52 protein-coding genes (2 of these 52 only partly in view) are annotated in these 56,056 nt (G+C 68.3%); 25 read left to right on the top strand and 27 right to left on the bottom strand.

Annotation, left to right across the window (positions count from 1 at the left end; all coding sequences use genetic code 11):
• Window positions 1-598, top strand: partial view of a redox-regulated ATPase YchF gene (gene ychF / locus DK26_RS09530; protein WP_066471076.1) — the 3' portion only. 500 nt of this gene lie to the left of the window's left edge; 598 of the gene's 1,098 nt are visible here — the last part of the coding sequence; its start codon lies off the left edge, out of view; the stop codon is at window positions 596-598.
• 66 nt (window positions 599-664) lie between these two features.
• Window positions 665-1,687, top strand: coding sequence for a MaoC family dehydratase (locus tag DK26_RS09525; protein WP_066471075.1), 1,023 nt, complete (start codon window positions 665-667; stop codon window positions 1,685-1,687).
• Here DK26_RS09525 and DK26_RS09520 read toward each other — a convergent pair whose 3' ends face one another.
• The 9 genes from DK26_RS09520 to DK26_RS09480 all read right to left on the bottom strand — a co-directional run bounded on the left by DK26_RS09520 (window position 1,688) and on the right by DK26_RS09480 (window position 11,392).
• Window positions 1,688-2,995 carry a sensor domain-containing diguanylate cyclase gene (locus DK26_RS09520; protein ID WP_066471073.1) on the bottom strand — a complete coding sequence of 436 codons (1,308 nt, stop codon included), beginning with the start codon at window positions 2,993-2,995 and terminating at the stop codon, window positions 1,688-1,690.
• A gap of 53 nt (window positions 2,996-3,048) precedes the next feature.
• Window positions 3,049-3,693, bottom strand: coding sequence for a class II aldolase/adducin family protein (locus tag DK26_RS09515; RefSeq protein WP_066471071.1), 645 nt, complete (start codon window positions 3,691-3,693; stop codon window positions 3,049-3,051).
• Window positions 3,690-4,799: an S-methyl-5-thioribose-1-phosphate isomerase gene (gene mtnA, locus DK26_RS09510; RefSeq protein ID WP_066471070.1), complete on the bottom strand. Its 1,110-nt coding sequence runs from the start codon at window positions 4,797-4,799 to the stop codon at window positions 3,690-3,692. Before mtnA ends, DK26_RS09515 begins: the two co-directional genes overlap by 4 nt.
• 7 nt (window positions 4,800-4,806) lie before the next feature.
• Window positions 4,807-5,352: an adenine phosphoribosyltransferase gene (locus DK26_RS09505; RefSeq protein ID WP_066472545.1), complete on the bottom strand. Its 546-nt coding sequence runs from the start codon at window positions 5,350-5,352 to the stop codon at window positions 4,807-4,809.
• A gap of 121 nt (window positions 5,353-5,473) precedes the next feature.
• Window positions 5,474-6,355, bottom strand: coding sequence for an S-methyl-5'-thioadenosine phosphorylase (locus tag DK26_RS09500; protein WP_066471068.1), 882 nt, complete (start codon window positions 6,353-6,355; stop codon window positions 5,474-5,476).
• Between the two features lie 201 nt (window positions 6,356-6,556).
• A complete protein-coding gene (locus DK26_RS09495) occupies window positions 6,557-7,423 on the bottom strand; it encodes a cytochrome c1 (protein WP_066471065.1) in 867 nt (288 codons plus the stop codon).
• Window positions 7,424-7,436: 13 nt separating this feature from the next.
• Window positions 7,437-8,720 carry a cytochrome b/b6 gene (locus DK26_RS09490; RefSeq protein ID WP_066471063.1) on the bottom strand — a complete coding sequence of 428 codons (1,284 nt, stop codon included), beginning with the start codon at window positions 8,718-8,720 and terminating at the stop codon, window positions 7,437-7,439.
• A gap of 60 nt (window positions 8,721-8,780) precedes the next feature.
• The gene (gene petA / locus DK26_RS09485) at window positions 8,781-9,332 is read right to left on the bottom strand and encodes a ubiquinol-cytochrome c reductase iron-sulfur subunit (protein ID WP_282568027.1); all 552 of its coding nucleotides are present in this window, start codon (window positions 9,330-9,332) and stop codon (window positions 8,781-8,783) included.
• A 194-nt stretch (window positions 9,333-9,526) separates the two neighbouring features.
• The gene (locus DK26_RS09480; protein WP_066471061.1) at window positions 9,527-11,392 is read right to left on the bottom strand and encodes an ABC transporter ATP-binding protein; all 1,866 of its coding nucleotides are present in this window, start codon (window positions 11,390-11,392) and stop codon (window positions 9,527-9,529) included.
• Between the two features lie 277 nt (window positions 11,393-11,669).
• On the opposite strand from DK26_RS09480, the gene DK26_RS09475 reads away from it, so the two are divergent.
• The 3 genes from DK26_RS09475 to hemF are packed head-to-tail and all read left to right on the top strand — an operon-like array spanning window position 11,670 to window position 13,588.
• Window positions 11,670-12,128 (top strand): RidA family protein, encoded by a 459-nt coding sequence (locus DK26_RS09475; protein WP_083533112.1) that lies wholly within the window; start codon window positions 11,670-11,672, stop codon window positions 12,126-12,128.
• 45 nt (window positions 12,129-12,173) lie between these two features.
• Entirely contained in the window at window positions 12,174-12,644 is a 471-nt protein-coding gene (locus DK26_RS09470; protein ID WP_066471059.1) for a TrmH family RNA methyltransferase, read from the top strand.
• A gap of 20 nt (window positions 12,645-12,664) precedes the next feature.
• Complete coding sequence (hemF, locus tag DK26_RS09465; protein WP_066471057.1) at window positions 12,665-13,588, top strand: oxygen-dependent coproporphyrinogen oxidase; 924 nt, start codon at window positions 12,665-12,667, stop codon at window positions 13,586-13,588.
• Between the two features lie 72 nt (window positions 13,589-13,660).
• Here hemF and DK26_RS09460 read toward each other — a convergent pair whose 3' ends face one another.
• From DK26_RS09460 to DK26_RS09445, 4 genes are all read right to left on the bottom strand, one after another.
• Window positions 13,661-14,908: a CCA tRNA nucleotidyltransferase gene (locus DK26_RS09460; RefSeq protein ID WP_066471055.1), complete on the bottom strand. Its 1,248-nt coding sequence runs from the start codon at window positions 14,906-14,908 to the stop codon at window positions 13,661-13,663.
• On the bottom strand, window positions 14,895-15,161 hold the full coding sequence (locus DK26_RS09455; protein ID WP_066471053.1) for a DUF6111 family protein: 267 nt from the start codon (window positions 15,159-15,161) through the stop codon (window positions 14,895-14,897). Before DK26_RS09455 ends, DK26_RS09460 begins: the two co-directional genes overlap by 14 nt.
• A 72-nt stretch (window positions 15,162-15,233) precedes the next feature.
• On the bottom strand, window positions 15,234-15,911 hold the full coding sequence (locus DK26_RS09450; RefSeq protein ID WP_083533111.1) for a CoA pyrophosphatase: 678 nt from the start codon (window positions 15,909-15,911) through the stop codon (window positions 15,234-15,236).
• Window positions 15,911-16,492, bottom strand: coding sequence for a DUF1285 domain-containing protein (locus tag DK26_RS09445; protein WP_066471051.1), 582 nt, complete (start codon window positions 16,490-16,492; stop codon window positions 15,911-15,913). Before DK26_RS09445 ends, DK26_RS09450 begins: the two co-directional genes overlap by 1 nt.
• A gap of 184 nt (window positions 16,493-16,676) precedes the next feature.
• Between DK26_RS09445 and DK26_RS09440 the strand changes: the two genes are divergently transcribed.
• From DK26_RS09440 to DK26_RS09425, 4 genes are read left to right on the top strand one after another with little or no spacing between them, the layout of a single operon-like run.
• Window positions 16,677-17,705: a MoxR family ATPase gene (locus DK26_RS09440; RefSeq protein ID WP_066471049.1), complete on the top strand. Its 1,029-nt coding sequence runs from the start codon at window positions 16,677-16,679 to the stop codon at window positions 17,703-17,705.
• 10 nt (window positions 17,706-17,715) lie between these two features.
• Complete coding sequence (locus tag DK26_RS09435) at window positions 17,716-18,630, top strand: DUF58 domain-containing protein (RefSeq protein WP_066471047.1); 915 nt, start codon at window positions 17,716-17,718, stop codon at window positions 18,628-18,630.
• A gap of 16 nt (window positions 18,631-18,646) precedes the next feature.
• On the top strand, window positions 18,647-21,466 hold the full coding sequence (locus DK26_RS09430; RefSeq protein ID WP_157089629.1) for a DUF4159 domain-containing protein: 2,820 nt from the start codon (window positions 18,647-18,649) through the stop codon (window positions 21,464-21,466).
• Window positions 21,467-21,501: 35 nt separating this feature from the next.
• Window positions 21,502-23,589, top strand: a complete 2,088-nt coding sequence (locus tag DK26_RS09425; RefSeq protein WP_066471042.1) for a hypothetical protein — start codon at window positions 21,502-21,504, stop codon at window positions 23,587-23,589.
• Window positions 23,590-23,700: 111 nt separating this feature from the next.
• On the opposite strand, the gene DK26_RS09420 is transcribed toward DK26_RS09425, so the two are convergent.
• From DK26_RS09420 to DK26_RS09400, 5 genes are all read right to left on the bottom strand, one after another.
• Entirely contained in the window at window positions 23,701-24,201 is a 501-nt protein-coding gene (locus DK26_RS09420) for an N-acetyltransferase (RefSeq protein ID WP_066471040.1), read from the bottom strand.
• Window positions 24,202-24,269: 68 nt separating this feature from the next.
• Window positions 24,270-25,109 carry a class I SAM-dependent methyltransferase gene (locus DK26_RS09415; RefSeq protein WP_066471039.1) on the bottom strand — a complete coding sequence of 280 codons (840 nt, stop codon included), beginning with the start codon at window positions 25,107-25,109 and terminating at the stop codon, window positions 24,270-24,272.
• Complete coding sequence (locus tag DK26_RS09410) at window positions 25,106-26,158, bottom strand: glycosyltransferase family 4 protein (RefSeq protein ID WP_066471037.1); 1,053 nt, start codon at window positions 26,156-26,158, stop codon at window positions 25,106-25,108. The genes DK26_RS09415 and DK26_RS09410 overlap by 4 nt, the downstream gene beginning before the upstream one ends.
• Window positions 26,155-26,556 carry a 6-carboxytetrahydropterin synthase gene (locus tag DK26_RS09405; protein WP_066471031.1) on the bottom strand — a complete coding sequence of 134 codons (402 nt, stop codon included), beginning with the start codon at window positions 26,554-26,556 and terminating at the stop codon, window positions 26,155-26,157. The genes DK26_RS09410 and DK26_RS09405 overlap by 4 nt, the downstream gene beginning before the upstream one ends.
• Window positions 26,557-26,618: 62 nt before the next feature.
• Complete coding sequence (locus DK26_RS09400) at window positions 26,619-27,518, bottom strand: zinc-binding alcohol dehydrogenase (protein WP_248309945.1); 900 nt, start codon at window positions 27,516-27,518, stop codon at window positions 26,619-26,621.
• Between the two features lie 160 nt (window positions 27,519-27,678).
• On the opposite strand from DK26_RS09400, the gene mdoH reads away from it, so the two are divergent.
• From mdoH to DK26_RS09365, 7 genes are all read left to right on the top strand, one after another.
• Entirely contained in the window at window positions 27,679-29,505 is a 1,827-nt protein-coding gene (mdoH, locus tag DK26_RS09395) for a glucans biosynthesis glucosyltransferase MdoH (RefSeq protein ID WP_083533110.1), read from the top strand.
• Window positions 29,502-30,260 (top strand): FkbM family methyltransferase, encoded by a 759-nt coding sequence (locus DK26_RS09390; protein WP_066471026.1) that lies wholly within the window; start codon window positions 29,502-29,504, stop codon window positions 30,258-30,260. The genes mdoH and DK26_RS09390 overlap by 4 nt, the downstream gene beginning before the upstream one ends.
• Before the next feature lie 165 nt (window positions 30,261-30,425).
• A complete protein-coding gene (locus tag DK26_RS09385) occupies window positions 30,426-31,409 on the top strand; it encodes a hypothetical protein (RefSeq protein WP_066472537.1) in 984 nt (327 codons plus the stop codon).
• 172 nt (window positions 31,410-31,581) lie between these two features.
• Complete coding sequence (locus DK26_RS09380; protein WP_066471024.1) at window positions 31,582-32,337, top strand: sulfite exporter TauE/SafE family protein; 756 nt, start codon at window positions 31,582-31,584, stop codon at window positions 32,335-32,337.
• 148 nt (window positions 32,338-32,485) lie between these two features.
• Window positions 32,486-33,265: a 2-oxo-tetronate isomerase gene (gene otnI / locus DK26_RS09375; protein ID WP_066471017.1), complete on the top strand. Its 780-nt coding sequence runs from the start codon at window positions 32,486-32,488 to the stop codon at window positions 33,263-33,265.
• Complete coding sequence (locus DK26_RS09370; RefSeq protein ID WP_066471014.1) at window positions 33,262-34,266, top strand: glucokinase; 1,005 nt, start codon at window positions 33,262-33,264, stop codon at window positions 34,264-34,266. Before otnI ends, DK26_RS09370 begins: the two co-directional genes overlap by 4 nt.
• A 61-nt stretch (window positions 34,267-34,327) precedes the next feature.
• Window positions 34,328-35,371, top strand: a complete 1,044-nt coding sequence (locus DK26_RS09365) for an acyltransferase (RefSeq protein ID WP_248309921.1) — start codon at window positions 34,328-34,330, stop codon at window positions 35,369-35,371.
• Window positions 35,372-35,595: 224 nt separating this feature from the next.
• Here DK26_RS09365 and DK26_RS09360 read toward each other — a convergent pair whose 3' ends face one another.
• Complete coding sequence (locus tag DK26_RS09360) at window positions 35,596-35,952, bottom strand: hypothetical protein (RefSeq protein ID WP_066471010.1); 357 nt, start codon at window positions 35,950-35,952, stop codon at window positions 35,596-35,598.
• 129 nt (window positions 35,953-36,081) lie between these two features.
• On the opposite strand from DK26_RS09360, the gene DK26_RS09355 reads away from it, so the two are divergent.
• The gene (locus tag DK26_RS09355; RefSeq protein WP_066471003.1) at window positions 36,082-37,893 is read left to right on the top strand and encodes an ATP-binding cassette domain-containing protein; all 1,812 of its coding nucleotides are present in this window, start codon (window positions 36,082-36,084) and stop codon (window positions 37,891-37,893) included.
• A 63-nt stretch (window positions 37,894-37,956) separates the two neighbouring features.
• On the opposite strand, the gene DK26_RS09350 is transcribed toward DK26_RS09355, so the two are convergent.
• Entirely contained in the window at window positions 37,957-39,051 is a 1,095-nt protein-coding gene (locus tag DK26_RS09350; RefSeq protein ID WP_066471002.1) for a linear amide C-N hydrolase, read from the bottom strand.
• Window positions 39,052-39,288: 237 nt separating this feature from the next.
• On the opposite strand from DK26_RS09350, the gene DK26_RS09345 reads away from it, so the two are divergent.
• A complete protein-coding gene (locus DK26_RS09345) occupies window positions 39,289-40,035 on the top strand; it encodes a glucose 1-dehydrogenase (protein WP_066471000.1) in 747 nt (248 codons plus the stop codon).
• 153 nt (window positions 40,036-40,188) lie between these two features.
• Here the strand turns inward: DK26_RS09345 and DK26_RS09340 are convergent, their stop codons facing one another.
• Window positions 40,189-41,085: a metallophosphoesterase gene (locus DK26_RS09340; protein WP_066470998.1), complete on the bottom strand. Its 897-nt coding sequence runs from the start codon at window positions 41,083-41,085 to the stop codon at window positions 40,189-40,191.
• A 443-nt stretch (window positions 41,086-41,528) separates the two neighbouring features.
• Here DK26_RS09340 and DK26_RS09335 point away from each other — a divergent pair, with 443 nt between their 5' ends.
• Window positions 41,529-41,942: an NUDIX domain-containing protein gene (locus DK26_RS09335; RefSeq protein WP_248309944.1), complete on the top strand. Its 414-nt coding sequence runs from the start codon at window positions 41,529-41,531 to the stop codon at window positions 41,940-41,942.
• Between the two features lie 3 nt (window positions 41,943-41,945).
• Here DK26_RS09335 and DK26_RS09330 read toward each other — a convergent pair whose 3' ends face one another.
• Window positions 41,946-42,509 carry a cytochrome b/b6 domain-containing protein gene (locus DK26_RS09330; RefSeq protein WP_066470995.1) on the bottom strand — a complete coding sequence of 188 codons (564 nt, stop codon included), beginning with the start codon at window positions 42,507-42,509 and terminating at the stop codon, window positions 41,946-41,948.
• Between the two features lie 291 nt (window positions 42,510-42,800).
• On the opposite strand from DK26_RS09330, the gene ribA reads away from it, so the two are divergent.
• Window positions 42,801-43,928 carry a GTP cyclohydrolase II RibA gene (ribA, locus tag DK26_RS09325; protein WP_066470992.1) on the top strand — a complete coding sequence of 376 codons (1,128 nt, stop codon included), beginning with the start codon at window positions 42,801-42,803 and terminating at the stop codon, window positions 43,926-43,928.
• A gap of 67 nt (window positions 43,929-43,995) precedes the next feature.
• On the top strand, window positions 43,996-46,392 hold the full coding sequence (locus tag DK26_RS09320) for a hypothetical protein (protein ID WP_248309920.1): 2,397 nt from the start codon (window positions 43,996-43,998) through the stop codon (window positions 46,390-46,392).
• A 3-nt stretch (window positions 46,393-46,395) separates the two neighbouring features.
• Here DK26_RS09320 and DK26_RS09315 read toward each other — a convergent pair whose 3' ends face one another.
• The gene (locus tag DK26_RS09315; RefSeq protein ID WP_066470989.1) at window positions 46,396-47,256 is read right to left on the bottom strand and encodes a TIGR01459 family HAD-type hydrolase; all 861 of its coding nucleotides are present in this window, start codon (window positions 47,254-47,256) and stop codon (window positions 46,396-46,398) included.
• Window positions 47,253-48,185, bottom strand: coding sequence for a sugar kinase (locus tag DK26_RS09310; protein WP_066472529.1), 933 nt, complete (start codon window positions 48,183-48,185; stop codon window positions 47,253-47,255). The genes DK26_RS09315 and DK26_RS09310 overlap by 4 nt, the downstream gene beginning before the upstream one ends.
• Before the next feature lie 261 nt (window positions 48,186-48,446).
• On the opposite strand from DK26_RS09310, the gene DK26_RS09305 reads away from it, so the two are divergent.
• On the top strand, window positions 48,447-49,166 hold the full coding sequence (locus DK26_RS09305) for a nucleoside deaminase (protein WP_083533107.1): 720 nt from the start codon (window positions 48,447-48,449) through the stop codon (window positions 49,164-49,166).
• 12 nt (window positions 49,167-49,178) lie between these two features.
• On the opposite strand, the gene DK26_RS09300 is transcribed toward DK26_RS09305, so the two are convergent.
• On the bottom strand, window positions 49,179-50,429 hold the full coding sequence (locus DK26_RS09300; protein ID WP_157089599.1) for a hypothetical protein: 1,251 nt from the start codon (window positions 50,427-50,429) through the stop codon (window positions 49,179-49,181).
• A gap of 85 nt (window positions 50,430-50,514) precedes the next feature.
• Window positions 50,515-51,090 carry a DUF1134 domain-containing protein gene (locus DK26_RS09295; RefSeq protein WP_066470985.1) on the bottom strand — a complete coding sequence of 192 codons (576 nt, stop codon included), beginning with the start codon at window positions 51,088-51,090 and terminating at the stop codon, window positions 50,515-50,517.
• A gap of 193 nt (window positions 51,091-51,283) precedes the next feature.
• Here DK26_RS09295 and DK26_RS09290 point away from each other — a divergent pair, with 193 nt between their 5' ends.
• On the top strand, window positions 51,284-51,808 hold the full coding sequence (locus DK26_RS09290; protein WP_066470982.1) for a YHS domain-containing (seleno)protein: 525 nt from the start codon (window positions 51,284-51,286) through the stop codon (window positions 51,806-51,808).
• A 3-nt stretch (window positions 51,809-51,811) separates the two neighbouring features.
• On the opposite strand, the gene DK26_RS09285 is transcribed toward DK26_RS09290, so the two are convergent.
• A complete protein-coding gene (locus tag DK26_RS09285; protein WP_066470979.1) occupies window positions 51,812-52,657 on the bottom strand; it encodes a 3'(2'),5'-bisphosphate nucleotidase CysQ in 846 nt (281 codons plus the stop codon).
• 239 nt (window positions 52,658-52,896) lie between these two features.
• On the opposite strand from DK26_RS09285, the gene DK26_RS09280 reads away from it, so the two are divergent.
• Both DK26_RS09280 and DK26_RS09275 read left to right on the top strand, forming a co-directional pair.
• The gene (locus tag DK26_RS09280) at window positions 52,897-53,535 is read left to right on the top strand and encodes a histidine phosphotransferase ChpT (protein ID WP_066472526.1); all 639 of its coding nucleotides are present in this window, start codon (window positions 52,897-52,899) and stop codon (window positions 53,533-53,535) included.
• Window positions 53,536-53,664: 129 nt separating this feature from the next.
• Window positions 53,665-56,056 carry the 5' portion of a chemotaxis protein CheA gene (locus tag DK26_RS09275; RefSeq protein ID WP_066470977.1) on the top strand. It continues 203 nt past the right edge of the window, so the window shows 2,392 of its 2,595 coding nt (coding positions 1-2,392); its start codon is at window positions 53,665-53,667; the stop codon falls past the right edge of the window.

The following is a 56,056-nucleotide window of genomic DNA, read 5'->3' as shown; positions in this document are numbered from 1 at the left end:
CCGCTGCCTCACGTTGCTGCGTGACGGCAAGCCGGCCCGCCTGGTTCAGGTCGCCGCCGAGGAACGCAAGGCCTTCGCAATGCTCGGCCTGCTCTCCTCCAAGCCCGTGCTTTATGTCTGCAATGTCGAGGAAGCGAGCGCCGACAAGGGCAATGCCTTCTCCGAGCTGGTCAAGGCGCGCGCAGCCGAGGAAGGTGCGGTCGCCGTCGTCGTCTCCGCCAAGATCGAGAGCGAGATCGCGGTGCTGCCGCAGGCCGACCAGAAGGACTATCTCGATGCCGTCGGCCTCGAGGAGCCCGGCCTCAACCGAGTGATCCGCGCCGGCTACGCCCTGCTCAACCTCGTCACCTATTTCACCGTCGGCCCGAAGGAAGCCCGCGCCTGGACGATCGAGAACGGCACCAAGGGCCCCGCCGCCGCCGGCGTGATCCATACCGATTTCGAGAAGGGCTATATCCGCGCCGAGACCATCGCCTATGACGACTACATCGCCAACAAGGGCGAGGCGGGCGCGCGCGAGGCCGGCAAGTTCCGGCTAGAAGGCAAGGAATATGTCGTCGCCGATGGCGACGTGCTGCATTTCCGCTTCGCCAACTAACGCGCTTTGCGTTCGCCCGCCAACGGGCGAACGCTCGCAACTCGCGCCGGACAGGGGGCATCGGCAATGCGGTATTTCGAGGATTTCGTCGCGGGCGCGGTCGTCGAGGGCGGCGCGCTCGCCATCTCGCAGGATGATATCCTCGCCTATGCCCGCCGCTTCGACGCGCAGGACTTCCACACTGATCCGGAGGCGGCCAAGGCGAGCTTCGTCGGCGGCCTGATCGCGTCGGGCTGGCATAGCTGCGCGCTTCTGATGCGGCTGATCGCCGAAAGCTTCATTCTCGATTCGACCTCGATGGGCGCGCCCGGAATCGAAGAGGTGAAATGGCTGCGGCCCCTCAAACCGGGCGACGTCATCAGCCTGCGCTGGACCGTCGTCGAAACCAAGGAATCGCGCTCGCGCCCGGAAATGGGCCTGGTCAAGTTCCGCTTCGAGCTTCTCAACCAGCGCGGCGAGCCCGTGCTCGAGCAGATCAACTGGATCATGTTCGGCCGCCGCGGCTCCGGCTTCGAGGCTCCTGCCGGCAACTGGCTGGCGCATTCACCGAGCTATGTCGCGCCGGCCCGGACCAGCGAGGTCGAGCCGGCCGCCGGCCCGGCAAGCCAGGCCCGCTTCTTCGACGATCTCGTGTTCGGCGAGAGCCATGAGCTCGGCAGCCTCGTCTTCACCGCCGAGGAGATCGTCGCCTTCGCTCGCTCCTTCGACGCGCAGCCCTTCCATATGGATGAGGACGCGGCCCGGAAGAGCTCTTTCGGCGGACTCTGCGCCTCGGGCTGGCACACTGCGGCTGGCTGGATGGCCGCGATGGTCGTTCACCGCCGTGGCCAGGAGGCTGCCTTCAAGGCCACCTTCGGAGATGCCAGCGCGCCGCGCCTCGGCCCCTCCCCCGGCTTCAAGAACCTGCGCTGGCTGAAGCCGGTCTATGCCGGCGACCGCATCACCTATCACTCGGTGCTGGCCGACAAGCGCGCCAGCGCCTCGCGGCCGCAATGGGGCCTGTTCTTCCACCACAACACGGGCGTGAACCAGAACGGCGAGACCGTGTTCAGCTTCGAGGGCTGCGCGTTCGTCGAACGGCGCGCCTGATCAGCCGGCGATGCGCCGTGGCAGCGCCGGCCCGCTCGCGGTCTCGATACGGTCGCGGCCATTGCGCTTGGCCGCATAGAGCGCGTCATCGGCCCGCGCATGCAGGCTAGTGGCGTCCAGCGGCCCTTCGCCGGCGCAGACACCAATAGAGACTGTGACGCCCGTCAGATCAGGGTGGAGCGTCGGCCAGGGCACTGAGGCGAGCGAGCGACGAATGGCCGCCGCCATGCCGTATGCCGCCTCGAGGCGCACACCGGCGAGCAGCACGCCGAACTCCTCGCCGCCGATCCGAGCGACCAGGGCCGAGACCGGCGCGACCTGATCCGCAATGACCTTGCCGATCGTCCGCAGGCAGGCATCGCCGACCAGATGGCCGAAGCGGTCATTGATCGACTTGAAGTGGTCGGCATCGATCATCATCAGCGAGAGCGGCTGCGTCAGCGCGACCGCGTCGGCGAGGCGTGCGACGAAGCGACGGCGGTTGGCGAGGCCGGTCAGGCCGTCCGTCTCGGCCAGTTCCGCCAACGCCGCATTGGCCCGGCGCAACGCCTCCTGGGCCTCCAGCAGCTCCATCTGCTGGCGCTTGGCGACGGTGATGTCGGCATGGGTGAAGAAGCTGAGGCCGCCGGCGCTGTGCCGCGCGATCAGCCTGAGCCAACGCTGTCCTGGAAGCTCGATCTCGAACGGCACGCCATCATAGCGCAGCCCGTTGCTGATCGCAGCGCGCCAGGCCGCCACGGGCGAGGTTCCGGCCCAGCACCGAGCGATGATCTCGTCGAGCTTGCGCCCGACGACAAGCGTGCCCCGCGGCAAGTCATAGAGCCGCCGGAAGGCATTGTTGGCAGCGATGATGCGGTCGTTCGCATCGAGAATGGTCGCACCATCTGGAATGAAGGGCAGCGCGTCAATCAGCGGCAGCACCAACTCGGGCGCCGCCTCAGCATGACTCTCGACGTCCAGCCGCTGCCAGAGGCGGACGCGCCCGCCATCCGGCGCCTGCAGCGAAGCGGCGCGCAGGCGTCGCCCGTTATGGATGAACTCGAAAGGTTGAGTCTGGTTCTCGTGGCGTGCGACGCCTTCGGCGACATGCCGGTCGATATCCGGCAGCTCTTCCGGTGGCAGCCTACGTCGATAGAAGCGCACGAGATTGTCGGCATAGGGCTCGCCGACATAGATCTCGCCTTCGTCCTCCGGGAAGAGCTGCAGGAAGGTGCTGTTCCAGCCCAAGGCCCGCATACTGGCATCGTATTCGCAGGCCCCGATACCGAGCGCGTCGAGCGAATCGAGCAGATAGCGCGAGAGCTTCATAACCCCTTGATTAAAGAAGAGGCCTTAACAAGCAGTAAGACGTGCCGTTAAGATCAACCTACCTTTCCGTAACCTGCGAACTTCGCCGAGACCCGCTCCATTTCGGCCGCATCGAGGATGACCGGCTCGAGCCCGGAGGCCAGCAGGTCGAGATACTGCCCGGCCAGGTTCTCGACCTCGGCGACGATGGTGTGGGCGCCGGCGAGGCTGCCGCCGAGCGCGATCACGCCGTGATTGGCGAGCAGCACGGCCTTGCGGCCCTCCAGCCCCTTCACCGCATTCGCCGCCAGTTCCGGCGTGCCGAAGGTGGCGTATTCGGCGCAGCGTACATCAGCCCCGCCACAGAGCGCTATCATGTAGTGGAAGGCGGGAATGCCGCGCCGTGCGCTGGCGAGCGCAGTCGCGCGCGGCGAGTGCGTGTGCACGATCGCCTGCGCATCCGGGCGCGCCTTGTAGATCTCGGTATGGAAGGGCCATTCCGAGGACGGCTTGCCCGTGCCCGAGAGCACAGTGCCGTCCAGCGCCAAGTGAAGCAGGTCCTGCGGTTTCGTCTTAGCATATGGCAGGCCAGACGGCGTGATCAGCAGACCGCCCTCGAAGCGGGCCGAGACGTTGCCGGATTTCGACGGGCAGAAGCCGGCACGGTCGATCGCCTGCGCCACCTCGACGATCTGCTGGCGAAGTTCGGTCTCGGTCATTTCACGCGCTCCTGCGCCAGTTCAGGGAAAAGCCGGCTCAGCCCTTCGAAGCTCGCCGGCGCGACGCCGCGCTCGGTGACGAGGCCGGTGACGAGCCGGGCCGGCGTGACGTCGAAGGCCGGGTTCGCCGCCGGGCTGCCCGGCGCCGTGACCTGGAAGAGCCCCGGACGGCCATCCTCGCCGAGCCCGCGCAGATGCGTGACCTCGCCGGACGAGCGTTCCTCGATCGGGATCTCGGCGAGGCCGTCGCTGAGCGACCAGTCGATGGTCGGCGAAGGCAGGGCGACATAGAAGGGAACGCCGTTGTCCCGCGCCGCCAAAGCCTTGAGATAGGTGCCGATCTTGTTGGCGACATCGCCAGTCGCGGTCGTCCGGTCGGTCCCGACGATCACCATGTCGACCTCGCCATGCTGCATCAGATGGCCGCCGGCATTGTCGGAGATAACCGTGTGCGGCACGCCATGGGCGCCGAGTTCATAGGCGCTCAGCGCCGCGCCCTGATTGCGCGGGCGCGTCTCGTCGACCCAGACATGCACGGGAATGCCCGCATCATGCGCCAGGTAGATCGGCGCCAGCGCCGTGCCCCAGTCGACCGTGGCGAGCCAGCCGGCATTGCAATGGGTGAGGATGTTGATCCGCTCGCCGGCCGGCTTGGCCGCCGCGATCGTGCGGATCAGCCCGAGGCCGTGCTCACCAATGGCGCGGCAGAGCGCGACATCCTCGTCGCAGATCGCCGCGGCCTCGGCATAGGCGGCGGCAACGCGCTCCGCCTCGGGCAGCTCAATCAGCCGCGCCCGCATTCGCGCCAGCGCCCAATGCAGATTGACCGCAGTCGGGCGCGTCGCGCCGAGCAAGGCGAGCGCGCGCTCAAGCGCTGCGTTAGAGGTATCGGCCCGTAGGGCCAGCGCCACGCCATAGGCGGCGGTCGCGCCGATCAGTGGCGCGCCGCGCACGGTCATGTGGCGGATGGCGTCGGCGGCTTCCTCGACCTGCGTCAGCCGGACCGTCTCGAAGCTGAAGGGCAGCCTGGTCTGGTCGATGACCACGGCGCTCCAGCCATCCTCGTCCAGCCAGATCGTGCGATAGGCCTTGCCGTCGATCTTCATGCCCGCCTCAATGCCCTTCGAAGGAGACCAGCGTGCGCACGGGCACGCCGAGCCGACGAACCTTGTCGGCTCCGCCGAGATCCGGCAGGTCGACGATGAAGCAGGCGGCGACGACCTCCGCTCCCAGCGAGGAGAGCAGCTTCACCGCCGCCTCCGCCGTGCCGCCGGTCGCGACGAGATCGTCGACCAGCAGCACCCGCTCGCCGGGCGAGACCGCGTCCTTGTGAACCTCGATCTCGTCGCTGCCATATTCCAGCGAGTAGGGCATGCTCACAGTCTGATGGGGCAGCTTGCCCTTCTTGCGCACCGGCACGAAGCCGGCCGAGAGCTGGTGCGCGACCGCCCCGCCGAGAATGAAGCCGCGTGCCTCGATCCCGGCGATCTTGGCGATCTTCAACCCTGCGAAAGGCTGGACGAGTTCATCGACGGCACGGCGGAAGGCCCGCGCATCGCCGAGCAGCGTGGTGATGTCGCGGAACAGGATGCCCGGCGCGGGATGATCGGGAATCGTCCGGATCGCGTTCTTCAGGTCGGAGAAAGAGGGCCGGTCCATCAGGTCTTCCATCGGCTGCGGTGCTCCCTCTTAGAGCAGGAGGCGAAGCACTGGGAACCCGCTTTCGCGATGTCCCCCCTCGACTTGCCGGCATCGCCGGCGCCGCGGCCAGGCTTGAGGCTCAGCCGGCCGGCTTCAGCACGCGCCCCGCCACCGCATCGAGCTTGGCGAGCAGGGCCGGGTCGCGGAACTCCGGCGCCGTGACCAGCGCGAAGTCGAGGGCGTTGTGGGAGCCGGCCGGGCACGGCACGCGCTCGGCCGGGAAATCGGCGGCCAGCCGCGCCACCAGCCGACGTGCCTTGTCGGCATTGGCGTGCAGCACCGCGATCACAGAGGCGACGTCGACCGCGCCATGTTCCTCATGCCAGCAGTCATAGTCGGTCACCATCGCGACGGTCGCATAGGTGATCTCGGCCTCGCGGGCGAGCTTGGCCTCCGGCATCGCCGTCATGCCGATCAGGTCGTAGCCGAGGCCCTTGTAGGTCAGCGATTCCGCCAAGGTCGAGAATTGCGGGCCTTCCATGGTGACGAGCGTACCGCCATTGACGAAGGGTAGATCCTCCGCCGTCGCCGCCTCGGCTATCCGCTCTCGCAGGGCCGGGCCGACCGGATGTGCCAGCGAGACATGGGCGACGCAGCCCTTGCCGAAGAACGAACTCCGCCGCCCCGCCGTGCGGTCGACGAACTGGTCGACCAGCACGAACAGGCCGGGATAGAGCTCGGCCTTGTAGGAGCCGCAGGCCGAGAGCGAGACGAGATCGGTAACGCCAGCCCGCTTCAGCACGTCGATATTTGCACGGTAGTTGATCTCGGAAGGCGGGATCGCATGGCCGCGGCCATGGCGCGGCAGGAAGACGATCTTCGTCGTCCCCATCCGCCCTATGCGCAGCACGTCGGAAGGCTCGCCCCACGGGCTCTCAATGCGCTCCTCGCGCAGATCGGTCAGCCCCGGCAGATCATAGATGCCCGAGCCGCCAATGATGCCCAGAACTGCTTCAGTCATGTCAGCTCTCCGATGATTGCCGGATAAGGATCGAGTTTCGTGACAGCCGCAATACGGCAGTGCGCTCAACTGCACGCGCCGTCCCGGACTGCGGAGTGCCGTCATTCCGAGGTGCCGCGAAGCGCCGAGCCCGGAACGACGGAAGAGCCCCAGAAACAAAAAGGGCCCCGTCACCGGGGCCCTTTCCAACTCAGATCACGCTCAGTGCGACGAGGCGTGCTCGGGCAGACGCGACCAGACCTTCTTCTTGGTGTAGTAGAGAAGGCCCGCGAAGATGATCAGGAACAGCATCACCTGCATGCCGATGCGCTTGCGCGCCTCGAGATGCGGCTCGGCCATCCACATCATGAAAGCCGAGACGTCCTTGGCGTACTGCGCCACGGTCTCCGGAACCTGCGGCTTGCCGTCGGGGCCCTTCGGATACTCGACCTGGCCGTCATTGAGCGGCTGCGGCATCGCGATCAGGTTGCCGGGCATATAGGTGTTGAAATACTGGCCGGGCAGCAGCGGCGAGTGACCGGCCGGCGGCTCGGTATAGCCCCGCAGCAGCGCCGTGATGTAGTCCGGCCCCTGCTCCTGGTACTGCGTGAAGATGTCGAAGATGAACCAGGGGAAGCCGCGCTCATAGGTGCGCGCCTTGGCGAGCACCGAGAGATCCGGCGGATAGGCGCCGCCGCTCGCGGCGCGCGCGGCCTGCTCGTTCGGGAACGGCGCCGGGAAAGCGTCCGCCGGACGGCCCGGACGGTCGAACATCTCGCCGGACTCGTTGGGGCCATCCTTGACCGTGTAGGTCGCGGCCAGGGCCGCCACCTGCGAGGCGGTGAAGCCCGGCCCGCCCGGCTGCGACAGGTTGCGCAGCTTGATCAGGTTCATCGAATGGCAGCTGGCGCAGACTTCCTTGACGACTTTGAAGCCGCGCTGGAGCTGGGCCTGATCGAACTTGCCGAAAGGACCGGAGAAGGACCAGGTCTCGGCCGGCGGCTTGACGCGGTCACCGGCACCGAAAGCCGGGCCGGCCAGGGCCATGACGGCCAAGCCAGCGGCGAGCGAGAGACGGACAGGGATCATGCGCATGGTCTCATCAACCCTTGGCGTTCGGTGCGGAGGCGGTGGCGGCGCCGAGACGCGCGCCCGAACCGCCCTGGAGATTGCCCAGCACCGAGTCCGCAATGGAAGCAGGCAGAGGCCGCGGCCGCTCGAAGATGCCGATCAGAGCCAGCGCGACGAAGTAGCCGAAATAGAGAACGGTGAAGATCTGCGAGGCGATGACGTAGCCGCCTTCCGCCGGCATGGCGCCGAGATAGCCGAGCGCGATACAGACCACCAGGAACGCCCAGAAGAACTGGCGGGCGATCGGACGATAGGTCATCGACTTGATCTTGGAGGTGTCGATCCAGGGCAGGAAGGCGAGGATCGCGATGGCAGCGCCCATGGCGATGACGCCGCCGAGCTTGTCCGGGATGGCGCGCAGGATCGCGTAGAACGGCAGGAAGTACCATTCCGGGACGATGTGGGCAGGCGTCGCCGCCGGGTTCGCCGGAATGTAGTTGTCGGCGTGGCCCATGAAGTTCGGCTGATAGAACACGAAATAGGCGAACACGAACATGAAGCAGACCATGCCGAACAGGTCTTTGATCGTCGCATAGGGGGTGAAGGGCACCGTGTCCTTGGCGACGTTCTTCACCTCGACGCCGGTCGGGTTGTTCTGGCCGACGACGTGGAGCGCCCAGATGTGCAGGATCACCACGCCGAAGATCATGAACGGCAGCAGGTAGTGCAGCGAGAAGAAGCGGTTCAGCGTCGGGTTGTCGACCGAGTAGCCACCCCACAGGAAGGTGACGATCGTCTCGCCGATCACCGGCAGCGCCGAGAACAGGTTGGTGATGACGGTCGCGCCCCAGAAGGACATCTGACCCCAGGGCAGGACGTAGCCCATGAAGGCGGTGGCCATCATCAGCAGGAAGATGACGACGCCGAGGATCCAGAGCACCTCGCGCGGGGCCTTGTACGAGCCGTAGTAGAGACCGCGGAAGATGTGGATGTAGACGGCGACGAAGAACATCGAGGCGCCGTTGGAGTGCAGATAGCGCAGCAGCCAGCCATAGTTCACGTCGCGCATGATGTGCTCGACGGAGTTGAAGGCCATCGTGGCATGCGGCGTGTAGTGCATCACCAGGACCACGCCGGTGATGATCTGGGCCACCAGCATGAACATCAGGATGCCGCCGAAGGTCCACAGATAGTTGAGGTTGCGCGGCACCGGATAGGACACCGCTGAATCGTGCATCAGCCGCACGATCGGCAGGCGCGCGTCGAGCCAACGCTCGATACCCGTCTTCGGTTGATAGGTGCTGTGCCCGCTCATGCTGCTCGCCTCAAGCTCTCTCAAATCCGCTGAATGCCGTCTTCGCCCGTTTAATCAGGCTCAGCCGATCTTGATCTTGGTGTCCGCCGTGAATGCGTAGGGCGGGATAGGAAGATTCAGCGGCGCAGGTCCCTTGCGGATGCGGCCCGACGAATCGTAGTGCGAGCCGTGGCACGGGCAGAACCAGCCGTCGTAATCGCCCTTCGGGTCTCCCGGCGCATTGCCGAGCGGCACGCAGCCGAGATGGGTGCAGTTGCCGTACACCACGAGGAACTGCGCGTGGCCTTCCTTGACGCGATCCTGGTCGGACTGCGGATCGGGCAGCGTCGCGACGTTCACCGCCCGCGCCTCGTCGATCTCCTTCTTCGTGCGGTGACGCACGAACACCAGCTTGCCGCGCCAGAACAGCTTGATCGCCTGACCTTCCGCGATCGGAGCCAGATCGAGCTCGATCGGGGCGCCGGCGGCGACGGTCTGCGCGTCGGGGGCGAGCTGGCTGATCAGCGGCACCAGGACCGCGCCGGCTCCAACAATGCCTGCAGCACCGGTCGCCAGCATCAGGAAGTCACGGCGGGTGGTCTCGGTGCCTGTCGTCTCGGTCGCGTGCGCCACGATCCAGTTCCCTACTCGGCCGCCGGCCCTGCCGGCTCAAACAAAAATGTCAGGCGCCCGCAACGCGAACGCCAGCCTCCGCCGCCGTGAGGCAGCTTGTCGGCTCGGGGCTCTTTGGCATGCAGTTTTGATGAAGTCTACTGTCGCTCGCGCCGCAGCCTGTCGCGGCGCAGCAACCCGGCCTTGCGGCAGGCTCAGACCGGAATCTGGTCGCTGTCGGCCAGCGCCAGGAAGCCGCCCGACTGACGCGCCCAGAGCCGGGCGTAGAGCCCGCCGCGCGCGACGAGCTCGGCATGGCTACCGCTGTCGACGATCTTGCCCTTGTCGAGCACGATCAGCCGGTCGAGCGCCGCGATCGTCGAAAGTCGATGGGCGATGGCGATCACCGTCTTGCCTTCCATCAGCGTGGTGAGCTGCGCCTGGATCTCGGCCTCGACCTCCGAGTCGAGGGCGGACGTCGCCTCGTCGAGGATCAGGATCGGCGCGTCCTTGAGCAGCACGCGGGCGATCGCGATGCGCTGACGCTGGCCGCCCGAGAGCTTGACGCCGCGTTCGCCGACCCGCGATTCGAAGCCCTTGCGTCCGTCCTGGTCGGTCAGGCCGATCACGAAGTCATGGGCGGCGGCGCGCCGCGCCGCCTCGGCGATTTCGGCTTCCGTGGCGCCGATCCGGCCATAGGCGATATTGTCGCCGATCGAGCGGTGCAGCAGCGAATTGTCCTGCGTCACCATGCCGATCTGCGCCCGCAGCGATTCCTGCGTGACCCCGGCGATGTCCTGCCCGTCGATCAGGATGCGCCCGCTTTCGAGCGGGTAGAGCCGCAGCAGGAGGTTGACCAGCGTCGACTTGCCGGCGCCGGACGGGCCGACCAGCCCGACCTTCTCACCAGGCCGGATCGCGAGGTCGAGATCCTCGAACAGCCCGGTCTTGCGGCCATAGTTGAAGCGGACATGCTCGAAGTGCACGGCGCCTTGGGTGACCGCCAGCGGCTTTGCATCCGGTGCGTCGCTGAGGTCGTGCGGCTTGGCAATCGTCTCCATGCTCTCCTGCACCGAGCCGATATTCTCGAAGATGCCGCGCACGAGGTGGATCAGCCAGGTCGACATCTGGACGAGACGCAGTACGAGACCGATTGACGCAGCCACCGCGCCGGGGGTCATTTCGCCCTGGCTCCACAGCATCAGGCAGAGCCAGGCCGTCACCACGACGAGCAGGCTGTTCATCGTCTGCAGGATGACGCTGACCCCGGTGATCAGCCGCGACAGGTTGAGGAAGGAATCGTTCCAGCGCGTCAGCGAATCGCGCACCGCCGAGCGCTCGGCGTCGGCACGGGCGAAGAGCTTGACCGTCAGGATGTTGGTGTAGGCGTCGACGATGCGCCCGGTCGTGGTCGAGCGACCGAGCGAGTTCGCCTCCGAGCGCTTCTTGGCGCGCGGGACGAAATAGATCAGCAGCGCGACATAGGCCGCGAGCCAGACGATCACCGGCAGGGCGAGCCAGAGGCTGGTCGAACCGAAGAAGCCGATAGCCACCGAGGCGAAGATCAGCGCGTACCAGAGGTCGTCGATCACCTCGATCGTCGCGCCGCGAATGGCCTGGCCGGCCTGGATCACCCGGGCGGAGAGCCGACCGGCGAAGTCGTTCTGGAAATAGGAAAGCGCGTGGCCGAGCGTGTAGACATGGTTGCGCCAGCGGATCTGGTTGGTGATCTGCGGCACCACGACCTGGTCGACGATCGCGTGGTTGGCGAAATAGATGAGTGGCCGCACCACCACCACGAGGAAAGCCGCGCCGGCGAGCAGCCAGCCATGCTCTCGGAAAACCGTCTCGGGCGACTGGGTGGTGAGCAGGTCGACGAACCAGCCGACCATCAGATACATCGCCGCCTCGATGCCGGAAAAGCCGAGGCCGGTCAGCATGATCAGCGCCATCCAACCCTTCACGCCCTTGATGTGATGCCACATGAAAGGGAAGACGCCGCGTGGCGGCGTCTTGGTCTCGTCGAAGGGCTCGAAGACGTCGACGCGGCTTTCGAGGAACCGGAACAGCGGGGCGAACATGGACGTGGGATCGCCCTCCTAGGCAGGCAATGGCTACGTGACCGATATGGTGCGTGCGCCTTGCGGCAACCAGAGCCTGCAAGCGCAGCTCCGTCATGCCATGACAGCAGACTGCAGCATGGCGCAAGCGCGTCGCCCTGCAGTGGCCGCAGGATCTACGACGAAAGACTCCCAACTTAAGTTGCAATCGCGCCGGTTTCCCGCTTGCCGGGCATCATCACACCACAGAGCATGAGGCCGCGCCGCGCATGAAGACGGCGATCCGGAGGTCTGCTCGATGATCAGGTTTCACGCCGCGCTCGCCTTGGCGGGCACACTGCTTCTGGCCACACAGGCCATTGCCCAGACCGCGGGCAAGACGGTGATCGCGACACCGAACGCGCCCGAGGCGATCGGCCCCTATTCGCAGGCGATCAAGGTCGGGAACATGGTGTTTCTCGCCGGGCAGGTCGCGATCGATCCGAAGACCAAGCAGTTCATGAAGGACGCCAACATCGAGGACCAGACCAGGCAGACGCTGGAAAACCTCAAGGCCGTGCTCGAAGCCGACGGCCTGACCATGGACCATATCGTCTCGACCAACGTTTTCTTGAAGGACCTCAACGATTTCGGCAAGATGAACGGGGTCTATGGCAGCTATTTCAAGACCGCCCCGCCAGCGCGCGCCACGGTCGAGGTCGCGCGCCTTCCCCTTGATGCGAAGGTCGAGATCGTCGCCATCGCCGTCCGCCCCTGAGCGTCATGCCTTGACGCCGGCAGGCGCAGCGCGGATGACGCGCCCATGCTGCGCCTCGCCCTCTACCAGCCAGACATCCCGCAGAACGCCGGCACGATGATCCGCATGGCAGCCTGCCTCGGTGTCGCCGTGGACATTGTCGAGCCGGCCTCCTTCGATGTGTCCGACCGCAATTTCCGTCGCTCGGGCATGGACTATCTCGAGCGCGCCGCGATTCAGCGACATGATTCCTTCGCCGCCTTCGAGAACTGGCGCCGCGAGGTCGGCCATCGCCTGATCCTAGCGGAAACGGACGGCGCCGTCGCCCATACGGAATTCGCGTTCCAGCCCGGCGACATCGTGCTGGTCGGGCGCGAATCGGCCGGCGTCCCGCCTGAGGTCGCGGCGGCGGCCGAAGCCAGCGTACATGTGCCGATGCGCCCGGGCTTGCGTTCGCTCAATGTCGCGATCGCCGCAGCGCTGGTAGTTGGCGAGGCCTTGCGGCAGCTTGGCGGCTATCCCGCCCCGGCCGCCTGACGCGTTCGAACGAGACAGACATGCAAAAGCAAGAGACTGCGAGCCCGAGCTTCGACCCCGCCACCGTGGAGGCGCTGAAGCCACGCGCGGCCGCCTGGTTCGAAAGCCTGCGCGACCGCATCTGCGCCGCCTTCGAGACGCTGGAGGATGAGGCTGTCGGCCCCTACCCACCGGAAACCGCGACGCCGGGCCGCTTCGTCCGCACGCCTTGGCAGCGCCGCAACCATGACGGCGCGCCCGGCGGTGGCGGCGTGATGTCGCTGATGAGCGGGCGCGTCTTCGAGAAGGTCGGCGTCCACGTCTCGACCGTGCACGGCACCTTTGCGCCGGAATTCGCCGGCCAGATCCCGGGCTCGGCCGAGGATCCGCGCTTCCACGCCACCGGCATTTCGCTGATCGCCCATCCCTGGAACCCGCACGCGCCGACCGTGCACATGAACACCCGCTTCGTCGTGACGACCAAGCCCTGGTTCGGCGGCGGCGCCGACCTGACGCCGGTTCTGGTGCGCCGGCGCGAGCAGGACGACCCGGACGCGCAGGCCTTCCACGCCGCGATGCGGGCGCCTTGCGAGGCGCATGCCGGCGTCGCCGACTATGCCCGCTTCAAGGCGTGGTGCGACGAGTATTTCTTCCTGAAGCATCGGGGCGAGCCGCGCGGCATCGGCGGCATCTTCTACGATTATGTCTGGAGCGGCGAGCCGGAGGCCGATCTCGCCTTCACCCGCGCCGTGGGCGAGGCCTTCCTCGACATCTACCCGAGGATCATGCGCGCCAATCTCGGCACGCCGTGGACCGAGGCCGACCGGCACGAGCAGCAGGTCCGCCGCGGCCGCTATGTCGAGTTCAACCTGCTCTACGACCGCGGCACGATCTTCGGTCTCCGCACCGGCGGCAATGTCGATTCGATCCTGTCCTCGTTGCCGCCGACGGTACGGTGGCCGTGATCACGGCCCGTCGCTGAGGCCGGTTATTACCCCGAAGCCCCGCAGCAGCGGCGCTCCGGGCGACCGGTAAGCTTATGCGGGCGACAGCACAGCGGCCGCTTTTGCGACCAGCGCCATCTGCTCGTCGCGCCCGGCCGGACAGCCGGCCGCGATCCAGTCGCGCCGCGCCTGCTCCAGCACCTGCCCGAGCAGCGGCCCCGCCGCCACGCCGAGCGCCAGCAGATCCTTGCCGCTCGGCAGGAACCGCGGCGTCTGGCCGAGGCCGGCGATGAGCGCCTGCCCTTCCTCCGCCCGCGCCGCGCCCGCGGTGGCGTTCAGCAAGACGAGCGCCGCGGCGACCGCATCGGTCCCGACACGGTGCGCCGTCTCGCGCAGTTCGGCGAGGGCAGGCAGGCTCTCGCGCCCAGCGATCGCCTCGAGGGCCAGCGCAATCGCCTCGATCCGCCCGGACTCGGCGTTCGACAGCCGCAGCTTTTCGCGCAGCCGCGTCGCGTCCTCGCGGGTCAGGACCGCCAGGGCCGCCAGCCTGAAATCCGGATGGACGCGATCCCCACCCTTTTCGCCGTCTGCCGCAACAGCCTCGAAGCGCGAGAGCTGCGGCACGCCGCCGATGACCGGTACCAGCAGCCCTGCCCCCGCCATCGCCCGCAGAGTCGCCGCGGCGCGCGGCGCGGCGAGCAGCTTCAGCAGTTCGGCCCGCACTCGTTCGCGCGACAGGCCGCCGAGCCCGGCTCGCCCCTCGGTGCAAGCGTCGAAAGCCGCCTTGTCCGGCTCGCCGGCACCATAGCGGGCATGGAAACGGAAGAAGCGCAGGATACGCAGGTAGTCTTCGGCGATGCGCTCGCGTGCCTGCCCGATGAAGCGGACCCGGCGCGCCGCCAGATCGGCCAGCCCCCCGGCATAGTCGTGCAGCCTGCCGGCGGCATCGAGCCCCAGCGCATTGATCGTGAAGTCCCGCCGCAGCGCATCCTCCCGGAAATCGCGGCCGAAGGCGACGACGGCGTGGCGGCCATCGGTCTCGACATCGCGGCGCAGCGTTGTGACCTCGAAAGGCATGCCGGAGACGACGACGGTGATCGTGCCATGCTCGATCCCGGTCGGCACCGGTTTGAAGCCGGCAGCCTTCGCCCGCCGCACCGTTTCCTCCGGCAGCGCTGTCGTCGCGATATCGATATCGGCTACATCTTCGCCGAGCAGCGCGTTGCGGACGGCGCCGCCGACGATGCGCGCCTCCTCGCCGTCCCGGTTCAGCGCCGCCATCAGCGCCGCGATCTCCTCCCGCGCCAGCAGCGGCGCGAGCCGGTGCTCAGGGCTTGTCATTGAATTCGCCCGGCACCAGCCGCCCGCCCTCGACATGCGGCGGCACGAAAGCGCCGGTGTGACGCGGCGCGACGATGCCGGCATAGATGAAGGCGGAGATGCCGAGGACGAGCCCGACCACCGAGAGCCAGAACAAATGGCCGCTCCAGTGCTCGACGTCGAACGGATTGCGCCGCCGGATCACGAGATAGCCCGCGAACAGGCAGAAGGGCAGGACGAAGAGCAGGAACTCCTCGATCAGCGTGCGCAGCATCAGGCGTGACCTATCCCCACGAGCATCATGCCGAAGGCGGACGTCAGATATTCGAACGGCATCATACTCTTCTCACAGCTCTCCGGCGGCGAGGCGCTCGTAAAGATTGCGGATCATCCCGGCCGTCGCACCCCAGATATAGTGACCGTCATGCGGCATCGCATAGTAGGTACGACGTCGCCCCTTCCATTCGCGGCCATGGCGCTGGTGATTGGCCGGGTCCATCAGGAAGGAGAGCGGGGTCTCGAAGGCCTCGTCGACCTCATGCGGATTGATCGTCAGCGCAAGCGGCGGCTCGACCAGCCCGACCACCGGCACGACACGATAGCCGGTCCCGGTCAGATAGGCGTCGAGATAACCGACGGTCCGGACCCTGTCGCGCGCCAGCCCGATCTCCTCCTCCGCCTCGCGCAGCGCTGCGATCAGCGGCGAGCCGTCGACCGCATCCACCCGCCCGCCGGGGAAGGCGACCTGCCCGGAATGATTGCGCAGCGCGGTTGCCCGCTGGGTGAGCAGCACGGTCGGCTCGCCCGGATGCAGCACGATCGGGATCAGCACCGCCGCCTCGATCGCGGCTGCCTCGTCCGGAACCTCGACGGGTTCCTCCTGCAAATCATGGTCGCCGCGCGGCCGGGCGATCAGGTCGCCGAAAGCCGGTGGGACGGCGCGCAGCCTTCCTGCCAGCACATCGGCGATATCGGAGAAATCCCAATCCTGGCCCTGTCGCAGCAGCCGCCCTGTAACCGGCATCACAGTCCCTCGATCTCGCTTGCCGGCGCGACGACGTAGAACGCTCCCGCGACCACGACGCCGAACTGCGCGACACCATCGACCTCGCGGACCTCCCCGAGCGCCAGCAGGTCGTAGGTCAGCGCCCGCGTCACCCGCGCCCAGAGATCGCGCCGGACATGGACATAGGGCTTCACCCCGTCGCCGTGGGAGCGCTCGAACCGAATCGGATGCGCGCCATCGACATTCACGACCTCGTCGACCTGCGTGCGGAAGGCGATGCTACGGGCATCCCCCTCCCCTGAGACCGCCATCTCCACCGCCTGGAACGGCGCATCCTCGACCTTGATCCCGACCTTTTCGACCGGGGTCACGAGAAAGTAATCAGCCCCCTCGCGCCACAGCACCGAGGAGAAGAGCTTGACCAGAGCTGGACGGCCGATCGGCGTGCCCAGATAAAACCAGGTGCCGTCGCTGGCGATACGCATGTCGAGATCGCCGCAAAAAGGCGGATTCCAGCGCTCTACCGGCGGCAGGCCGCGCGTTTTACCGTTACCCAGCGCGCCGAGCAGCCGGTCCATGGCGCTTCCCGTCTCACTCATCTGTGACCTGTTTCCTGCCTGCGGCATGCCGGTTGCATCGCTTTCTCGCCTTGAACTCTACATAATCGTGAAGCGCAGTGTTGTGCACCGGCACGCACAGGCCCCTTGAGCCGGTCCCTCCCCGGGGCCACAGTTCCGGAACAAAGGTCATGGCCGCGCCGCGGCGAGGCTGAAGGAGATCGTCATGGTGGCGCAAGCCCGCGCACAGTCCCAGGAGGCCGGAGCCCCGATCAATCTCGACGACGGCGTCGTCGAGGCCGCCGAGGCGGCCCTTGCCGCCATCGGCGCCGCCCGCGATGAGATCGGCCAGGTGATTTTCGGCCAGCAGAAGGTCGTCGACCTCTCGCTGGTCACGCTGCTCGCCGGCGGCCACGGCCTGCTCGTCGGCGTGCCCGGCCTCGCCAAGACCAAGCTTGTCGAAGCGATGGGCACGGTGCTCGGCCTCTCGGCACGGCGCGTGCAATTCACCCCCGACCTGATGCCTTCCGACATTCTCGGCTCCGAGGTTCTCGACGAGAGCGCAGACGGCAAGCGCCATTTCCGCTTCATCCGCGGCCCGGTCTTCGCCCAGCTCCTGATGGCCGACGAGATCAACCGCGCCTCGCCGCGCACCCAATCGGCGCTGCTACAGGCGATGCAGGAGCACCATGTCACCGTCGCCGGCGAGAGCCATGACCTGCCGGCGCCGTTCCATGTCCTCGCCACCCAGAACCCGATCGAGCAGGAGGGCACCTATCCGCTGCCCGAAGCCCAGCTCGACCGTTTCCTGCTGCAGATCGACGTCGACTATCCCGATCGCGAGGCGGAGCGCCGTATCCTGCTCGAGACCACCGGCGTCGCCGAGCACAAGCCCGTCCAGGCGATGACGGCAGAGACGCTGATGTCGACGCAGCGGCTGGTACGCCGCCTGCCCGTCGGCGAGGCCGTGGTCGACGCCATTCTCGATCTCGTCCGCTCGGCCCGCCCCGGCGATGGCGACAAGGCGGTCACCGACAAGCTGGCCTGGGGTCCGGGCCCGCGCGCCAGCCAGGCGCTGACGCTCGCCGCCCGCGCCCGCGCGCTGGTCGAAGGCCGCCTCGCTCCCTCGATCGACGATGTCGCGGCTCTCGCGGCGCCGGTGTTGAAGCACCGCATCGCCCTGACCTTCGCCGCGCGCGCCGATGGCGAGACAGTCGAAAGCGTCGTCGCCAGGCTGGTCGAGCGCCTCGGATGAGGGAAAGCTGATGCTGCGCACGCGCGTCCTCGGGCCGGCTGAACGCCAGCCGGCCCAGCCGGTCCTGAAGGCCTCGCTCGATCTCGCCGCCCGCCTGCCACGGCTGGTGCTCGAGGCGCGCCGGGTCTCGGCCAGCGTGCACGGCATCCATGGTCGCCGCCGCTCCGGGCCCGGCGAGACCTTCTGGCAGTACCGGCCGCTGGTCGCCGGTGAATCCGCCTCGCGCATCGATTGGCGCCGCTCCGCCCGCGATGGCCATCTCTTCGTGCGCGAGCGCGAATGGGAGGCCTCGCACGCGATCTGGCTGTGGATCGACCGCTCGCCATCGATGGGCTTTTCCTCCTCGCTCGCACAGGCGAGCAAGATCGATCGCGCCCTCGTCTGCGGCTTCGCGCTCGCCGAAGCGCTGGTCGAGGGCGGCGAACGCGTCGGCCATATGGGCCTGACCCGGGCGCTGGCCTCGCGCCGCGTCGTCGAGACGCTGGCGCAGGCGATCCTCACCGACAGGCAAGGCGGCGAGGCCGACCTGCCGCCGGACCAGCCGCTCCCGCGGCTTGCCGACGCCATCCTGATCACCGACGCGCTCACCCCGGCGGACGGGCTGGCGAGGCGGATCGCCACCATGGCGAGCAGCGGTGCCAAGGGCCACATCCTCCTGATTGTCGACCCGATCGAGGAGACCTTCCCCTTCTCCGGCCAGGCCGAGCTGTTCGATCTCGAGGACGGGCTGTCGTTGCGCGTCGGCGATGCCGGCGCCTGGGGCGAGGAATATCGCCAGCGCCTGCAGGCGCATCGCGACGCCATCCGCGAGGCCTGCCGCCATGCCGGCTGGACCTTGACCCTGCATCGCACCGACCGACCGGCCAGCGAGGCAGTGCTGCGCGTCGCCAGCCTGATCGCCGCCGCGCGCGGCCCGGGCGGCTGAGGGAGGGCGAGCCATGCTGTCATCCCTACCGATCGCCTTCTCAGCCCCGCTGGCCCTGATCGCGCTCGCCTTGCTGCCGGCGCTCTGGCTGATACTGCGGGTCACGCCGCCGCGTCCGCGCCGGATCGATTTCCCGCCGCTGAAGATCATGCGCGACCTCGTCGCCAAGCGCGAAATGCCGGCTCACACGCCCTGGTGGCTGCTGGCGCTACGCATGGCGGTGGCGGCGCTCGCGATCCTCGCCGTCGCCGGCCCGGTCTGGAACCCGGTGCGCGACGCTGCGGCCCTGCGCGGCCCGATGCTGCTGGTGATCGACAATGGCTTCGGCGCCGCGACCGACTGGACGGAGCGGCTGGCGATCGCTGAGAACCGCGTCGCCGCCGCAGCCCGCGACGGCCGCGCCGTTGCGCTCGTCGGCCTCGCCGAAGCTCCGGCCGAGATCGCGCTGTCCGAGCCGCGCGCCGCGGTCGAGCGCCTGCGCGCCTTTTCGCTGCAGCCCCATGCGCCCGATCGCGGCGCGCATCTCCAGCGCCTCGAAGCCTTCTGGCGCGCCCAGCCGCAGGCCGAAACCGTCTGGATCGCCGACGGGCTTGGGCTCGGCGGCGACGATGATTTCCTCGCAAGAATGCGGCAGGAAGCCTCGGCGGGACGCCTGTCGATCCATACCAGCCCGGCCGACCAGCTCGCGCTGACCGCACCTGAGAACCTCGCCGGCGCACTCACCGTCAAGGTGCTGCGTCCGAGCGTGAATGCCGCCGCCAGTGGCCAGGTCCGGGCGCTCGACCTCAAGGGCCTGCCGCTCGGCGACGCCCCCTTCGTCTTCGGCGCCACGGAACTGCAGACCAGCGCCCGGCTCACCCTGCCGATCGAGGTCCGCAACGCCGTCTCCCGGCTCGAGATCGTCGGCGAGCGCAGCGCCGGAGCGGTCGCGCTGCTCGATGACCGTGCCAAGCGGCGCCGCGTCGGCATCGTCTCCGGCGCCACCGCCGATACCGCCCAGCCCCTGCTCTCCCCGACCTACTACGTCTCGCGGGCGCTCTCCCCCTTCGCCGAGATCCGCGAGCCGCGTGCCGGCTCGACCGACCCGATCGGCGAGTTGCTGGCCCAGAATCTCTCCGTGCTGGTGCTGGCCGATATCGGCGCGCTCGACCGCGATACCGCCGACAAGGTCAACGCCTTCATCGAGCGCGGCGGCGTGCTGCTGCGCTTCGCCGGCGCGCGCCTGGCCGCGGCCTCCGACGAGCTGACGCCGGTGCGCCTGCGCCGCGGCGGACGCACGCTCGGCGGCGGCCTGTCCTGGGAGACGCCGCGCAAGCTCGCCCCGTTCAACCGCGAGAGCCCCTTCTTCGGCGCCCAGATCAGCGACGAGATCCGCGTCAGCCGCCAGATCCTGGCCGAGCCCGAGGCCGACCTCGCCCGCAAAACCTGGGCGGCGCTGGAGGACGGCACGCCGGTCGTCACCGGCGAACGCCGCGGCGACGGCATGCTCGCGATGATGCACGTCACCGCCGACACGACCTGGTCGAACCTGCCGCTCTCCGGCCTCTTCGTCGAGATGCTGCGCAAGATCGTCTCGCTGTCCGGGGCCAATGCCGCCGAGCCGCAGGCGGGCGATGCCCGGGTCGAGACCTTGTCGCCGACCCGCGTCCTCGATGGGCTCGGCGCCTTCCGCAGTCCGCCGGTGACGGCCCAGCCGGTACCGCGCAGCTTCACCGGCCGTGCGATCCTGGCGCATCCGCCCGGCATTTACGGGCCCAGCGACGGAACCATGGCCGTGAACACGCTCGCTCCGGCCGACACGCTCGCCGCCCTCGATCTCGCTTCGCTCGGTGCGCCGCTGCTGCCGGTCGACCAGCCGGTGGCGAAGGATATCCGGCCGCTGCTTCTCGTGCTGGCGCTCGTCCTCCTCGTCGCCGACACGCTGGCGACGCTCTGGCTCGGCGGGCGGCTCAACATCGCCCGCCGGCGCGCCGCGCCTGTCGCGCTCCTGCTCGCCTTCGGCTTCGGCCTGCTTGCGCTGCCCCAGCCTCTGCTGGCGCAGCAGCCCGCCCCCGTGCCCGCCGCGCCGGCCGACCAGCGCCCGCCGATCCCGCGCGAGCTCTTCGCCGCCGGAGCGGTCACGCGCCTCGCCTATGTCGTCACCGGCGACAAGGCGGTTGACGACATGTCGAAGGCCGGGTTGGCCGGGCTCAACATCGTGCTCGGCGCCCGCACCGCGCTCGAGCCGGGCGAAGCCGTCGGCGTCGACGTCGCCCGCGACGAGCTCGCCTTCTTCCCGATCCTGTACTGGCCGGTCGTCGCCGGGCGGCCAATCCCCTCGGCCGAGACCCTGCGCAAGCTCGAAGCCTATATGAAGGGCGGCGGCCTCGTGATCTTCGACACCCGCGATGCGATGAGCTCCCGGCCCGGCGGCGGCGCAACGCCCGAGGGCGACCAGCTCCGGCGCATGCTGCAGACGCTCGACATTCCGGAGCTGGAGCCGATCCCGCGCGACCACGTCCTGACCAAGACCTTCTACATCCTCGACGGCTTCGTCGGCCGCTATGACACCGGCACGACCTGGGTCGAGATCCTGCCGCCGGCGGGCGAGGATGGCCGGCGCCCGGCCCGCGCCGGCGACAGCGTCTCGCCGATCGTCATCACCTCCAACGATCTCGCTTCGGCCTGGGCAGTCGGCCGGCGCGGCGAGGCGCTGGTGCCGATGTCGGGCAGCGATCCACGCCAGCGCGAAATGGCTCTGCGCGCCGGCGTCAACCTCGTGATGTACGCCCTTACCGGCAACTACAAGGCCGACCAGGTTCACGTCCCGGCCCTGCTCGAAAGGCTCGGGCAGTGATGCGGCGGACCGGCATGGGATTGGAATTCTAGCCGATGTGGAGCCTGACCTTCGCCCCGCTGGTGCCGCTGCCGCTGCTGATCGGGCTCGCGGTGCTGGCCGCGCTCGCCGCCGGCGCGGCGCTGGTGCTCGCCGGCCGCAGCGCCATCCTGCGCGCCCTGGCGTTGACCGTACTGACCATCGCCCTCGCCGACCCGTCGCTGGTCTTCGAGGAGCGCGAGCCGGTCAAGGACGTCGTCGCCGTCGTCGTCGACCGCTCCGGCTCGAACCGCCTCTCCGATCGCAGTGCGCAGACGCAGGCCGCCCAGGCCGAGGTCGAGAACCAGTTGCGCGGCGTCAGCGGAGTCGAGACGCGTACCGTCGAGGTCACCGATGCGCAGGGCGCCGGCGACGGCACAAGGCTGTTCGAGGCGCTGGCCTCCAGCCTCGCCGACGTTCCCTCCGAGCGCGTCGCGGGAGCGATCGTGATCACCGACGGCCTCGCCCATGATGCACCGGCCAATGCCGAAGCACTCGGCCTGCGCGCCCCGCTGCACGTTCTGACCACCGGCCGCGAGCGCGAGATCGACCGGCGCATCGTGCTCGTCGATTCTCCGCGCTTCGGCATCGTCGGCAAGGATCAGAACATCCGCCTGCGCGTCGTCGAGAAGGGCGGCCCGGGCCGCGCCGCGCTCACCGTGCGCCGCGACGGCGAGGTCATCGCGCGCCGCGAGGTCATCGCCGGGCAGACGGTGCAGGTGCCGGTCAGGATCGACCGCGGCGGGCCGAACGTCGTCGAGATCGAGGCCGCGCCACTCGACAACGAGCTGACGCTCGCCAACAACCGCGCCGTCATCACCATCGAGGGCGTCAGGGACAAGCTGCGCGTGCTGCTGGTCTCGGGCGAGCCGCATCCGGGCGAGCGCACCTGGCGCAATCTGCTCAAGGCCGACGCCAATGTCGACCTGGTCCACTTCACCATCCTGCGCCCACCGGAGAAGCAGGACGGCACGCCGATCAACGAGCTCTCGCTGATAGCCTTCCCGACGCGTGAGCTGTTCCAGGTCAAGATCAGGGATTTCGACCTGATCATCTTCGACCGCTACGCCAACCAGTCGATCCTGCCGCTGCTCTACTTCGACAACATCGTCCGCTATGTCCGCGAGGGCGGCGCCCTGCTGGTCGCCGCCGGCCCGGAATATTCCGGCTCGCAATCGCTCGCGCGTACGCCGCTCGGCCAGATCCTGCCGGCGCAGCCCGATGGCAGCGTCATCGACGAGGCCTACCGCGCCCGCGTCAGCGAGCCCGGCCGCCGCCACCCGGTCACCCGCGACCTGCCGGGCGCCGAGGTCGAGCCGCCGCGCTGGGGCGAATGGCTGCGCATGGTCGGCGCCCGCGCCCGTACCGGCTCGGCCGTGATGACCGGTCCGGGCGAGCGCCCGCTTTTGATGCTGGCACGCGAGCAGAAGGGCCGCGTCGCCCTCTTCCTCTCCGACCATGCCTGGCTCTGGGCCCGCGGCTTCCGCGATGGCGGTCCGCATCTCGATTTGCTGCGCCGGCTCGGCCACTGGCTGATGAAGGAGCCGGACCTGGAGGAGGAGGCGCTGCGCGCCGTCGCCCGCGGTCGCAATCTCGAGATCGAACGCCAGACCTTGGGCGATGCGCCGGCCCCGGCGACGATCACCGCTCCCGACGGCTCGACCCGCACCGTGCCCTTCGAGCCCGGCCGCCCCGGCCTGTTCACCGCCCGCACGGCGACGACGGAGTTCGGCTTGCACAAGGTCACCAGCGAGAACCTCACCGCCTTCGCCAGCGTCGGCCCGGAGAACCCACGCGAGCTGATGGAGGTGGTCAGCGACCCCACCCAGCTGCAGGCGTTGGCGGAAGCGACCGGCGGCTCCTCGCGCCGTATCGGCCAGGAGAACGGCTCGGGCGTCAGCGTGCCGCGCATCGTGCCCGTGCGCTCGGGCCGGCAATTCGCCGGTGCCGACTGGATCGGCCTGCGCATCAGCGATTCCGGCATCGTCCGCGGCGTGCAGATCTCCCCGCTGTTCATCGGGCTGATCGGTCTCGCTTTGCTGTTCGGCGCGCTGGTCGCCGGCTGGATCGGCGAGAGCGGCCGCAGGTTCAAGCGCGAGGGGTGACGACCGCCGTCATGCTCGGGCTTGCCCCGAGCATCTCAGGCCGGAGGAGTTTCCAGCCCCCGCCTTCTCGTCAGGATACTCTCGGGTCGAGCCCGAGAATAACGCCCTTGCCTATCTGAGCGTCGCCACCGCGCCGCTGCGCTTGGCCAACACGCCGTCGACGAGCTCCAGCGCCAGGAAGCGGCCGGGATCGGCCGGCCCGGGCAGGACGAGCTGGCCGGGCTTCACCGGCTTGAAGCCGAATCGCGCGTAATAGGGCGCGTCGCCAACCAGCAGGATCAGCTCATGGCCCTGGCCGCGCGCCGCCTCGATCGCCGCGTTCATCAGCGCAGCGCCGATGCCGCGCCCCTCGAAGGCCGGATCGACTGTCAGCGGTCCCAGCATTAACCCCGGCCCGCCGCCCGCCAGGATCGGCGTCACTCGGACCGAGCCGACCAGGAAGGTGCCGACATGGCTGGCGAAGGACAGCGCCGGGTCCGGTGGCCTGCCCTCTCGGAGGCGAAATGCGGTGCGAGCATAGCGCCCCGGCCCGAAGGCGCGCTCATGCAGGCGCTCGATCGCCGCGGCGTCGCCCGGCAGTTCCTGGCGGATGGTCAGAGGCAGGGAGGTCATGGTCGGCAGCGGGATGGCGGAATTTGCATGAAATGGCAATCGTGTCGTGGCCGCGAACCCCAGCAGCGTCAGACCGGCCGGGCCCAGAGGTCCTGATGGCCGATCCGGCCGGAACCCGCCTTGGCACGCGCCGCGAGCCAGCTCGCGATCGTCTCCGCATCGACATGGCCGGTCTCCGCCACTGCCGCTGCGATGCCGGCCGTGAGCTCGCGCGTCAGCGCGGCGCTGCCGGCGTCCAGCACCCAGGGGCTCTCGCCCACGGTAACGGCGCTGCCCGATTTGCGGAAGGCCTGCGCCAGCGTCTCGGTCGCTTCCGGGCCGGCGGCAGGGCCAAAACCCTTGTCGCTGTGCTGGTGGTGGTTGAAAGCGGCCAGCATCTTCGCATCGGCGGGGTGGGCCGGCTCCCAGCTCTCACGCCCGTCATAGGTCAGCGCGGTGTAGAGCGGCAGGCGCTGACTCGCCAGCGAGGCGACGAAACGCTCGAGCCAGCGTACCGAGGTCAGGTCGAACAGCGCGGCGGCGGTGACGAGGTCCGGCTGCCAGCCGAGCACCCATTCCAGATCGGTGTTGAGATCGGCCTTGCGGAAATCGACGGTCAGCGACTTGTCGCCCTTGCGCAGCACCAGCTCCTCGCCCAGCGCCTCCGCCTCGTCGGCCCAGGCGGTGAGGCGCTCGCGGGCCACGGCCAGCAGGGCCGGGTCGAAATCGACCAGCGTCCAGTACTGGCGCGCCGGCAGCGCAGAATAGGTGCCGCGCAGATTCGAGCCCGCGCCGCAGCCGAGGTCGACGATGGTCAGCGACTGCCGACTGGCAAAGGCGGCACCGACCGCAGCCAGCACCTGCGGGTTGCGGGCGGCATGGTCGGCCGGCTCGCGCAAGGCGAGCCAGTCCGGGGAGAATCCACTCATGGTGACACCTTCGCACAGGTTTGCGCGACGATTGTCGCGGTGTCTCGCCAGCGCGGCAATGCACCTGCTGCATGCCAGGCTGCATCGGAGCGGCTTCTGCGCTCCCCGGCATCGTCGAGCAGGCGGACGAGCCCAGCCCCCAGCGCGGCAATGTCGCCGGGCGGAACCTTGAGCGCGGCGGCATCCGGCGCCGTCTCGGCGGCAGCTCCGCCGGTGGTGCATAGGATCGGCAAACCGCGCGCCAGGGCTTCGGTCAACACCATGCCGTAGCCCTCGAACAGCGAGGGCATGACGAAGAGATCGGCGGCGGCATAGGCCGCTTCCAGCGACGGCTGATCGACCGCCCCGGCGAGATGGATACGGTCGCCAAGACCCGCCTCCGCGATCTGGGCCGCAAGCGCCGCCGCGGTCGTGGGCGCGCGATCCGCCACGCCTATGATGGTCAGGCGCCAGCTGCGATCCTCGAGCCCGGCAAGCGCCGCGACCAGCACGTCATAGCCCTTGCGCGGCACCAGCGAGCCCACGGCCAGCAGTTGCAGCGGCGCCCCCGCCTGTGAGCCGACGGCGCGCGGCGCCGGGTCGACGCCGGGCTCAGCCACAGTGATCCGGGCTTCCGGCACGTCGAAATCAGCGACCAGCAGCCTCTTGGTGCTCTGGCTGGTTACGATCACTGCGCTGGCATAGCGCAGCGCCGCCGTCTCCCTGGCCAGCAGGGCAGCGGCGCGCTCCGGGGGCAGGCCCGCCTCGAGGCCGAGCGGATGATGCACCAGCGCGACGACGCGTCCGGCGAGCCCGGCGGCGATGCCTTCCGGAAAGGCGCCATAGGCCAGCCCGTCGATCAGCAGCACGCTCTCATAGGGCTGCGACAGGATCGCCCTGCCGGTCTCGGCGAGATCGGCCTCGCTCGGCGCCGGGAAGCTGCCGGGGAGTCCGAGATGGCGTGCCGACACCCCCATCGCTTCCCACTCCGCCAACAGCCGTCGATCATAACCGTAGCCGCCGGTAGGCAGCGTAAGATCGCCGGGGATGGCGAAGACGATCTCGCTCACGCGAGCGCGCCCTCATAGCTGGCGCGGGCAAGGTCGGTCTCGTGCAGGGTGACGCGGATCTTTGCGAGATCGGCCGCGTCCGCGCCGAGCTTGCCGGAGCGGGCCGCCGCCGCCATCGCATCGAAGATGTACTTGCAGAGGAATTCGGTGGTGGTCAGCACGTCCCGGAACTGCGGCAGCGTGTCGAGATTCTTATAGTTCAGCGGCTTCAGCGTCTCATTCAGCACGGATAGCGCCGCGCCGATATCGACGACCACGTTGTGCCGCGTCAGGTTCTCGCGGAAGAAGGCGACATCGACGACGAAGGTCGCGCCATGCATGGCCTGCGCCGGGCCGAAGAAGGGATCGGGCAGCGAATGGCCGATCATGATGCGGTCGCGGACTTCGACGGAAAACATGGGCAGTCTCCTTCAGCGCAGTCTGCTTAAGCCCGTCGCGCGCTTCTGCCTACCCTTCAAGGTCAATAGCGCAGCACCGCCGTGATGCCGCTGCCGGCGAACAGCGCCGGCAGATGCGCCGGCGCATCCCTGAATGCGATCTCCTCCGAGATCAGCGCATCGAGCCGCTCATCCGCCAGCAATGCGAGCGCCGCCTGCGTCCGGCGGGCATAATCGAAGCGCGGCCGGCGCGAGGGCGAAACCTGCCCGACCTGCGACGAAACCAATTGCAGCCGCCTCGAATGGAAGGCCCCGCCCAGCGGGGCCGCGACCGCGCCCTCGCCATACCAGCTGAGTTCGACGATCCGGGCTTCGAAGCCGGCAGCGCCGATCGCAGTCGCGAGCCCCGCCGCACTGGCACTGGCGTGGAAGACGAGGTCGGCATCCCCCGGAGCGTCTGGTGGCAGAGCGAAGCCGAAGCCGAGCGCCTCTGCCAATGCAGCGCGGGCAGGATCGACATCGACCAATGTCACCTCTGCGCCCGGCAGCCGCGCGGCGATGAAGGCGGTCAGCAGGCCGAGCACGCCGCCACCGACCACGACGATGCGATCGGCCGGGCCGGAGCCGGCATCCCAATGCGCGTTGAGCGCGGTTTCCATGTTGGCGGCGAGCACGGCGCGCCGCGCCGGCACGGCCTTCGGCACGATCGCGACACGGCTCGCCGGCACCACGAAGCGATCCTGATGAGGATGCAGGCAGAACACCGTCTCGCCGATCAGCGCCGAAGGCCCCTCCTCGACAATCCCGACGGCGCAGTAGCCGTATTTGACCGGGAACGGGAACGCCCCCTCCTGGAACGGCGCCCGCATGCGTTCATGCTCCGCGGGCGGCACCCTCCCCTCGAAGACCAGCCGTTCCGTGCCGCGGCTGATGCCGCTCCACAGCGTCCGGACGAGGCAGTCCTCGGCACCGCGCTGCGTCAATTCGACATCGTTCAGGGCGCATTCACGCGGACCGACATACCAGAGCGCGGTCGCAGCCGCTTTGCCGCTTGCCTTGGCGGGCTTTGCCGGTTCTATCACGCTGACCCTCCGCGACGTTCCCTGCAGCTTCAGCTCAGCCCATCGCATGACAGAGACCGCCATGAACCAGCGCCCCGGTCCGAACACGTTCCAGGCGGCGGCGCAAGAGCGCAATGATGCCGGGGACAAGAGAGGCTTCACGCCGGCTGGCATGCAGCGCACCGCGGTGCTGCGCCTGCGCCGCCTGCTAGTCGCAGGTCTCAACCTCGCGACGCTCGCCGCCCTGCTCTACGGCCTCGCCCATGTGCTGGTGGCCGGCGGCTGGAGCCTCGCCGACATCGTGATCTTCATCGCCTTCCTGGTCGGCGCGCCCTGGACGGTGCTCGGCTTCTGGAATGCAGCGATCGGCCTCTGGCTGCTGCATGGCGTCGAGGACGGGCTCGAGCGGGTCGCGCCCTTCGCAGCGGCCGGCGACGAACCGACGCCGCTCGCCATCCGCACGGCGATCCTGATGACCTTGCGCAACGAGGACCCGGCCCGCGCCTTCCGCCGGCTCGCCATCGTCAAGCAGAGCCTTGACGCGACCGGCGAAGGCGCCTGGTTCGATTATTTCGTGCTCTCCGACACCAACGACGCCGCCGTGACCGAGGCCGAGGAGAAGCTCGCCGCCGCCTTCGCCGCGACGATCGGCGACGCCTCGCGCCTGACCTATCGCCGCCGCACCGACAATGCCGGCTACAAGGCCGGCAATGTCCGCGATTTCTGCGAGCGCTGGGGCGACCGCTACGAGCTGATGCTGCCGCTCGACGCCGATAGCGTCATGTCCGGTGACGCCATCGTCAGGATGACGCGGATGATGCAGGCCTTGCCGAAGCTCGGCATCCTGCAGAGCCTTGTGGTTGGCATGCCGAGCAAGTCCGCTTTTGCCCGCATTTTCCAGTTCGGCATGCGCCACGGCATGCGGCCCTATACGATGGGCTCAGCCTGGTGGATCGGCGATTGCGGACCGTTCTGGGGGCATAACGCCCTGGTCCGGATCGCGCCCTTCCGTGACGCATGCCATCTGCCGGTCCTGCCCGGCGGTCCGCCGCTAGGCGGCCCCGTCATGAGCCATGACCAGGTCGAGGCGACGCTGATGCGCCGCGCCGGCTACGAGGTCCGGGTGCTGCCGGTCGAGATGGGCAGCTGGGAGGAAAACCCGCCGACCATGCTCGAATTCGCCAAGCGCGACCTGCGCTGGTGCCTCGGCAACCTGCAATATCTCAAGCTGATGGATATTCCGGGGCTCAAGTTCATGAGCCGCTTCCAGCTCGCCTGGGCGATCCTGATGTTCATCGGCCTGCCGGCCTGGACGCTGATGATCGCGCTCCTGCCGCTCAAGGTCTGGGAGGATCGCGGCCTCGCCGCCTATCCGGCCGGCTTCGCCGCCTTCTTCTATGTGCTGTTCTTCGCCATGTATCTTTCGCCGAAGCTCGCCGGCTTCGCCGACATCCTGCTCAGCAAGGGCGGCACGAAGCGCTATGGCGGCACCGGGCGCTTCCTCGTCTCCTCCCTGATCGAGGTCGTCTTCGCCTTCCTGCAGGGCGCGGTCTCGACCTTCCGCACGACGATCTTCATGGTCGGCCTCGCCTTCGGCAAGGCGAAGATCGGCTGGAACGGCCAGGCCCGCGACGCCCACGCCCTCTCCTTCGCCACCGCCTTCGCGGGGCTCTGGCCGCATCTGCTCTTCGGTCTCTACATCTTCGGCACGCTCGCTCTGCTCTCGCCGACGGTGCTGATCTGGTCGCTGCCGCTGACGGCCGGCTATGTCCTCGCCATCCCCTTCGCCATGCTCACCGCCTCCCCCGCGCTCGGGCGCTGGTTCGCGCGCCGCGGCCTTTGCGGCATTCCCGAGGATTTCGACCCGCCGCCCGAGCTCGTCGCCGTCCAGGCGGACGAGCCGAAATGAAGCCCGTCGCCTACCCCAGGGGCACCGCCAAGAGCCTGTCGCGCTCGCTGCGCGTCTACCATGGCGATAGCGCCCGCAACGCCGCCATGGACGCGCTCTATGCGCGCTTCCTGAAAGCTGGCGACCTTGCCTTCGATATCGGCTCGCATGTCGGCGACCGCATCTCCAGTTTTCGCCGACTCGGCGCCCGCGTCGTGGCGCTCGAACCGCAGCCCGGCCCGGCCCGCGCCATCCGGCTGATCCATGGCCGCGACCCCGACGTCACGCTGGTCGAGGCCGCCTGCGGCGACCGGCCGGGCACGGTGACGCTCAGGATCAACAGCGCGAACCCGACGGTCTCGACCGTCTCGACGGATTTCGTCGGCGCCGCCGTCGATGCCGATGGCTGGCGCGAGCAGATCTGGGATCGCGAGCTCGAAGTTCCCAGCACCACGCTCGACGCGCTGATCTGCCAGCACGGCCTGCCGGCCTTCATCAAGGTCGACGTCGAGGGCTTCGAGGCGCATGTCCTCGCCGGATTGACCCGGACGCCGGCGGCGCTCTCCTTCGAATTCACCACCATCCAGCGCGACGTCGCCGAGGCCTGCCTCGCGCTGGTCGAGGCGCTCGGCCCCTACCGCTTCAATGTCGCGCTCGGCGAAAGCCAGACGCTCGTCTTTCCCGAGGCCGTCGGTGCCGAGGCGATGGGCAGCTATCTGCGCGACCTCCCGCACGCCGCGAATTCCGGCGACGTCTACGCATTTCTGCCGCGCTGACGGCAGCAATCCGAACGGTTTGGCCGGCAAGGCAGGATCGCCACGCGCTTCCGCCGACGCGTGGCCTTCTTTATGAAGCGAGGGGGATGCGGGCAGGCGCCAGCCAGCCTGCGTTCATCTCGCCCTGCTCACCATGGCGGCCCGCTCCGCTTTCGAAGGATGGACATGCTCAGCTTCGCCCGCCCGCTCGCCGTTTCGCTCGCCCTGCTGATCTCGGCCGCCACCGGCCATGCCGCCAGCGACGTCGCCGTCGAGGTGAAGAACGAGTCGGAGCCGGTGCTCTGCGCCGAGAAGGACAACGTCACCATCAAGGCGATCTCGCCCGAGGTCCGGCGTTTCCGCATCGAGGCGGCGCATCCGGCCTATATCGCCGGGCTGCTGCGCGACAATTGGGATGCCGACTGGACCGATTGCGACATGAGTGGCGATCCCGTCCACAAGTCGCCGGTGCCGCCGCAGCGCATCACCTTCTACGAGAGCATCGAGTACTGGCTGGTCGGCTACACCTTCGAGAGCTTCTGGCGCCCGGCGGACACCACCTTCCGGGTCGGCGACCGCGTCGAGAAGGGGTTGCACCTCGTCCAGCTCTGGAAGCTCGGCAAGACCGGCTCCTATGAGGTGCTGGTGGTCTATCCGCAGGACGGCTACTGGCGCGTCCGGCCGCTGCCGCCGCCGCAGCTCTCCGCTGCCGCCTACGGCTCCTCCTTCCTGTTCGGGCCGATCGAGCAGGACGGTGCGCGCCCCGTCGTCAACATTAAGGAGATCGCCTTCGACCCGAAGACGCTATCCTTCAACCTCGCCTTCAAGGACGGCTCCTCCGGCACGCTCAAGCTCGACAGCGTCGACCAGGACCGCATGGTGCTCGACGCCATGCTCGACAAGCCGGTGACCGGCGGCAAGGCCTTCGCCGCCCTGCGCTCGATGTACGTCACCGAGTTCAACAACGACGTCGCCCGCATCGCCATCCGCGAGCCCGGCGCCAAGGGCTGGCGCGAGGAAGCGCTGATGCCCTTCGCCGGCGGCAAGGCGACCGATGTCTGGATGGGCCGCGCCACCCATTCGCGCCACAACACCTCCTCGCCCGACATGGTCTTCCGCAGCTTCTCGAAGGACCCGAACCCGGCGGCCAAGCCGGAGGCGAAGAAGTAGCTCTTCGCCAAATCTCCTCACGACTCGTCCCGGACAACCGCGCAGCGGCGCCGATCCGGGATCCATTCCTGAGCCCTTCCGATGAAGGTTCCGGAATGGGTCCCGGATCTCCTCCGGTCGCCCGGGACGACCAAGGCGTTGAATCGAGGCGAATGACCGAACAGGCCGGCTCATGGACACCACCATCATCCTGAGCCTCGCACTCGGCGCGGCGCTGGCCGGCTTCGTGCAGGGCCTTTCCGGCTTCGCCTTCAGCCTGGTCGCGATGTCGATCTGGGCCTGGACGCTCGACCCGAAGCTCGCCGCCGTGATGGCGGTGTTCGGCAGCCTGACCGGTCAGGTCATCGCCGCCTTCTCGGTGCGTCGCGGCTTCGATCTCGCCCGGCTCTGGCCCTTCCTGCTCGGCGGGCTCACTGGCATCCCGATCGGCGTCGCCATCCTGCCCCTGCTCGACGCCAACATGTTCAAGGCGGCACTCGGGCTCCTGCTCGTCATCTGGTGCCCCGCCATGCTGTTCGCCACGCATCTGCCCGCCATCCGCTTCGGCGGGCGCGCGGTCGATGGCGCGGTCGGGCTCGCCGGCGGCGTCATGGGCGGCTTCGGCGGCTTCACCGGCGTGCTGCCGACGCTCTGGTGCACGCTCCGCCGCTACGACAAGCACACCCAGCGCAGCATCATCCAGAACTTCAACCTGGCGACACTCGCCGCCACCATGCTGGCCTATCTCGCCAGCGGCGCCGTCACCCGCGAAATGCTGCCGGGCTTCGCCGTGGTCGCGCCGGCCATGCTGATCCCGACGCTGTTCGGCACGCGGCTCTACATCGGCATCAGCGAGGCGAGCTTCCGCAGGGTCGTGCTCGGCCTTCTCACGCTGTCCGGTTTCGCCCTGCTCGCATCGTCCTTGCCGAAGTTCGCCGGCGCGTCCTGACCTGCCCCGCGGGCTACCTGCCCTTCGCCCGCCGGCGCCAACATCTGCGCGCATCCGGGGAACGCAGGGCGCCCAGCCGCGTTATCCGCATGACGCGGCGGCCGGATCGGACTAGCTTGCCCCGGCTGAATCGACTGAAGAGAACTCCATGCCTCGCTTTGCCGCCAATCTCTCGATGATGTTCAACGAATGGGCTTTCCTTGACCGCTTCAAGGCGGCGTCGGATGCTGGCTTCGAGGCTGTCGAATTCCTGTTCCCCTATGAGCATCCGCCCGAGCAGGTCGGCCTCGCTCTGGCCGGCGGCGAGCTCGAACAGGCCCTGTTCAACCTTCCGCCGGGCGACTGGGAGAAGGGCGAGCGCGGCATGGCCGCGATCCCGGGCCGCGAGGCGGAGTTCCGAAAGGGCATCGAAACCGCCCTGGCCTATGCCCATGAGACCGGCGTCAAGCGCCTGCACATGATGGCCGGCCATGCCGACCCGAAGGATCCCGCCGCGCAGCAGGCCTATCGCGCCTCGATCGCCTATGCCGCCGACAAGCTCGGCGAGCACGGCATCGATCTGCTGCTCGAGCCGATCAACGGCAAGGACATGCCGGGCTACTTCCTCAATGATTTCGACGCTGCGGCCGCCTATGTCCGCGAATCCGGCCGGCCGAACGTCAAGCTGCAGTTCGACATGTACCATTGCGAGCTGATCCACGGCGATGTCGGTGCGCGGCTGGAAGCGCTCTACCCGCTCGTCGGCCATGTCCAGATCGCCAATGCCGAGGGCCGGCACGAGCCCGACGGCACACGGCCCGACTATCCGAGCCTGTTCACCCAGCTCGACTCGCTCGGCTATCCCGGCTTCGTCGGCTGCGAGTATCGGCCGCGCGCCGGCACCCTCGAAGGCTTGGGCTGGTTCGCCGGCTGGAAGGCGCCGGCTTGAGCGCCCCGCGCTTCCCCAGCCCGGTTCTGATCGCCGATATCGGCGGTACGAACTGTCGGCTGTCGCTGGTCTCGCAGCCTGGGGGAGCGCCGGAGCCGCTCGCACGCGTCCCCACCGGTGCGCATCCGACCCCGGAAGCCGCACTGGAGTCGGTGCTCGCGACGCTCCACACCCGGCCGCGCTCAGCGATCCTTGCGGTCGCCGGCCCGCTCGACGGACGCAGCGCCCAGCTCACCAATGCCAACTGGCATTTCGACGGGCCGAAACTGGCGCGGGCACTCGGGCTCGAACAGGGGCTTCTGGTCAATGATTTCGAGGGGCTCGCCGCCTATCTCGGGGTGCTGCGGGACAAGGACATCGTCACCCTCGTCCCCGGCAAGCCGGAACCCTCAGGGCCGCGCCTGGTGCTCGGTCCTGGCACTGGCTTCGGCGCCGCGGCCCTGCTGAGCCGTGGCAAGTCCGGCGTGCTGGTGCCGACCGAATGCGGCCATATCGGCATCGGCCCGGAAGATCCCGCGGAGGTCCGTCTCTGGCCGGCGCTGTCGGAAGGTCTGCCGCGCGTCACCATCGAAGCGCTGCTGCGCGGCGACGGGCTCGTCCGCTTTCACCGTGCCGTTGTGCGTGAATCCGGGCTCGCCGAGCCGGATGTCAGCGCCGCGGACGTCACCACCCTCGCCCTGGACGGCAACCCGGCCGCTCTGATGGCGGTCGTCTGCTTCTGGCGTTTGCTGGCGCGCGTCGCCGGCGATCTCGCCCTCGCCTACAAGGCAACCGGCGGCGTCTACCTCGCTGGCGGTATAGCGCCGCGCATCCTGCCGCTCGCCGACAAGGCGACGATCCACGCCGTCTTCAGCGCCAAGCCGCCGGTCGAGGACCTCGCCGCCCGTTTTGCCCTGCACGTCATCACCTCCGACGCAGCCGCCGAGCACGGAATTGCCGCGATAGCCACCGCGCCGGAACGTTTCGGGCTCGACGACCCCGCCCGGTTGTGGTTTGCGTGAACGCGCTGCGGCTCGACTGACGCCGTAGCGATCCCGTTCCCGCTTTCGAGCCCTTCGCGCCTTGTCCCAGCTCTACGGCATCCAGGTCCTGCGCGCGCTCGCGGCGCTGATGGTCGCCGTGCACCATGTCCAGTCCGACGCCGCCTTCTTGGCCGGCCGGGCCGGCACGGCCTTCTCGCCCTCGGATATCCTGCCGTGGAACGCCGGCGTCGACCTGTTCTTCGTCATCTCCGGCTTCATCATGGTGCACGCCTCGTCCGGCCTGTTCGGGCAGGCAGGCGGCGCGCGCCTGTTCTTCGCCCGCCGCATCGCCCGGATCGTGCCGCTCTACTGGGCGACGACGACCCTGTTCCTGCTGGTGATGTTCGCCTCGCCGGCGCTGCTGAACTCAGGTGCACCGAGCGCCGGGCAGATCCTCGCCTCCTACCTGTTCTGGCCGCTGGCGGATGCCACCGGGGCGGTCCAGCCGGTCTATTCACTGGGTTGGACGCTGAACTACGAGATGCTGTTCTACGCGCTGTTCGGCGCAGCGCTGCTGCTGCCGGCGCGCCTCGTCGTGCTGGCGACGGGCCTCGCTCTGTTCGGCCTCGTCGCGACGCAGGCCATGACCCCTCTGCCGCTGCCCTTCGGCTTCTGGGCCCAGCCGATCGTGCTCGAATTCGCCGGCGGCATGGCGATCGCGCTGCTGCGTAACCGCGGTCTGCGTCTCGAAGGCCGCTTGCGCTGGCTGATGGTCGCCGCTGGCGTGGCGATACTGGTCGCTGCAGCCGGCAGCGAATGGGCGCTGACGCCCTGGGGCTCGCTCGCCTATCGCGGCCCGGCCGCGCTGCTCCTCGTCACCGCCGCGGCCTGCGGACGTGGCCAATCGGCTCCCTCGGCGCTGGTACGCCAGTTCGCGCGGCTCGGCGATGCCTCTTACGCGCTCTACCTCGTCCACCCCTTCGCCATGCGAGGCGCGCGCCAGATCTTTCTGCGCCTCGCACCCGGCGCGACGACCCTGTTCATTGCGACTGCGCTGCTCGCCGCCGTTATCGCCGCCGTCGCCGTCTATCGCTGGTTCGAGAAGCCGATGACGAAGCTGTTCCGGCGCCTGTTGCGGGCCTGACAGAGCGCACCTCGCTTCCACCTCATCCTGGGTGTCTGACCGGGCATTCATCGCGCCCTCATCCTGAGGAGCTATTTCGCCAGAGATGGCGTCTCGAAGGATGCTCCAGGAGTCTCCGGAGCGAGCTGAAGCGCCCTTCGAGACGGCCCTACGGGCCTCCTCAGGACGAGGGCCGGAGATTTGTGTCACGGTGTGGTCGGAGGAGTTGTCCCGGCGCAGCCGCCCTATTTCTTCAGCCGCATGCCCTTTAGCGACTGCCCGACCACGCCGCCATCGCGCCGCCGTTCCGGCCGCTTGGCGACGATCGTCTCGACATGTTCCGGCTGAGGAAAATAGCCGCGCTCCAGGACTTCGAGCGTATACTCCTCATAGGTGAGGCCGAGCGTCTCGGCCCGTTCCTGCCGCCGCAGCGAGATCTCGCGCGGCTTCTTCCAGGCTCGGCGATGCGCGAAGCGCCAGTCGAAATAGCGGCCGATCTCGCCCTTCCCGCTCTCCCACTCGCGCTTTTTCTCCTCCAGTGGCGGACCGCCATTGTCACCGATGCGGGCGGTACGTGGCTTGCGAGGCGCCGGCTGTTTCACGGGAAGCGTCCATCCACCAAGAGATACAATTTGTATCCTATAATGGATTCCGAAACAGACAAGCCCGTGCCGGAGGTGACAGCACCGGCCGGGCGGTCTATCCGGGCGGCCTGACATCAAAGGATCGCCATGGCCCCCCTGCTGCATCTCCGCGACGTTGCTCTGACCTTCGGCGGCCATCCGCTGCTCGAGGGCGCCGAGATCGCGGTGTCCGCTGGCGAGCGGGTCTGCCTGGTCGGCCGCAACGGCTCCGGCAAGTCGACGCTGCTGAAGATCGCTGCCGGCATCGTCGAGCCCGACAGCGCCGAGCGCTTCCTGCAGCCCGGCGCGACCGTGCGCTATCTGCCGCAGGAGCCGGATTTCTCCGGCTACAAGACCTCGCTCGCCTATGTCGAGGCCGGCCTCGGACCGGGCGACGATCCCTATCGCGCCCGTTATCTCGTCGAGGAACTCGGCCTGACCGGCGAAGAGGATCCGGCGAGCATGTCGGGCGGAGAATCCCGCCGCGCCGCGCTCGCCCGCGTCCTCGCACCCGAGCCCGACATCCTGCTGCTCGACGAGCCGACCAACCATCTCGACCTACCGGTGATCGAATGGCTGGAGCAGGAACTGAAATCGCTGCGCTCGGCCATGGTGCTGATCAGCCACGATCGCCGCTTCCTGACCTCGCTCTCGCGCGCCACGATCTGGCTTGATCGCGGCGTGACGCGGCGCATCGAACGCGGCTTCGGCGAGTTCGAAGCCTGGCGCGACGAGGTGCTGGCGCAGGAGGAGCTTGACCGCCACAAGCTCGACCGCAAGATCGCCCGCGAGGAGGACTGGCTGCGTTACGGCGTCAGCGCACGTCGGACCCGCAACCAGCGCCGCCTCGGCGAACTGCATTCGCTGCGCGATCAGCGCCGCACCGCCCGCCATGCCGTCGGCTCGGTCCGGCTGGAGGCGAGCGAGGCCCAGGCTTCCGGCAAGCTGGTGATCGAGGCGATCAATGTCTCCAAGAGCTATGGCGACAAGCCGATCGTCCGGGACTTCTCGATCCGCGTCGCCCGCGGCGACTGCATCGGCATCGTCGGCCCCAACGGCGCCGGCAAGACCACGCTGATCAATCTGCTGACCGGCGCGCTCGCTCCCGATTCAGGCAAGATCAAGCTCGGCGCGTCCCTTGAAATGGTGACGCTCGACCAGCGCCGCGAAAGCCTCGATCCGGCGACCCCGCTCGGCGACGCCCTGACCGGCGGCGGCTCGGACCAGGTCATGGTCGGTGGCACGCCGCGCCATGTCATCAGCTACATGAAGGACTTCCTGTTCCAGCCGATCCAGCGCGGCACCGCAGTCGGAGCGCTCTCAGGCGGCGAGCGCGGTCGGCTGATGCTGGCCCGCGCCCTGGCGAAGCCCTCGAATCTCCTGGTGCTGGACGAGCCGACCAACGATCTCGACATCGAGACGCTCGACCTCCTGCAGGAACTCCTCGCCGACTATGCCGGCACCGTGCTGCTGGTCAGCCACGACCGCGACTTCCTCGACCGGGTCGTCTCCTCGACCCTGATCTCGGATGGCGACGGCATCTGGACCGAGTTCGCCGGCGGCTATTCCGACATGCTGGCTCAGCGCGGCCGCGGGGTCGGCGCCAAGGCGCGCGCGATCCCGGCGAAAGCCGCCGCCTCCTCCAAGCCGCAGAAGGCCGCCGCTAGCCCCGCCGCGGCGCCGAAGCGCAAGCTCTCGTTCAACGAGCAGCACGCGCTGAAGACCCTGCCCCAGCAGATCGACAAGCTTCAGGCCGAGGCCGGCAAGCTCAACACCGCGCTCGCGGGCGACCTCTACACCCGCGACCCAAAGCTCTTCGCCAAGGCGACGACGCGGCTCGACGAGGTGACGCGCGAGATCGCCGAAGCCGAGGAGCGCTGGCTCGAGCTGGAAATGTTGCGCGAGGAGATCGGCGCCTGAGCGCGCTTCGTCGGAACGCAAGCGCCGGCCGCAGTTTGCCTGCCGGCGCCGGAAGCCATTGAGCTACGGATTCTTGCCCAGGAACAGGAACGGCTTGGCCGGAACGAAACGGGCGGTCGCATTGCCGGAGTAGATCTGGGTCTGGTCCTTGCCGAGATCGAGTTTGCGAACACCGCCGGTGGCTGAGAAATCGACCTGTTTCAGGTCGACCCAGAACGTGTTCGGGGTCAGCGCGGATTCGAAGAAATAGAGCTTTCGCGCGTGGTCGACCACGGTGCGCCAGCGCGTCGAGGAGATATTGGGCTGGTCCGGCGTCGTCAGCCCGAACGGCACCGAGACATTGCGGATGACGCTGAAGACGCTGGCGATGGCGCGGTCGGGATCGTCGAATTTCGGGATCGCGTTGACGTAGAACGAAGCGCGAGCGAAGCGGTCGGAGGCGCGGTTGGTCCCCGGCAGCATCGCGGTGCCGCCGATCTGCTTCCAGTATGTATTGAGCGCGAGCTGTTGGTCGAAAATCGGCGAATTGGTCATGACCTGATAGGCCCGGTCATGATGGATTACCTGCCGGCCGTCGATGTACTCGACGATCGCGCTGTCGCCCGTCGCATCCGACATCGAAAGATGCAGCGTCGTGAGCCGTGTCTCGCCCGGGACCGCGTCGGTGACGATCGTGAAGGGCTCCTTGCGCAGGGCCTCCACGGCGTCCGCCACGGTGCCGAAACTGTCGAGAACGTACTGAGCCCAGGCGGCAATGGTCAGGCCCGGCTTGGAGCCCGCGTCGAACTTCGGATACTCCGATTCCACCAGCCAGAGCAGATTGGCGGAAAGCCCGGCCTCGTTGACGCCATCGGTCGTCGAGATGTCGTAGCCGGAGGCAATGACGCTGCCGTATTTCGCCGTCCATCTGAACGAGTTCGGCCCGGCTTCGCCATTGCGCTCGATCCCGCGGGGCAGGATCCAGAGATTGGTCGCGACATCGCTCTTCCAGTCCATCGAGCGCGCCGTCAGGTTTCGGCCCTCGGCACCGAAGTAGACGACGCGGGTGCAGGCCTGGGCAGCGGAATCCGCGAGCAGAGCGGCGACGAGCGCCAAGGCCGCGAAGCGGCGCCGCGCAAGGCGCGGCCGCTGATCAGGGCGATGGGATGGTCTGGTCATAGGCATGCTCGTGATGGTCGTCTCGGCATCGCATCCTAGCGCCGACAAGCTGACAATGCCGAGACGTCCCTGCATGGCCGCGCTGCAAGGGGGCCCCGCCGATCCGGCTGCTGCCGCGGGCGCGCCATGGCCGACCGCCCATACCTTTTTTCTATCCGCCCAATCGCGAAAGCGTATTTATCCCCGCCGGCAAAACGCCCCAAACTCCTCGGACACGAAGAATCCCGAGGAAACACCATGAGACTGAAGGGCAAGACCGCGCTGATCACCGGCGCGGCGCAAGGGTTCGGCTTCGGCATCGCCGAGACCTTCGTGCGCGAGGGCGCGCGCGTCGCGGTGCTCGACATCAACGGCGACAGGGCGAAAGAGGCCGCCAAGGCGATCGGCCGCAAGGCCTTCGCGGTCGCCTGCGATGTCGGCAAGGCCCGCAGCGTCGACAGCGCCGCCGCCCGCGTGATCAAGCGCTTCGGCCGGCTCGATATCGTCGTCAACAATGCCGGCATCAGTCACCGCAACCAGCCGATGCTCGACGTCAGCGAGGCCGAGTTCGACCGCGTCTTCGACGTCAACGTGAAGTCGATCTTCCTGATGGCCAAGGCGACGGTGCCGCATTTCCGCGAGCATGGCGGCGGCGTCATCCTGAACATCGGCTCGACCGCCGGCGTGCGGCCCCGCCCCGGCCTGACCTGGTACAATGGCTCGAAGGGCGCCGCGAACCTGCTGTCGAAGTCGATGGCGGTCGAGCTCGCCCCCGACCGCATCCGCGTCAACGCCATCGCCCCGGTCGCCGGCGAGACGCCGCTGCTCGCGACCTTCATGGGCGAGGACACGCCGGAGAAGCGCAAGGCCTTCACCGCGACCATTCCCTGGGGCCGCTTCTCGACGCCGCAGGACATCGCCAACGCAGCGCTGTTCCTCTGCTCGGACGAGTCCGAAATGGTCACCGGCTCGGTGCTGGCGGTCGATGGCGGCCGCTGCGTCTGAGCGGCAATCGCACAACTCCGCCTCATCCTGAGGATCAGCCCTCAGGCTGCGTCTCGAAGGATGCTTCAGCGACTTCCGCCCCTCCTGGAGCATCCTTCGGGACGGCCGCTACGCGGCCTCCTCAGGATGAGGGCTGATGAGGTTGCTGGAACGTCAGACGATGCCGCCGCCGGTCAGCGGTATCGATTGCTGCAGCTTCACCGTGCCATCGAGATCGAAGCAGCGCCGCTCGAGCGTGATCGCCGGCGCCTCCGCCGTGCCCTCGATCTTCAGCAGGTGCCAGGACGCCATCTCCCCATGGCCGCGTGGTCCGATCGAGGCCGAGGGCACGCCGACGATCGGCACGTCGCGGCCGGCGCCTGGCCGCCAGGCCAGCGAGAAGCGATGATTATGGCCGTGCAGGACGAGATCGGCACCGACGCGGGCGAGCAATGCCTCGAAGGCCGGCGCGTCGAGCAGTTCGCGGGTGCGCCGGGCGCCGCCGACATAGGGCGGATGATGGATCAGGATGACGCGGATCAGCCCCTCGGCGTTGGCCTGCGCCAGGAGCTTTTCGGCCATGACGATCTGCGCCGGACCGATCCGCCCGGTCGCCATCAGCGGCAGCGTCGGGATGCCCGAATTCATGCCGATCAGCGCGACGGGACCACGTCGGCGATACCAGGGATAGCCGGCGCCGCCGCCGTCGCTGGCGCACCAGGGGCCGAGCTCGCCGGCCAGCGCCTTCAGCGAGGAGCGGGCATAGGCGTCGTGGTTTCCGGGAACGAATGAGACCCTGTCACGGGGGCCGAGCGTGTCGAGGAAGGTCAGCGCCGTCTTGAACTCGTTCGGCAGACCGATATGCGAGACGTCGCCGGTACAGGCGATATGGTCGGGCTTCTGCGCCAGGATATCGGCGACGATCAGCCCGAGGATCTCCATGTCATGAGCATGGCGACGCTTGCGCCGCCAGTTGACATAGCCGGTCGCGCGCTTGCCGATCAGCTCCCGCAGGGAGAACCGGGCGAGCGGCCCGAGATGCGGGTCCGACAGATGCGCAAGCGTGAACACACCTTGCGCTTGCCCTCAGCAGGCAGGCGCAGTCAAGCAAAGACGGAAGATCGGACCAATGTGACGCAGGGTCCAGGGCCGTCTCAGTTGAACGAGTCGGTCAGTTCCGAGACGATGCGCGGATCGGTCAGGGTCAGCGCCGGCTTCCAGACGAAGGCGGGCTTGGCCTGAAACCAGGAGGTGATGAAGGCGAGAAGCATGACAAATTCCCCAGCGGTAGGTGAGGCCTTATCCGCCTGATTTAAGGCGCGTTTGTGTTGGTACGAGAGGGCAAATATGGGGTCCGATATGCGCCTATTGCATAGACATTTCGCCGCACAGCGAAAAATGCCGACCAGATGAGCAATTCCCTTCCACCGCAACCGACGCGGCGCGCGCCGATCGACTATGTCCCAAAGCCGCTGCGGGGCGTGTTCGGCCGACTCCTCCATCTTTATTTCCGGATGAGCCGTGGCCTGACACTGGGCGTGCGCGCCGCCGTCATGAACGAGGCGGGCGAGGTCCTTCTGGTGCGCCACACCTACACCCCCGGCTGGCATCTGCCTGGCGGCGGCGTCGAGCCGGGCGAGACCGTCTTCGCAGCGATCGGCAAGGAATTGCGCGAGGAGGCCAATGTCGCGCTGACCGGCCCCGCCATACTGCACGGCCTTTTTCTGAGTTACGAAGGGGCGCGTCGCGACCATGTCGCGGTCTTCATCATCCGCGACTTCACCCGGACCGCGCCGAAAAGCTCCGATCTGGAGATCGCCGAAATCGGCTTCTTCGCGCTTTCAGCCTTGCCGGAGACGACGACGGCCGGTACGCGCCGCCGCCTCGCCGAGATCACCGAGGGCGCTCCGATCGACAGCCGCTGGTGAGGCCTATCTCAGCCCCGGCAGCATGCGCCGCAGCACGCCGTCCTTGCGAATGAAATGGTGAGAGAGCGCCGCGACGATGTGCCCGCAGATGGCGAGCGCGAGCAGGATCGCCAGCCAGCCATGCAGGGCGAGCACGCGCTTCGCCGCCTCCTCGTTCGGAGCGGCCAGCGCCGGCAGGTTGAACAGGTCGAAGATCGTCAGGGCGGGATACAGCGAGACGCCGATCCAGCCGAGCAACGGCACGACCAGCAGCAGCCCATAGAGTGCCCAATGGACGAGATGGGAGGCGGCCTTGTGCCACCAGGCCAGCGTCGGCTCGTCCGGTGGCCAGCCGTGCAGGAGCCGATAGGCCAGCCGTCCCGCCGTCAGCCAGAGCACGAGGAAGCCGAGCAGCTTATGCGCGGAATAGAGCGCGTTGGTCAGCCCGTCCCAGATATCGAGCGCGTTGCCGCGATAGGTCATGCCGAGGCCAAGCGGGATCATGATGAAGACGGCCGCCACCGTGATCCAATGGAACCGCCGCGCCGCGGGGCTGTAGACGGCGGCACGACCTGCCACCCCGCTCATGGGGTCATGTGCCCTGATCATTTCGCATCCGTCCCTCGAGACCCCAGATCAGGGCCTGGCACCGCCATTCATCTCGTGTTCAATGTCCCGTTCTTATACGCCAGATTGCGGCCAACCGGATCGCAGTCGAAAGCCGCCTGAAATCCGGTCGGGCTCACGAATTTGGGAACCACACACCACCGTACACGTTGTAGCAACGCCGTATTGCGCCGGATGGCATCCGTCCCGCCCAGACGAGCGTATAAGACCATCTCCTCCGCCGCCAGCCGGCGCAATCTGACGGACGCAGCCATGCCTAAGTCGCGTACGCTTTTCGGCCGTCCCGGCGAGACCGAGATCATCGCAGTCGACCGGGCCCTCGCCGAATTCCGGGCCGGCCGTCCCGTCCTCCTGCGCGACGGCGAGAACCTCGCTTTGGCACTCTCGGCCGAGCTCGCCGATGCCGACATCGCCGGCCGGCTCGACACGCTTGCCGAAGGTAACGCCAGGTTGGTGCTGAGCGCCGCGCGCCTGCGCCGCCTCGGCGCGAAGGGACGCAGTGAAACCGGCGTCCTCGCCATGCCCGCGATCGACATCGCCCGTGTCGAGACCCTCGCCCTCAAGATCGATGCGCGCGTCGATGCGCCGGTCGGCCCCGCCAACGCGCTCGACGCCGCAGCGCTCGAGCTCGCCGGTCTCGCGCTGGTGCTGCCCGCCATCATCCTGGTACCGGTCGCCGCGGCGCAGATCGCCGGGGAACCCCTGGTCGAGGTCGCCATCGCCGCCATCAACGGCTATCGCGCTGCCCAGGTCGCAACGCTCGCCATCGTCGGCCGTGCGCCGGTTCCGCTGGAAGGCGCCCCCGATACCGAATTCGTGGTCTTCCGTGGTGGCGAGGGCTTGCGCGATCAGGTCGCGATCATCGTCGGCAAGCCGGACCTCTCGGCCGCCGTGCCGGTGCGCCTGCACTCCGCCTGCCTGACCGGCGACCTGTTCGGCTCGCTGAAATGCGATTGCGGCGACCAGCTGCGCGAGACCGTCGAGTGGATGGCGCAGAACGAGGGCGGCATCCTGCTCTATCTCGACCAGGAAGGCCGCGGCAACGGCATCTCCAACAAGATGCGTGCCTACAAGCTGCAGAGCCAGGGCTGGGACACCTACGACGCCGACGAGGTCCTCGGCTTCGATCTCGACCAGCGCCATTTCGACTTCGCAGCGGAGATGCTGAAGCAGCTAGGCGTCAGCAGCGTCACGGCACTGACCAACAACCCGCTCAAGGTCGGCGCGATCAAGGCTGCCGGGCTCGAGGTCGCCGCGACCCAGCGCGTGCTCGGCCGCCCGAATATCCACAATGTCCGCTATCTCGCCTCGAAGCGCGACCGCGCCGGCCATTTCATCGACATGGACGCGCTGATGGCGCGTGCCGCCCCGAAGGATTGACCTCGCTCCAGGCAGCGAACCCGCGCCGGGCATTGATCCGGTGCGGAGCCTGGGGCAGGAAGCCGCCATGTCCGAACAGAAGCGGTCCGAGCAGAAGCTGTCCGAGCAAGAGCGGTCCGATCTCGCGGCGGTGAGCCCGCCCTGGCCTGTCGCCAAGGTCTTCCTGATCGTCTGCGCCGCCTGGCTCGCTTTGTCCTGGCCCTGGCTGTCGGGCGTCGTCACCGTGCCCTGGGACGCCAAGGCGCATTTTCACCCGCAGCTCCAGTTCCTCGCCAGCGCCCTGCACAAGGGGCTGTCGCCGTTCTGGACGCCCTTCGTCTTCGCCGGCTCGCCGCAGGTCGCCGATCCGCAGTCACTGATCTTCTCGCCGCCTTTCGCGCTGATCGCGCTGATCAATCCGGCGCCGGATTTCCGCTGGAGCGACGGCGCGCTGCTCGGCTCGCTGCTGGTCAGCGCGCTCTGCCTCGTCCTCGTCTTCCGCGACCGCAACTGGCATCCGGGCGGTGCCGTGGTCTGCGCCCTCGCCTTCGCCTTCGGGGCTTCGGCCGCCTGGCGCATCCAGCATGTCGGGCAGGTGCTGAGCCTGGCCTATTTCGCCGTCACGCTGCTGCTGCTCTCGCGGGCGCTGGAGCGCGGTTCATGGACCTATGGCTTCCTCGCAGGGATCGTCGCCGGCTTCATGGTGCTCGGGCGCGACCAGGTCGCGCTGATCGGCGTCTATGTCCTCGCAGGGCTCGTCATCGCCGCGATCGCCATGGCGAAGCAGCCGCTGCGCGCCCTCAAGGGCAGCTTGATACCGCTGTCACTCGGCGTGCTCGGCGCGGTTCTGGTCGCCGCCGTACCGATCCTGCTCACCGCCTTCCTGGCCCAGGAATCCAACCGGCCGATGATCGACCTCGCCGGAGCCGGCAAGGGCTCGTTGCATCCGGCCTCACTGCTCACCGGGCTGATCGCCAATCTCTATGGCGCCGCCGGCCCGCTGGAGAATTTCTGGGGCCCGCCGAGCCCGGCCTGGGAGGCCCGCTTCGGCCCGGTCGATCTCTACCTCGCCCGCAATATGAGCGTGCTCTATCTCGGCCTGCTGCCTTTGCTGATGATCATTGGTGTGGGGGTGGTGCGCGGCGGCCTCTGGCGGCGCGAGATCATCGCCCTCAGCGTCGCCGCCATTCTGGTGCTGGTCTACGCACTCGGCCGCTATACGCCGGGCTTCCAGGTGATGTTCGCGGCGCTACCCGGCATCGACCTCTATCGCCGGCCGGCCGACGCGCTCTTCATCCTCGGCGCGCTCTTCGCCATCCTCGGCGGCTACTTCATCCATCTCGTCCTGACCGACACCGCCCCGCGCCCCCGGCGCTGGCAGATCGCGCTGGAAGCCGCCCTGCTCGGCGCCGCCTTCGGCCTCGCCATCTGGCTCGCCTGGACGACGGGCCGGCTCGCTGTCGCCGCATTGCCGCTGATCACGGCCTCGCTCTGCCTTCTGCTGGTCGCCGGCGCTCTCGTCGCCGCGCGCGGCCTTGCTCTGCAGGGGGCCGGCATGGCCGCGACGCTGATCCTCGCCATGACCATGACCATCGATCTCTCGGTCAACAACGGCCCAAGCGAGTCGACCGCCCTGCCCACCTCCCGCTACGAGGTCCTGCGCGCCGACAGCACGAACGAGACCATAGCCCTGCTCAAGCGCGAGACCGCGCGCACTGCCGGTCCCGACCGGCGCGACCGCATCGAGCTCGCCGGCATCGACTTCCACTGGCCCAATGCCAGCCTGGTCCACGGGCTGGACAATACGCTCGGCTACAATCCCCTGCGGCTGGGCCTCTACAGCGCGGCCACCGGCGCCGGCGACCATGTCGCGCTACCCGACCAGCGGACCTTCTCGGCGCTGATGCCGTCCTACCGCTCGCTGCTCGCCGACATGCTCGGCCTGCGCTTCATCGCCACCGGCGTGCCGGTCGGTGAGATCGACAAGGCACTGAAGCCCGGCGACCTCATCCAGATCGCCCGGACCGCCGACGCCTTCATCTACGAGAATCCGCGGGCCCTGCCGCGCGTCCTGCTCGTCACGAGTGCGCAGCAGGCCGATTTCGACGCCATCCTGAAAAGCGGGCAATGGCCGGCGGGCTTCGATCCGCGGCGTACCGTGCTGCTCGACAAGGCACCGCCGAAGCTGCCGGGCGGGCCCGCCGGGCCGGGAACGGTGAGCATTCGCGACTACGGCACCACCGACGTCACGCTGGAGGCAGAGGCGCCCGCAGGCGGCTTCGTCGTCCTCAACGATGTCTGGCAGCCCTGGTGGCAGGTCGAGGTCGACGGCAAGCCGGCCGAGCTGCTGCGTGCCAATGTGATCTTCCGCGCCGTGCAGGTGCCGCCGGGCCGCTCGACGATCCGCTTCACCTTCCGGCCGTTCGAAGGCCTCTTCCAGGCGATCGGCGAGCGGATCCGCAAGGCGAACCCGCCGCCGGTGTGAGCCTCAGGCCAGCGCTGCGATCGCGGCGACCGGGAGCGGTGCATGCGTCGCCAGCACCTTGGCGAGCCCCGCAGGATCGACCGCGCCATCGCGGATCGTCTCGTCGCGATGGATGCCGCCGGCGATGAACAGGCTGTCGAAGCCCATCAGGCGCGCGCCGGCGAGGTCGGTGCGCACGGCATCACCGATCACCAGCACCTTGCCGGCGTCGACGTCGCGACCGCCGCGCGCATCGCGCGCTGCCGCCAGAGCGAGGTCATAGGCCGGCCGATGCGGCTTGCCGGCCCAGGCGACCCGGCCGCCGAGCTCCTCGTAGATCGTCGCCAGCGCACCGGCGCAAGGCAGGAGATCATGGCCGACATGGACGACGAGATCGGGATTACCGCAGATGAAGGGCAGCCCCCGCGCCGCAAAGCGCGCGAGCTGCGGCCGGTACTGCTCGGGCTGCTCGGTGCGGTAGTCGTTGAGCTCGGTCGCGACGACGAATTCGGCCTCGTCCTCGTCGACGAGTTCGACATCGAAGCCCTCGAACACCGCCCGGTCCTCCTGCCAGCCGATATGATAGGCCTTGCGCATATGGCTCGCCCCGATCAGCGCCCGCGTCACGTCGCCGGAGGTGACGAGACGGTCCCAGGCGGTGCGAGGCACGCGCTTGTCGTCGAGCACGTCGGCGATCTGCGCCGACGGCCCCGGCGCATTCGAGAGCAGGACGACCACGCCGCCCGCCTCGCGGTAACGCGTCAGGGTCTCGCAGGCCGGCGGCAGCGCCAGCACGCCGTCATGAACGACGCCCCAGACGTCGCTGATCAGCACTTCGTAGCGGGCGAGAAGCTCACCCGCTTGCGTCAGGATCGGAATAGTCATGCCTTGAGAGCTGCCTCTGCTGCGATCCGCGCCTCGACCTCGGCCCGGCGCGGCAGGGGGGCTACCGCACCATAGCCCTGGGTGGAGAGCGCCGCCGCGACATTCGCGTAGGCGCCGGCGACGAAAGCATCGCCGGTACGGATGTATTCGGCGAGGAAGGCGCCGTCATAGCAGTCGCCGGCCCCGGTCGCGTCGACCGCCTCGACCTTGATCGGCACGAAGCGCTGGCGCCGCTCGGGCGTCGCGACCAGCGAGCCTTCATGGCCGAGGGTCAGCGCCACGACCTTGGCACCGAGCTTCAGATAGAAGTCGACGATCGCGTCGGGCTCTTCGAGGCCGGTCAGGAGCTTGGCGTCGCCGTCGCCCGGCAGGACGATGTCGGCCATCTGGCAGGCGGTATGGACGATCGCCCGGGCGCGGGTCAGCGGCCAGAGCTTGAGGCGCAGATTGGTGTCGTAGGCGGTCAGCACGCGGTTCTGGCGCGCCAGCTCGAAAGCCTCGAACACCGCATCGCAGGCGCTGGCCGAGATCGCCTGGCTGATGCCGGAGGCCTGGACCACCTTGGCCGAAGCGATCAGCTCCCGCGGCAGATCGGCCGGGCCGTAGAGGCTCGCGGCCGAACCGGCCCGCAGATAGGAGAAGACGTGCCCCTGCTCGCCATGCGCGACGAAATAGAGCCCGGTCGGCGCCGTCGCATGGGTCGAGACATGCTTGTCGTCGATGCCTTCCTGCGCCCAGGCCGTCCGGAGCGCGCGCCCGGGCTCGTCATTGCCGAGCGCCCCGGCATAGGCGACGCTGGCGCCCTGCCGCGCCGCCGCGATGGCGCAATTTGAGGTGTCGCCTCCCAGGCCGAAGCGGTACGCGCCTGCCTCGCCGCGCGTCGCGTTGAACTCGCCCAGGGGCTCGCCGATACAAACGATATCCGTCATCATCCCTACCGATAGAGCCGCACAAAGAGGCTGCGCCCAAGCGAAGACGCGTCGTCTCCCTAGAGCATCCGGCCGAAAAGTGGAAACCGGTTTTCCGCTCTCCCGCCGACCAGGTCATGACGCAAGGTAACCAATCGCACAGCACTTCTGCCGTAAGCAGAGGCGCGGCTCTGCGCGCCACCCCATCCTGTCGCAAGCAGGCGGGTGGCGTCCGCATCCGGCCTGTCAGAATTCCCTCACCAAGCGAGAGAGCCAAACGGCATGAAGACCTGCAGTTGCAAGGCCGCCCATGAGGCGGGGTGCGAGGCGCCCGCGGCGCCGGGACGGCGCAAATTCCTGGCGACGGCGGTCGCCACCGGCGCTGCCGGCGTGATGGCCCTGTCGGCCCGCTCGGCCAACGCCGCCCCGCCCCCGCCCGGCGACAAGAAATTCATGGAGGAGGCCACCCGCCTCGCCATCGAATCGGTCGAGAAGGGCTGGGGCGGCCCGTTCGGCGCGGTGATCGTCAAGGACGGCGAGATCATCGGCCGCGGCCAGAATCGCGTGCTGCTCACCGGCATCCCGGTCTTCCATGCCGAGGTCACCGCGATCATGGACGCCTCGGCACGGCTGAACCCGAAGGCCCTGCTCGGCAGCGACTACGGCGCCGGCACCATCCTCGAAATGATCCCGCGCGAGGCTGGCTCGCCCGATCCGGTTCCCGAGCGCGCCCGCATGCTCAAGGGCTGCAGCATCTACATCAACGGCGCCCCCTGCCCGATGTGCATGAGCGCGATCTACTGGTCGCGCATCGACAATGTCTATTTCGCCGCGAGCCTGAAGGATACGAGCGCGATCGGCTTCGACGACGCCTTCCAGTACGAGGACTTCGCCAAGCCCTGGGCCGACCGGCGCATCAAGGTCGCCGAGAACTTCGAGCGGGAAACCGGTCTGAAGGCCTATGAGGCCTGGATGAACAAGAAGGACCGTCATCCCTACTGAGGCAGGCGCGGCCTACTCCGCCGCCTCGCGGCTTTCGGCCGATGCCAGCAAGGTGTCGGCCAGCCTGACGATCTCCTGGCGCAAGGCGGCCTCGTCCGCCTTGTCACCCGTGCCGCCCTGGCGCCGCAGCGTCGCAAGCTCACGCTTCAGCCCTGCACGATCCGCCCGTGCCTGATCGCGCGCGCCCCGCAGGGTCAGAACCTCGCCATGCAGCGCCTCGATCGTCTCGTCGCGCTCGCGCATGGTCTCGCGCTGCCGCTTTGCCTCCGTTGCCAGCCCCTGCTCGAGTTCGGCCTTGGCGGCCGCCGCGGTTTCCAGCTGCTTCTCCAAGGTCGCGATCCGGGCCAGCGCCTCGGCGAGCTCGACCGATCCCTGCTTCACTGCGGCCTCCTGCCTGACGATCTCGGCTCCGAGCTTGACGGCATTGGCATCGGCCGCCGCATGCGCGGCCTCGGCCTCGACGGCACGGCCGGTGATCGCATCGGCGCGCAGGCGCTCGCTGTCGCGGTCGATCTTCATCGCCGCCAACGCTGTCCGCACCTCGGCCAGCGCCTTCTCGCTCGCAGAGAGCCGGGAGGCAAGCTCGTCGCGCCTGGTTTCCAGCGTCAGGCGCTGCGTGCCAGCCTCGACCAGGGCAACATGCTGGCCGCCATGCGCAATCCGGAGCTCCGCCAGCTCCGCATCGCGCTCCGCCAGGACCGTTTCGAGCCGGCCGTTCGTCTCCCTGCTTTCGGCGAGTTCGTGGCTCCGCGCCGCAAGGTCGGCACCGGTGCCGCCGAGCGCGGTGCGCGTCTCGGCGAGTTGCTGTTCGAGCGCCGCAAGATCATCGACACGCTCCGAAAGCGTCGCCTGCGTGGTCTGATGGCCGGCGCTTTCCCGGGCGAGTTCCTCGCGGGTGAGGCCAAGATCGTGCCGGGTCTGCGTCAGGTCCGCTTCGAGGCCTTCGATGCGCTTCCCATGCTCGGAAAGATCGCTCTCCAGCCGGCTGATCGCCATGTCGCGCCGTCCGATCTCGCTCATCGCGCCGGCCTTGGCGGCAAAGCCGCTCTCGGCCCGCTGCTCGAGCGCCCGCTCGCGCATGGCGAGTTCGGCCCGCAAATGGTCGCGGTCGGCAGCGATCTCCGCCAGCGACAGCGGAAAGGCGGCTTCGGCCCGCCGGCGCGCCAGCCGATCGGCCCGCCGCGCCAAAGCCGGCAGCGCCGCGAGCGCAAGCAGACTGGCAGCCAGGAAGCCGAGCGCAACGAGCATGACGGCTTCGATCAAGGCTGGCAGCTCCATTCTAGACTACGCCCGAAACATCAGCTTGCCATGATCGAAAGCACAATTCCAGTAACGGCAGCTCGATTGCTCAGAACGGGTTCCAGGTGGCCTCCGGCGTAAACTTCAGATAGCCGAGGTTGACGCCGAGCCGCGCGCCGACGCCTGAGCGGATCGGCACCAGCGTGACGCCCTCCGCAGCCATCGCCGTGAAGCCGAAACCGCCGACGAAATAGACCGAGCCGTCGACCCCGACGAAGCGCTGGTAGAGCGCGTTGACCTTGGGCAGGTTGTAGACCAGCATCATCGTGCGCGCGCCCTCGCCGCCGAAATCGAAGCCGACCGACGGCCCCTGCCAGAAAACCTTGCGGTCGCCGGCATTGCGGGTGAACAGCGTGCCTTCGCCATAGCGAAGGCCGCCGACGAAGGCGCCGGACGCCTCCTGGCCAAGCACATAGCCATTGGGCTCGCCCCAGCGGCGCACCGCCTCCTCGACGGTGAGCGCGAAACCGCGCGAGACATTGCCGAAGAACTGGTGGCCGGAGGTGACCAGCTCGTTCTGCGAGAAGGAATTCTGCTGAGCGGCGGCGGGAGTACCGGCGGCACTGGCGGCGCTGGCCGCGAACAGAAGCGCGGCAGCCAGCAGGTTGCGGCGGGTTTGGTTCATCACATCGTCTCCAGGCCGGCTCCGGCGCCAGGCATTCGGCCTTCGATCCGGGCGGCGGCGGCGCAAAAGCGCGCCAATACGCGTCGATTCACGCGATTACGGTAACTGCTTGGATACCCTGCATATGTATCCAAGCAGTGAACAACCGCCCGCCTGCCGCGCGCGACGACGCATTTCCGAGGATTTTCCGGCAATGAAGGCCGCAGCAAGGCAAAATCGGCGCATCTTCGCCCTGATCGGCGCCGTGCTCGCGCTGTCTGCAGGCGCGGCCCGCGGGCAGGAGCAGGCCTCGTCCCTGCCGGTTGGCTTGCCGGATCTGCCCGGCCTTGGCGAAACCATGATGCGCGGAACACATTCGCCCATCGCGCTCGCCGGTTTCGACCCTGTCGCCTACCATCTCGGCGGCGGGCCGATACCGGGATTGCCGGAGCACGAGGTGACCCATGCCGGGGCCGTGTGGCGCTTCGCCAGCGCCGCCAATCGCGACGCCTTCCTCGACGCTCCCGCGCTCTATGAGCCGCGCTTCGCCGGCTTCGACGCCAGTGCGGTCGCCGATGGCTTCGTCGCCGATGCCGACCCGCGGCGCCACGCGCTCATCGGCAACGAGCTGTTCTTCTTCCACTCCGAGGAGAGTCGCCGCCGCTTCCTGGTCGATGCAGGCCTGCGGGAGAAGGCGCGGAGCAATTGGCCCACCGTGGCGCGCCAGATCGCGCGCTGAGCCTCAGGCCGGAGGACTGCAGAGGGCCTGCGCAATGGCGCGGGCTGCGAGATCCTCGCTGCCAGCGGCGACGAAGGGCGGATTGCGGAAGGCGCGCTCGCTGCAGCCATAAGCCGTCACCGCACCGGTAAGCGTACGCACCACCCCGCCGGCCGCGTCGAGGATCGCCTCCCCCGCAGCGACATCCCATTCCATGGTTGCGCCGCAGCGGACATGCAGATCGGCCTCGCCGGCGGCGATCAATCCGAACTTCACCGCCGACGACACCGGAGCGCCCTCGCCATCGCCGATCGCTGCTGCGATCCCGGCGCTCACCGCGTCGCCGTGAAAGCGGCTGACCAGCATGCGCGGCCCGGCCGCGGGCTCGGCCCTGACCTTGATCATGATGGGCGCCCCGACCGGCGCCACATCCGGCCCCAGCGCCTGGGCGAAAGCACGTTCGCCACCATACCAGAGCCGGCCGAGACCGGGAGCCGCGATCGCTCCCGCGATCGGCCGCCCGGCACGGATGATGGCGATGCAGACGCAATAGCTGTCGCCGCCCGCCAGAAACTCGCGCGTACCGTCGAGCGGATCGAGCAGGATGAAGACCGGCGCGACCTCGACCTCCCCGACACTCTCCTCGCTGATCACTGGAAAATCTGGCAGCAGCTGCGCCAGCGCCGCCTTCGCCGCCTCGTCGGCAGCCAAATCTGCGGAGCACACCGGCGAGCCGTCCGGCTTGAGCTTGACGTCGCGGGCCGAGCGCTTGGCCAGCAGCACTGCCGCGCTGCGCCGCGCCGCCTCGCCGAGGAGTCCGGCCAGCCTGTCCCGGTCTCTGAGCAGCGGATCGTCGGGAGCAATCGTCATGGTTTCCCAGCCATACCCGCAGCCATACCGGCCGCGCCGCGCGATGAAAGACCACCTAGTCCATTGCCGCAGAAAGGGAAAGCCGGCTCGCCTTCTAGCCGCCATCCGGGGCGGACATGCTGGCCGAAGTTATTCGCCCACGCTCCTTATGCTTAACTCCCTGCAAACCAGACTCGCGCATTCTGCGACACCTATGCCGGCGCCGGTGGCGCTGCCCCCTTATGACCCAGGACCAGATCATGACCGCCATCACGCTCGAGCCGCTCGATCTGGCAGCGCTTCTGTGCAGCCGCGTCTGCCATGACGTGATCAGCCCGGTCGGCGCCATCGTCAACGCGCTCGAGGTGCTCGAGGAAGACGATCCCTCGATGAAGGAGTTCGCGCTCGACCTGATCAAGAAGAGTGCGCGCAACGCCTCGGCCCGCCTGCAATTCGCCCGCCTCGCCTTCGGCGCGGCGGGATCGGCCGGCGCCATGATCGATCTCGGCGATGCCGGCAACGTCGCCAACGGCTTCCTAAACGACGAGAAGCTCTCGCTCGATTGGGAAGCCCCTCGAGCCTTGCTACCGAAGAACCAGGTCAAGCTCGTCCTCAACCTGCTGGTGCTCGCGACGCAGGCGATCCCGCGCGGCGGCAAGATCACCTGCCGCACCACGCTGACCGGCGAACAGGGCACCTTCCGGATCACCGCGACCGGATCTCATGCCCGCATTCCCGCCCATGTCGAGGACCTCATCGCCGGCCGCTCCGAGAGCGGCGCGATCGACGCCCATGCGGTCCAGCCCGTCTACACCGGCATGGTCGCCCGCGCGGCAGGAATGACGATCGCCTTCAGCATCGAAGGCGACACCGTCAGCATCTCCGCCGATCCGGCCTGAGCCGAAAGCCTCGAAGAACCAAAGCGCAAGCGCCCGGAAGCACCAGTTTTCCGGGCGTTCTCAACCGATCATAAACCCTTCGCCCGCACAATCCGGGCGGCATCAGTGGCGTGAGTGAACGGTCCTCGCATGGACGAGTTGCTGCAAGAGTTCCTTAGCGAGACCGGCGAGCATCTCGACACGGTGGATCGCGAGCTCGTCAGATTCGAGCAGGAACCGAACAATACCGACATCCTGCGCAACATCTTCCGGCTGGTTCACACCGTCAAAGGCACCTGCGGCTTCATCGGACTGCCGCGCCTGGAGGCGCTGACCCACGCCGCGGAATCGGTGATGGGGCAGCTCCGCGATGGCGCCTCGGTCTCCTCGACCGCCGTCACGGCGATCCTCGAGACGATCGACCAGATCAAGGAGATCATGGCCGAGCTGACCGAGAAGGGCCAGGAGCCGCCCGGCAACGACGAGCCGCTCATCAGCCAGTTGCGCGCCCTGGCGGCCAAGGCCAAGCAGGAGCTGGCGAGCCGCGAGGGACCCGCTGACCTCGACCCGGTCGCGGCCTATCTCGCCAGATCGGCCGCCGAGAACAGGCCTGCCAGCGACACGAAGTCCGATGATATCGACCTGGTCTTCAGGGCGGCGCCGAGCCCGCTCGACCAGCCGCGCGCGCCCGGCAACGAGGAGGCGACGCGTCCCGTCGGGCCGGCCACGCTGCGCGTCAATGTCGACACGCTCGAGCATCTGATGACCATGGTCTCCGAGCTGGTGCTGACCCGCAACCAATTGCTCGAGATCTCGCGCCAGCAGGAAGATGCCGGGCTGAAGGCGCCGCTGCAGCGCCTCTCCCTGATCACCGCCGAGCTCCAGGACGGCGTGATGAAGACCCGCATGCAGCCGATCGGCAACGCCTGGTCGAAGCTGCCGCGCATCGTGCGCGACCTTTCCACCGACCTCGACAAGAAGATCGAGCTGGTGATGGAGGGCGAAGACACCGAACTCGACCGCCAGATCCTCGACCTGATCAAGGATCCGCTGACTCACATGGTGCGCAACTGCGCCGACCATGCAATCGAGCCGCCGGCCGAACGGCTGGCACTCGGCAAGCCGGAGGCCGGCACGATCCGCGTCTCGGCCTATCACGAGGGCGGCGCGGTCACCATCGCCATCGCCGATGACGGTCGCGGCATGGATGTCGCCCGCATCCGCAACAAGGCGCTGCAGAAAGGGCTGGCCAGCGAGGCCGAGCTCGAGAAGATGAGCGAGGCGCAAATCCTGCGCTTCGTCTTCCACCCCGGTTTCTCCACCGCCGAGGACGTCACCGCGATATCCGGACGCGGCGTCGGCATGGACGTCGTCAAGGTCAATGTCGACGCGATCGGTGGTGTCGTCGACATTGCCAGCACTGCCGGCGCCGGCACGGGAATCACCATCAAGATTCCGCTGACGCTGGCCATCGTCTCGGCGCTGATCGTCGCCTCGGGCGCGCAGCGCTTCGCCATTCCCCAGGTCGTCGTGCGCGAGCTGGTGCGGGTCAAGCCGGGCAGTGAACATCGCATCGAGAGCATCAACGATTCGCCGGTGCTGCGCCTGCGCGACCGGCTGCTGCCGATCATCGCGCTCGCCGGCGTCATGGACCGCAGCACGGCCTCGCTGGGGGATGGCTTCATTGTCGTGACCCAGGTCGGCGAGCGCCAGTTCGGAATCCTCGTCGACTCGGTGTTCCACACCGAGGAAATCGTCGTCAAACCGATGTCCACGAAGCTGCGGCATATTCCGCTCTTCTCCGGCAACACCATCCTCGGCGACGGCGCGGTCGTGCTCATCATCGACCCGAACGGCGTCGCGCGCCTGGTTGGGGCCCTCACCGGCGGCCAGGACGGTGCGCTCCCCGGTACGGCCGGCGACGTCGCCACCGCGGCCGAGCGGACCACCATGCTGGTCTTCCGGGCAGGAACAAACCGGCTCAAGGCCGTGCCGCTCGCACTGGTGACGCGGCTCGAGGAGGTCGATGCCGCACTCTTCGAAAGCGCCGGCGGGCGCTCCCTGCTCAACTACCGCGGCAGGCTGATGCCGATTGTGCCTGTCGAGGGGGTCGAGGTCCGGGCAAGCGGACTGCAGCCGCTGGTGATCTTCTCGGATGGCGATTTCACCATGGCGCTCGCGGTCGATGCCATCGTCGACATCGTCGAGGAGACGCTCGACATCGAGATGATGGCCATGGCCGAGCAAGGTGTCGTCGGCTCGGCGATCATCCGCGGTCGCGCCACCGAGATCCTAGATCTCGCCCATTACCTGCCGAAGGCCAATGCGAACTGGTTGCGCGGCCGGCGCGATGCGCCACTCGCCGACGCACCGCATGTGCTGCTGATCGAGCCTTCCGACTTCCTGCGCGAGATGCTGCTGCCGGTGCTCAAGGCCTCGGGCATGCGGGTCAGCCAGAGCCCCGACATCGCGGTCGCCGCAGGCATCGCCGCCGGCCATGCCGATCTCGCAGCAGTCGTGCTTGATCTGGATCGCGATCCGG

This window comes from Allobosea sp. WAO, assembly GCF_001509835.1.
Lineage (GTDB): Bacteria > Pseudomonadota > Alphaproteobacteria > Rhizobiales > Beijerinckiaceae > Allobosea.
Note: the sequence above shows the minus strand (reverse complement) of the source record. Positions and strands in the feature narration are given on the sequence as shown.

Coding starts and splice junctions, on each gene's coding strand:
- DK26_RS09455 (WP_066471053.1), bottom strand. CDS start 15,161: ATGCTGCGCACGCTGATCGAGGAGTTCCTGCTCTTCGTCCTGCCCTTC.
- DK26_RS09500 (WP_066471068.1), bottom strand. CDS start 6,355: ATGACTGAAGCAGTTCTGGGCATCATTGGCGGCTCGGGCATCTATGAT.
- otnI (WP_066471017.1), top strand. CDS start 32,486: ATGCCTCGCTTTGCCGCCAATCTCTCGATGATGTTCAACGAATGGGCT.
- DK26_RS09350 (WP_066471002.1), bottom strand. CDS start 39,051: ATGACCAGACCATCCCATCGCCCTGATCAGCGGCCGCGCCTTGCGCGG.
- DK26_RS09305 (WP_083533107.1), top strand. CDS start 48,447: ATGAAGACCTGCAGTTGCAAGGCCGCCCATGAGGCGGGGTGCGAGGCG.
- DK26_RS09450 (WP_083533111.1), bottom strand. CDS start 15,911: ATGCCGGTTACAGGGCGGCTGCTGCGACAGGGCCAGGATTGGGATTTC.
- DK26_RS09480 (WP_066471061.1), bottom strand. CDS start 11,392: ATGTTCGCCCCGCTGTTCCGGTTCCTCGAAAGCCGCGTCGACGTCTTC.
- DK26_RS09415 (WP_066471039.1), bottom strand. CDS start 25,109: ATGAGTGGATTCTCCCCGGACTGGCTCGCCTTGCGCGAGCCGGCCGAC.
- DK26_RS09310 (WP_066472529.1), bottom strand. CDS start 48,185: ATGACGGATATCGTTTGTATCGGCGAGCCCCTGGGCGAGTTCAACGCG.
- DK26_RS09445 (WP_066471051.1), bottom strand. CDS start 16,492: ATGAGTGAGACGGGAAGCGCCATGGACCGGCTGCTCGGCGCGCTGGGT.
- DK26_RS09385 (WP_066472537.1), top strand. CDS start 30,426: ATGCTCAGCTTCGCCCGCCCGCTCGCCGTTTCGCTCGCCCTGCTGATC.
- DK26_RS09420 (WP_066471040.1), bottom strand. CDS start 24,201: ATGACCTCCCTGCCTCTGACCATCCGCCAGGAACTGCCGGGCGACGCC.
- DK26_RS09290 (WP_066470982.1), top strand. CDS start 51,284: ATGAAGGCCGCAGCAAGGCAAAATCGGCGCATCTTCGCCCTGATCGGC.
- DK26_RS09280 (WP_066472526.1), top strand. CDS start 52,897: ATGACCGCCATCACGCTCGAGCCGCTCGATCTGGCAGCGCTTCTGTGC.
- mtnA (WP_066471070.1), bottom strand. CDS start 4,799: ATGAAGATCGACGGCAAGGCCTATCGCACGATCTGGCTGGACGAGGAT.
- mdoH (WP_083533110.1), top strand. CDS start 27,679: ATGAACCAGCGCCCCGGTCCGAACACGTTCCAGGCGGCGGCGCAAGAG.
- DK26_RS09315 (WP_066470989.1), bottom strand. CDS start 47,256: ATGACTATTCCGATCCTGACGCAAGCGGGTGAGCTTCTCGCCCGCTAC.
- DK26_RS09490 (WP_066471063.1), bottom strand. CDS start 8,720: ATGAGCGGGCACAGCACCTATCAACCGAAGACGGGTATCGAGCGTTGG.
- DK26_RS09355 (WP_066471003.1), top strand. CDS start 36,082: ATGGCCCCCCTGCTGCATCTCCGCGACGTTGCTCTGACCTTCGGCGGC.
- DK26_RS09425 (WP_066471042.1), top strand. CDS start 21,502: ATGTGGAGCCTGACCTTCGCCCCGCTGGTGCCGCTGCCGCTGCTGATC.
- DK26_RS09380 (WP_066471024.1), top strand. CDS start 31,582: ATGGACACCACCATCATCCTGAGCCTCGCACTCGGCGCGGCGCTGGCC.
- DK26_RS09470 (WP_066471059.1), top strand. CDS start 12,174: ATGCTGCGCCTCGCCCTCTACCAGCCAGACATCCCGCAGAACGCCGGC.
- DK26_RS09495 (WP_066471065.1), bottom strand. CDS start 7,423: ATGATCCCTGTCCGTCTCTCGCTCGCCGCTGGCTTGGCCGTCATGGCC.
- hemF (WP_066471057.1), top strand. CDS start 12,665: ATGCAAAAGCAAGAGACTGCGAGCCCGAGCTTCGACCCCGCCACCGTG.
- ribA (WP_066470992.1), top strand. CDS start 42,801: ATGCCTAAGTCGCGTACGCTTTTCGGCCGTCCCGGCGAGACCGAGATC.
- DK26_RS09435 (WP_066471047.1), top strand. CDS start 17,716: ATGCTGCGCACGCGCGTCCTCGGGCCGGCTGAACGCCAGCCGGCCCAG.
- DK26_RS09440 (WP_066471049.1), top strand. CDS start 16,677: ATGGTGGCGCAAGCCCGCGCACAGTCCCAGGAGGCCGGAGCCCCGATC.
- DK26_RS09520 (WP_066471073.1), bottom strand. CDS start 2,995: ATGAAGCTCTCGCGCTATCTGCTCGATTCGCTCGACGCGCTCGGTATC.
- DK26_RS09335 (WP_248309944.1), top strand. CDS start 41,529: ATGAGCCGTGGCCTGACACTGGGCGTGCGCGCCGCCGTCATGAACGAG.
- DK26_RS09295 (WP_066470985.1), bottom strand. CDS start 51,090: ATGAACCAAACCCGCCGCAACCTGCTGGCTGCCGCGCTTCTGTTCGCG.
- DK26_RS09405 (WP_066471031.1), bottom strand. CDS start 26,556: ATGTTTTCCGTCGAAGTCCGCGACCGCATCATGATCGGCCATTCGCTG.
- DK26_RS09345 (WP_066471000.1), top strand. CDS start 39,289: ATGAGACTGAAGGGCAAGACCGCGCTGATCACCGGCGCGGCGCAAGGG.
- DK26_RS09285 (WP_066470979.1), bottom strand. CDS start 52,657: ATGACGATTGCTCCCGACGATCCGCTGCTCAGAGACCGGGACAGGCTG.
- DK26_RS09320 (WP_248309920.1), top strand. CDS start 43,996: ATGTCCGAACAGAAGCGGTCCGAGCAGAAGCTGTCCGAGCAAGAGCGG.
- DK26_RS09460 (WP_066471055.1), bottom strand. CDS start 14,908: ATGACAAGCCCTGAGCACCGGCTCGCGCCGCTGCTGGCGCGGGAGGAG.
- DK26_RS09525 (WP_066471075.1), top strand. CDS start 665: ATGCGGTATTTCGAGGATTTCGTCGCGGGCGCGGTCGTCGAGGGCGGC.
- DK26_RS09390 (WP_066471026.1), top strand. CDS start 29,502: ATGAAGCCCGTCGCCTACCCCAGGGGCACCGCCAAGAGCCTGTCGCGC.
- DK26_RS09505 (WP_066472545.1), bottom strand. CDS start 5,352: ATGGACCGGCCCTCTTTCTCCGACCTGAAGAACGCGATCCGGACGATT.
- DK26_RS09330 (WP_066470995.1), bottom strand. CDS start 42,509: ATGAGCGGGGTGGCAGGTCGTGCCGCCGTCTACAGCCCCGCGGCGCGG.
- DK26_RS09515 (WP_066471071.1), bottom strand. CDS start 3,693: ATGACCGAGACCGAACTTCGCCAGCAGATCGTCGAGGTGGCGCAGGCG.
- DK26_RS09475 (WP_083533112.1), top strand. CDS start 11,670: ATGATCAGGTTTCACGCCGCGCTCGCCTTGGCGGGCACACTGCTTCTG.